Origin of the sequence: Streptomyces sp. NPDC048211 (assembly GCF_043202315.1) — a bacterium.
GTDB lineage: Bacteria > Actinomycetota > Actinomycetes > Streptomycetales > Streptomycetaceae > Streptomyces.
Genome location: NZ_JBIDAD010000011.1, coordinates 1 through 57,671, shown reverse-complemented (window position 1 = coordinate 57,671; position 57,671 = coordinate 1). Strand labels below are relative to the sequence as shown.

General features: G+C 69.9%; 47 protein-coding genes and 1 tRNA gene (1 of these 48 running past the window's edge). 15 read left to right on the top strand and 33 right to left on the bottom strand.

Annotated elements, in window-relative coordinates:
- The 12 genes from tmk to ACGFZA_RS32410 form a co-directional block, all read right to left on the bottom strand.
- A protein-coding gene (gene tmk, locus ACGFZA_RS32465; RefSeq protein ID WP_393683837.1) for a dTMP kinase crosses the window boundary here: on the bottom strand, positions 1 to 978 show its start. 2,295 nt of this gene lie to the left of the window's left edge; 978 of the gene's 3,273 nt are visible here — the first part of the coding sequence; the start codon lies at positions 976 to 978; its stop codon lies beyond the left edge, outside the window.
- A 408-nt stretch (positions 979 to 1,386) separates the two neighbouring features.
- Entirely contained in the window at positions 1,387 to 4,251 is a 2,865-nt protein-coding gene (gene topA, locus ACGFZA_RS32460) for a type I DNA topoisomerase (protein ID WP_385277231.1), read from the bottom strand.
- A gap of 357 nt (positions 4,252 to 4,608) precedes the next feature.
- On the bottom strand, positions 4,609 to 4,806 hold the full coding sequence (locus ACGFZA_RS32455; protein WP_385277230.1) for a hypothetical protein: 198 nt from the start codon (positions 4,804 to 4,806) through the stop codon (positions 4,609 to 4,611).
- A gap of 170 nt (positions 4,807 to 4,976) precedes the next feature.
- The gene (locus ACGFZA_RS32450; protein WP_393683834.1) at positions 4,977 to 5,849 is read right to left on the bottom strand and encodes an ABC transporter permease; all 873 of its coding nucleotides are present in this window, start codon (positions 5,847 to 5,849) and stop codon (positions 4,977 to 4,979) included.
- Between the two features lie 135 nt (positions 5,850 to 5,984).
- Positions 5,985 to 6,776: an ABC transporter permease gene (locus tag ACGFZA_RS32445; protein WP_393683832.1), complete on the bottom strand. Its 792-nt coding sequence runs from the start codon at positions 6,774 to 6,776 to the stop codon at positions 5,985 to 5,987.
- Positions 6,773 to 7,897, bottom strand: coding sequence for an ATP-binding cassette domain-containing protein (locus ACGFZA_RS32440; protein ID WP_393683830.1), 1,125 nt, complete (start codon positions 7,895 to 7,897; stop codon positions 6,773 to 6,775). The genes ACGFZA_RS32445 and ACGFZA_RS32440 overlap by 4 nt, the downstream gene beginning before the upstream one ends.
- Before the next feature lie 108 nt (positions 7,898 to 8,005).
- Positions 8,006 to 9,013, bottom strand: a complete 1,008-nt coding sequence (locus ACGFZA_RS32435) for a winged helix-turn-helix domain-containing protein (protein ID WP_385277223.1) — start codon at positions 9,011 to 9,013, stop codon at positions 8,006 to 8,008.
- A complete protein-coding gene (locus ACGFZA_RS32430) occupies positions 9,010 to 10,545 on the bottom strand; it encodes a methyltransferase (protein ID WP_393683828.1) in 1,536 nt (511 codons plus the stop codon). The genes ACGFZA_RS32435 and ACGFZA_RS32430 overlap by 4 nt, the downstream gene beginning before the upstream one ends.
- Positions 10,546 to 10,701: 156 nt before the next feature.
- Entirely contained in the window at positions 10,702 to 11,346 is a 645-nt protein-coding gene (locus tag ACGFZA_RS32425) for a small secreted protein (RefSeq protein ID WP_385277219.1), read from the bottom strand.
- 278 nt (positions 11,347 to 11,624) lie between these two features.
- Complete coding sequence (locus ACGFZA_RS32420; protein ID WP_393683825.1) at positions 11,625 to 14,060, bottom strand: sodium-translocating pyrophosphatase; 2,436 nt, start codon at positions 14,058 to 14,060, stop codon at positions 11,625 to 11,627.
- Positions 14,061 to 14,641: 581 nt separating this feature from the next.
- On the bottom strand, positions 14,642 to 15,115 hold the full coding sequence (locus tag ACGFZA_RS32415) for an ATP-binding protein (RefSeq protein ID WP_385277215.1): 474 nt from the start codon (positions 15,113 to 15,115) through the stop codon (positions 14,642 to 14,644).
- A gap of 471 nt (positions 15,116 to 15,586) precedes the next feature.
- Positions 15,587 to 15,940, bottom strand: coding sequence for an STAS domain-containing protein (locus ACGFZA_RS32410; protein WP_003967428.1), 354 nt, complete (start codon positions 15,938 to 15,940; stop codon positions 15,587 to 15,589).
- Positions 15,941 to 16,018: 78 nt separating this feature from the next.
- On the opposite strand from ACGFZA_RS32410, the gene ACGFZA_RS32405 reads away from it, so the two are divergent.
- Complete coding sequence (locus tag ACGFZA_RS32405; protein ID WP_393683823.1) at positions 16,019 to 18,595, top strand: DEAD/DEAH box helicase; 2,577 nt, start codon at positions 16,019 to 16,021, stop codon at positions 18,593 to 18,595.
- 3 nt (positions 18,596 to 18,598) lie between these two features.
- On the opposite strand, the gene ACGFZA_RS32400 is transcribed toward ACGFZA_RS32405, so the two are convergent.
- From ACGFZA_RS32400 to ssd, 7 genes are all read right to left on the bottom strand, one after another.
- Positions 18,599 to 19,033 carry an Rv3654c family TadE-like protein gene (locus tag ACGFZA_RS32400; protein ID WP_393684150.1) on the bottom strand — a complete coding sequence of 145 codons (435 nt, stop codon included), beginning with the start codon at positions 19,031 to 19,033 and terminating at the stop codon, positions 18,599 to 18,601.
- A 119-nt stretch (positions 19,034 to 19,152) separates the two neighbouring features.
- Positions 19,153 to 19,500 carry a TadE family type IV pilus minor pilin gene (locus tag ACGFZA_RS32395; RefSeq protein WP_385277211.1) on the bottom strand — a complete coding sequence of 116 codons (348 nt, stop codon included), beginning with the start codon at positions 19,498 to 19,500 and terminating at the stop codon, positions 19,153 to 19,155.
- Between the two features lie 100 nt (positions 19,501 to 19,600).
- Positions 19,601 to 19,798, bottom strand: coding sequence for a DUF4244 domain-containing protein (locus ACGFZA_RS32390; protein WP_385277209.1), 198 nt, complete (start codon positions 19,796 to 19,798; stop codon positions 19,601 to 19,603).
- A 65-nt stretch (positions 19,799 to 19,863) separates the two neighbouring features.
- Complete coding sequence (locus ACGFZA_RS32385) at positions 19,864 to 20,721, bottom strand: type II secretion system F family protein (RefSeq protein ID WP_393683820.1); 858 nt, start codon at positions 20,719 to 20,721, stop codon at positions 19,864 to 19,866.
- On the bottom strand, positions 20,718 to 21,599 hold the full coding sequence (locus ACGFZA_RS32380; RefSeq protein ID WP_393683818.1) for a type II secretion system F family protein: 882 nt from the start codon (positions 21,597 to 21,599) through the stop codon (positions 20,718 to 20,720). The genes ACGFZA_RS32385 and ACGFZA_RS32380 overlap by 4 nt, the downstream gene beginning before the upstream one ends.
- The gene (locus ACGFZA_RS32375) at positions 21,596 to 22,744 is read right to left on the bottom strand and encodes a TadA family conjugal transfer-associated ATPase (protein ID WP_385277203.1); all 1,149 of its coding nucleotides are present in this window, start codon (positions 22,742 to 22,744) and stop codon (positions 21,596 to 21,598) included. Before ACGFZA_RS32375 ends, ACGFZA_RS32380 begins: the two co-directional genes overlap by 4 nt.
- Positions 22,741 to 23,805, bottom strand: coding sequence for a septum site-determining protein Ssd (gene ssd / locus ACGFZA_RS32370; RefSeq protein ID WP_385277409.1), 1,065 nt, complete (start codon positions 23,803 to 23,805; stop codon positions 22,741 to 22,743). Before ssd ends, ACGFZA_RS32375 begins: the two co-directional genes overlap by 4 nt.
- A gap of 565 nt (positions 23,806 to 24,370) precedes the next feature.
- Here ssd and ACGFZA_RS32365 point away from each other — a divergent pair.
- A complete protein-coding gene (locus ACGFZA_RS32365; RefSeq protein ID WP_385277201.1) occupies positions 24,371 to 25,210 on the top strand; it encodes an HAD family hydrolase in 840 nt (279 codons plus the stop codon).
- Positions 25,211 to 25,861: 651 nt separating this feature from the next.
- Here ACGFZA_RS32365 and ACGFZA_RS32360 read toward each other — a convergent pair.
- Positions 25,862 to 26,686 (bottom strand): oxidoreductase, encoded by an 825-nt coding sequence (locus tag ACGFZA_RS32360; RefSeq protein WP_385277199.1) that lies wholly within the window; start codon positions 26,684 to 26,686, stop codon positions 25,862 to 25,864.
- Positions 26,687 to 26,788: 102 nt separating this feature from the next.
- On the opposite strand from ACGFZA_RS32360, the gene ACGFZA_RS32355 reads away from it, so the two are divergent.
- Positions 26,789 to 27,784, top strand: a complete 996-nt coding sequence (locus ACGFZA_RS32355) for an ATP-binding protein (protein WP_385277197.1) — start codon at positions 26,789 to 26,791, stop codon at positions 27,782 to 27,784.
- A 390-nt stretch (positions 27,785 to 28,174) separates the two neighbouring features.
- On the opposite strand, the gene ACGFZA_RS32350 is transcribed toward ACGFZA_RS32355, so the two are convergent.
- The gene (locus tag ACGFZA_RS32350) at positions 28,175 to 29,512 is read right to left on the bottom strand and encodes a hypothetical protein (RefSeq protein WP_393683815.1); all 1,338 of its coding nucleotides are present in this window, start codon (positions 29,510 to 29,512) and stop codon (positions 28,175 to 28,177) included.
- A gap of 284 nt (positions 29,513 to 29,796) precedes the next feature.
- Between ACGFZA_RS32350 and ACGFZA_RS32345 the strand changes: the two genes are divergently transcribed.
- The 6 genes from ACGFZA_RS32345 to ACGFZA_RS32320 all read left to right on the top strand — a co-directional run bounded on the left by ACGFZA_RS32345 (position 29,797) and on the right by ACGFZA_RS32320 (position 38,510).
- Entirely contained in the window at positions 29,797 to 32,697 is a 2,901-nt protein-coding gene (locus ACGFZA_RS32345; RefSeq protein WP_393683813.1) for a bifunctional SulP family inorganic anion transporter/carbonic anhydrase, read from the top strand.
- A 222-nt stretch (positions 32,698 to 32,919) separates the two neighbouring features.
- Complete coding sequence (gene acs / locus ACGFZA_RS32340) at positions 32,920 to 34,917, top strand: acetate--CoA ligase (RefSeq protein WP_393683811.1); 1,998 nt, start codon at positions 32,920 to 32,922, stop codon at positions 34,915 to 34,917.
- Between the two features lie 270 nt (positions 34,918 to 35,187).
- Positions 35,188 to 36,594, top strand: coding sequence for a Na+/H+ antiporter NhaA (gene nhaA, locus ACGFZA_RS32335; protein ID WP_385277189.1), 1,407 nt, complete (start codon positions 35,188 to 35,190; stop codon positions 36,592 to 36,594).
- Positions 36,595 to 36,633: 39 nt separating this feature from the next.
- Complete coding sequence (locus ACGFZA_RS32330) at positions 36,634 to 37,164, top strand: phage holin family protein (protein ID WP_385277187.1); 531 nt, start codon at positions 36,634 to 36,636, stop codon at positions 37,162 to 37,164.
- On the top strand, positions 37,161 to 38,201 hold the full coding sequence (locus ACGFZA_RS32325; RefSeq protein ID WP_385277185.1) for an alpha/beta fold hydrolase: 1,041 nt from the start codon (positions 37,161 to 37,163) through the stop codon (positions 38,199 to 38,201). Before ACGFZA_RS32330 ends, ACGFZA_RS32325 begins: the two co-directional genes overlap by 4 nt.
- 105 nt (positions 38,202 to 38,306) lie before the next feature.
- Entirely contained in the window at positions 38,307 to 38,510 is a 204-nt protein-coding gene (locus ACGFZA_RS32320; RefSeq protein WP_385277183.1) for a hypothetical protein, read from the top strand.
- 143 nt (positions 38,511 to 38,653) lie between these two features.
- Here ACGFZA_RS32320 and ACGFZA_RS32315 read toward each other — a convergent pair whose 3' ends face one another.
- The 4 genes from ACGFZA_RS32315 to ACGFZA_RS32300 all read right to left on the bottom strand — a co-directional run bounded on the left by ACGFZA_RS32315 (position 38,654) and on the right by ACGFZA_RS32300 (position 43,065).
- The gene (locus tag ACGFZA_RS32315) at positions 38,654 to 39,859 is read right to left on the bottom strand and encodes a MarP family serine protease (RefSeq protein ID WP_385277181.1); all 1,206 of its coding nucleotides are present in this window, start codon (positions 39,857 to 39,859) and stop codon (positions 38,654 to 38,656) included.
- Between the two features lie 89 nt (positions 39,860 to 39,948).
- On the bottom strand, positions 39,949 to 40,638 hold the full coding sequence (locus ACGFZA_RS32310) for an NUDIX hydrolase (RefSeq protein ID WP_385277407.1): 690 nt from the start codon (positions 40,636 to 40,638) through the stop codon (positions 39,949 to 39,951).
- 298 nt (positions 40,639 to 40,936) lie between these two features.
- Positions 40,937 to 41,770, bottom strand: a complete 834-nt coding sequence (gene nth / locus ACGFZA_RS32305) for an endonuclease III (protein WP_393683807.1) — start codon at positions 41,768 to 41,770, stop codon at positions 40,937 to 40,939.
- Between the two features lie 269 nt (positions 41,771 to 42,039).
- The gene (locus ACGFZA_RS32300) at positions 42,040 to 43,065 is read right to left on the bottom strand and encodes a hypothetical protein (protein WP_385277177.1); all 1,026 of its coding nucleotides are present in this window, start codon (positions 43,063 to 43,065) and stop codon (positions 42,040 to 42,042) included.
- Between the two features lie 679 nt (positions 43,066 to 43,744).
- On the opposite strand from ACGFZA_RS32300, the gene ACGFZA_RS32295 reads away from it, so the two are divergent.
- Positions 43,745 to 44,419: a Crp/Fnr family transcriptional regulator gene (locus ACGFZA_RS32295; RefSeq protein ID WP_123460131.1), complete on the top strand. Its 675-nt coding sequence runs from the start codon at positions 43,745 to 43,747 to the stop codon at positions 44,417 to 44,419.
- Between the two features lie 175 nt (positions 44,420 to 44,594).
- Here the strand turns inward: ACGFZA_RS32295 and ACGFZA_RS32290 are convergent, their stop codons facing one another.
- From ACGFZA_RS32290 to ACGFZA_RS32275, 4 genes are all read right to left on the bottom strand, one after another.
- The gene (locus ACGFZA_RS32290) at positions 44,595 to 45,425 is read right to left on the bottom strand and encodes an MBL fold metallo-hydrolase (RefSeq protein WP_385277175.1); all 831 of its coding nucleotides are present in this window, start codon (positions 45,423 to 45,425) and stop codon (positions 44,595 to 44,597) included.
- Positions 45,422 to 46,324 carry an NUDIX hydrolase gene (locus tag ACGFZA_RS32285; RefSeq protein ID WP_393683804.1) on the bottom strand — a complete coding sequence of 301 codons (903 nt, stop codon included), beginning with the start codon at positions 46,322 to 46,324 and terminating at the stop codon, positions 45,422 to 45,424. Before ACGFZA_RS32285 ends, ACGFZA_RS32290 begins: the two co-directional genes overlap by 4 nt.
- A gap of 149 nt (positions 46,325 to 46,473) precedes the next feature.
- Positions 46,474 to 46,944, bottom strand: coding sequence for a RidA family protein (locus ACGFZA_RS32280; protein ID WP_385277171.1), 471 nt, complete (start codon positions 46,942 to 46,944; stop codon positions 46,474 to 46,476).
- Positions 46,944 to 47,102: a DUF4177 domain-containing protein gene (locus ACGFZA_RS32275; RefSeq protein ID WP_003991873.1), complete on the bottom strand. Its 159-nt coding sequence runs from the start codon at positions 47,100 to 47,102 to the stop codon at positions 46,944 to 46,946. Before ACGFZA_RS32275 ends, ACGFZA_RS32280 begins: the two co-directional genes overlap by 1 nt.
- 82 nt (positions 47,103 to 47,184) lie before the next feature.
- Between ACGFZA_RS32275 and ACGFZA_RS32270 the strand changes: the two genes are divergently transcribed.
- Positions 47,185 to 48,174 carry an ArsA family ATPase gene (locus ACGFZA_RS32270; RefSeq protein WP_393683802.1) on the top strand — a complete coding sequence of 330 codons (990 nt, stop codon included), beginning with the start codon at positions 47,185 to 47,187 and terminating at the stop codon, positions 48,172 to 48,174.
- Entirely contained in the window at positions 48,171 to 49,751 is a 1,581-nt protein-coding gene (locus ACGFZA_RS32265; protein ID WP_393683800.1) for an ArsA-related P-loop ATPase, read from the top strand. Before ACGFZA_RS32270 ends, ACGFZA_RS32265 begins: the two co-directional genes overlap by 4 nt.
- Before the next feature lie 30 nt (positions 49,752 to 49,781).
- Here ACGFZA_RS32265 and ACGFZA_RS32260 read toward each other — a convergent pair whose 3' ends face one another.
- Complete coding sequence (locus ACGFZA_RS32260) at positions 49,782 to 50,132, bottom strand: WhiB family transcriptional regulator (RefSeq protein WP_018551136.1); 351 nt, start codon at positions 50,130 to 50,132, stop codon at positions 49,782 to 49,784.
- A gap of 398 nt (positions 50,133 to 50,530) precedes the next feature.
- Between ACGFZA_RS32260 and ACGFZA_RS32255 the strand changes: the two genes are divergently transcribed.
- Positions 50,531 to 52,777 carry a transglycosylase domain-containing protein gene (locus ACGFZA_RS32255; RefSeq protein ID WP_385277164.1) on the top strand — a complete coding sequence of 749 codons (2,247 nt, stop codon included), beginning with the start codon at positions 50,531 to 50,533 and terminating at the stop codon, positions 52,775 to 52,777.
- Between the two features lie 272 nt (positions 52,778 to 53,049).
- On the opposite strand, the gene ACGFZA_RS32250 is transcribed toward ACGFZA_RS32255, so the two are convergent.
- A complete protein-coding gene (locus ACGFZA_RS32250) occupies positions 53,050 to 53,514 on the bottom strand; it encodes a GatB/YqeY domain-containing protein (protein WP_385284478.1) in 465 nt (154 codons plus the stop codon).
- A 79-nt stretch (positions 53,515 to 53,593) separates the two neighbouring features.
- Here ACGFZA_RS32250 and ACGFZA_RS32245 point away from each other — a divergent pair, with 79 nt between their 5' ends.
- Both ACGFZA_RS32245 and ACGFZA_RS32240 read left to right on the top strand, forming a co-directional pair.
- Positions 53,594 to 54,535, top strand: a complete 942-nt coding sequence (locus ACGFZA_RS32245; RefSeq protein WP_393683796.1) for a metallophosphoesterase — start codon at positions 53,594 to 53,596, stop codon at positions 54,533 to 54,535.
- 95 nt (positions 54,536 to 54,630) lie between these two features.
- Positions 54,631 to 54,704 (top strand) — tRNA-Pro (locus ACGFZA_RS32240).
- Between the two features lie 1,344 nt (positions 54,705 to 56,048).
- Here the strand turns inward: ACGFZA_RS32240 and ACGFZA_RS32235 are convergent.
- On the bottom strand, positions 56,049 to 56,564 hold the full coding sequence (locus ACGFZA_RS32235) for a hypothetical protein (RefSeq protein WP_385284538.1): 516 nt from the start codon (positions 56,562 to 56,564) through the stop codon (positions 56,049 to 56,051).
- Positions 56,564 to 57,061 carry a hypothetical protein gene (locus ACGFZA_RS32230; protein WP_393683794.1) on the bottom strand — a complete coding sequence of 166 codons (498 nt, stop codon included), beginning with the start codon at positions 57,059 to 57,061 and terminating at the stop codon, positions 56,564 to 56,566. The genes ACGFZA_RS32235 and ACGFZA_RS32230 overlap by 1 nt, the downstream gene beginning before the upstream one ends.
- Positions 57,062 to 57,671: the final 610 nt, after the last annotated feature.

Genomic DNA, 57,671 nt, shown 5'->3' with positions numbered 1-57,671 from the left:
CGCGAAGGTGGCGGGGCCGCCGCCGAGGTCGGCGGCGTGCAGTGCGGCGACGGCGGCCGCGGCCGCGATCGCTCCCGCGACCGCGGCGCAGGTCGCGACGATCAGCGGGACGGCACCGGTGCGGCCCTTGTCCGGTCCGCTGCCGGAGGACGGCCGGCGCAGTCCCTCCAGGGGCGAGCGCGGGCGGGGCGTCGGTGAACCGGGCAGTTCCAGGAAGTACAGGGTGGAGATGGAGGCGGAGAACAGCCCGGCGGCGACGTACGAGCCGAGGGCCGCCTGGTGGAAGGAGAACCACTCCAGGCCCGAGCCCAGCAGGTTGCCGATGAGCGTGGCCACCAGCAGAACGGCCGCGGCGGCGGGAACGGCGGCGAAGTCCGTACGCAGCGACAGCCGGCGCAGGGCGTCGAGGTGGTCCGGCAGCGGGCGCACCGCGGCGCCCTCGATCGGCGGTGCGGGCAGCAGCGCGGGCGCTGCGCCGTCCTTCGCGATGGTCCACAGGCGCTCGCCGGCGCCGGTGACGAAGACGGTGATCAGGATCATCATGAGCGCCTTGTCGGGCGTCCAGTCGATCCACAGGGGCGCGATGACCAGCAGCGCGAGCCGTAGCCCGTCGGCGCCGATCATCAGCCACCGCCGGTCGAGCGGCCCTCCCGGGGCCGTCAGGGTCGTCAGCGGCCCCAGGAGTACGGCTCCGAAGAGCAGGGTGGAAATAATCCGGGCCCCGAAGACGGCGGCGACGGCGAAGGCCGCCCCGCGGTATCCGGATCCGAATGAGCCCTCAAGGACCGCCGCTTGCAGCGACAGCAACACCAGCACGAGAAGGGCGAGTGCATCGCCGGTACTGCCGACGAGCTGGGCGCTCCACAACCGCTTCAGCGGGGGAACACGCAACAGGGCCCGTACGGCGCGCTCGCGTGAGTCTGCGGCAAGTGTGTCGGAGGTGGGGCTCACGACCGTTGGCTGCTCGGCTCGCGTCATCCGCCCAGCCTATCGGGAGCGGGGTAGTGCCCGGGGGGCGCGTCCGAACAAACGACCGCAGACCATGCGCCGGACCCTCGCCGCCACTCCGGCCCATCAGCCCCTCGGACCCATTCCGTTCCGGCCTGTCCTGCCCGAGCCGGCCATTCATCCCCATCGGCCCCTGCCGCTCCACCGCACGGTTCAGCCTCTCCGGCGATTGAGGAGCGGAGGTCCGGGGCGGATCCCCCGGTTACGGGGAGGGGACAGCCCGCCACAGGCGCACCCGGCCTCCACCCCCGCCCGCTCCACAACGCCTCGGACCGCACAGGAACCCCCGGACCGCTCCGGAACGCGGCAGCGCCGGGCGGGCCGGACACTCGTCCAGCCCGCCCGGCGCTCAGGAATCCGTACAGGACCCCGTAAGGGTCAGTCCTCCGAGGAAGCCGCGGAAGCCGCCTTCTTCGTCACGGTCTTCTTCGCCGCGCCCGTCGTCTTCTTCGCGGCGGTCTTCTTGGCCGCGGTCGTCGTCTTCTTCGCCGCGGTCTTCTTCGCCGCGGTGGCCTTCTTCGCCGGCGCCTTCTTTGCCGGAGCCTTCTTCGCCGTCTTCTTCTTGGCGGGCCCCTTGGCACGCTTCTCGGCGAGCAGCTCGTAGCCGCGCTCCGGCGTGATCTCCTCGACGCTGTCGTCGCTCCGCAGCGTCGCGTTCGTCTCGCCGTCGGTGACGTACGCGCCGAACCGCCCGTCCTTGACCACGACCGGAGCACCGCTCACCGGGTCCGTACCCAGTTCCTTCAGCGGCGGCTTGGCGGCGGCCCGCCCGCGCTGCTTGGGCTGGGCGTAGATGGCGAGGGCCTCTTCGAGGGTGATGTCGAAGAGCTGGTCCTCGGAGGTGAGGGACCGCGAGTCCGTGCCCTTCTTCAGGTACGGGCCGTAGCGGCCGTTCTGCGCGGTGATCTCGACGCCCTCGGCGTCCTCGCCGACGACGCGCGGCAGGGACATCAGCTTCAGCGCGTCGGCCAGCGTCACCGTGTCGAGGGACATCGACTTGAACAACGAGGCCGTCCGCGGCTTCACCGCGTTCTTGCCGGTCTTCGGGGTGCCCTCGGGCAGCACCTCGGTGACGTACGGGCCGTAGCGGCCGTCCTTGGCGATGATCTGGTTCCCGCTGACCGGGTCCGCACCGAGCTCGAAGTCGCCGCTGGGCTTGGCCAGCAGCTCCTCCGCGTACTCGACGGACAGCTCGTCGGGCGCCAGCTCCTCGGGGACGTCCGCGCGCTGGTGGCCCTCGGAGTCCTTCTCACCGCGCTCGATGTACGGGCCGTACCGGCCGACCCGGAGCTTGATGTCGTTGCCGACGGGGAACGAGGAGATCTCCCGGGCGTCGATCGCGCCGAGGTCGGTGACGAGCTCCTTGAGCCCGCCGAGGTGGTCGCCGTCGCCGTTGCCCGCGTCGGAGGCCTTCCCGGCACCGGCCGTGTCGTCACCCTCCTGCGCACCGAAGTAGAAGCGCTTCAGCCACGGCACGGACTGGGCCTCGCCCCGCGCGATGCGGTCGAGGTCGTCCTCCATACGGGCCGTGAAGTCGTAGTCGACGAGCCGGCCGAAGTGCTTCTCCAGCAGGTTGACCACGGCGAACGACAGGAACGACGGAACGAGCGCCGTGCCCTTCTTGAACACGTACCCGCGGTCGAGGATCGTCCCGATGATCGAGGCGTACGTCGACGGGCGGCCGATCTCGCGCTCTTCGAGCTCCTTGACCAGCGAGGCCTCGGTGTAGCGGGCCGGCGGCTTGGTCGCGTGGCCGTCGACGGTGACCTCGTCGGCGGTCAGCGCGTCGCCCTCGGCGACCTGCGGCAGCCGGCGCTCGCGGTCGTCGAGCTCGGCGTTCGGGTCGTCGGCGCCTTCGACGTACGCCTTCATGAAGCCGTGGAAGGTGATCGTCTTGCCGGACGCGGAGAACTCGGCGTCCCGGCCGTCGCTCGCCCGGCCACCGATCTTGACGGTGACGGAGTTGCCGACCGCGTCCTTCATCTGGGAGGCGACGGTCCGCTTCCAGATCAGCTCGTAGAGCCGGAACTGGTCGCCGGTGAGACCGGTCTCCGCAGGGGTGCGGAAGCGGTCGCCGGAGGGGCGGATCGCCTCGTGCGCCTCCTGCGCGTTCTTGACCTTGCCGGCGTACGTACGGGGCTTGTCCGGCAGGTAATTCGCACCGTAGAGCTGCGTGACCTGCGCCCGGGCCGCGGAGATCGCGGTGTCCGAGAGGGTCGTGGAGTCGGTACGCATATAGGTGATGAAGCCGTTCTCGTACAGCTTCTGCGCGACCTGCATGGTGGCCTTGGCCCCGAAGCCCAGCTTCCGGCTCGCCTCCTGCTGGAGGGTCGTCGTACGGAAGGGGGCGTACGGGGAGCGGCGGTACGGCTTCGACTCGACGGACCGCACGGCGAAGGCGGAGTCGGCGAGCGCGGCGGCCAGGGCGCGGGCGTTCGTCTCGTCCAGGTGCAGCGTCTGGGCGGAGCCGGCCTTGAGCTGCCCGTCCGGGCCGAAGTCGCGGCCCTGGGCGATCCGGCGCCCGTCGACCGCGCTGAGGCGGGCGGTGAGCGTCGAGGGGTCGGAGGCGTCACCGGTCCGGCCGGTGGCGAAGGTGCCGGTCAGGTCCCAGTACTCGGCGGAACGGAAGGCGATGCGCTCGCGCTCCCGCTCGACGACGAGGCGGGTGGCGACGGACTGGACACGGCCCGCCGACAGCCGCGGCATGACCTTCTTCCACAGGACCGGCGAGACCTCGTAGCCGTAGAGGCGGTCGAGGATGCGGCGGGTCTCCTGGGCGTCGACCATGCGCTGGTTGAGCTCGCGCGGGTTGGCGACGGCGGACCTGATCGCGTCCTTGGTGATCTCGTGGAAGACCATCCGGTGGACCGGGACCTTGGGCTTGAGCACTTCCTGCAGGTGCCACGCGATGGCTTCGCCCTCGCGGTCCTCATCGGTGGCGAGGAAGAGTTCGTCGGATTCGGCCAGCAGCTGCTTGAGCTTCCTGACCTGGGCCTTCTTGTCGGCGTTGACGACGTAGATCGGCTGGAAGTCGTTCTCCACGTCGACGCCGAGGCGGCGTACCTCGCCGGTGTACTCGTCCGGCACCTCGGCGGCGCCGTTCGGGAGGTCGCGGATGTGCCCGACGCTCGCCTCGACGACGTATCCGGGGCCGAGATAGCCCTTGATCGTCTTCGCCTTGGCAGGCGACTCGACGATGACGAGTCGGCGGCCGCCCTGTGCGGTCTCGCTGGTCGGGGACAACTTCGCTCTTCTCTCCGGTCGACGCTGGTGGGCATCAGGGCAGTGCGATGGCGCTGCCGACAGTGCTGTCGCTGCGGAGTGTGACGGTACAACCCGCCCCCGTGTCAAACGGCAAAAGCCCGCAACGGCCACTCGAACGGTAACCCGACTTCCGCCATTCCTGCCGCCCGGCCCGCTCCGTCCGCCCCGCGCAGGGCCGCTGCCTGCGGGTTTCGGCGGCACTGTGGCTGCTCTGCGGGTACGGGGGGCGAGGGGCGGGCGGCCCGGGCGTGTTCCGGGGCGGGCGCGGGCGGCCGGGGCGGGAGCGGGCTCGGGTGCGGGCTCGAGGGCCGCCCGGATGCGGACCCGGACGGGGGTTCAGATGTGGCGGAGGCACCACACCCCGAGGACGAGGAAAAGTACGCCGAACACAGTGGCGAGTGCGGTGGAGACGGCGGGGCTCACCCCGTGCGCCACCGGCGCACGGTGCAGCACGCGCGCCCCCGTCCACAGCAGCAGCGCGGCGCCGAACAGCGCGAACACCGTTCCGGCGAAGACTGCGGGTCCGCTCTCCATACCCGTACGCCTCCCTGTCCCCCTGGCGCGGCCCGGCATGGTCTGCCCGTAGGTGCCGCCCGGTTCCGGGGAGACTCCCACTGCGGAACGTCGCCGACGCGAACGCCGGGTGAACAGCCGAGCCCCAGGGGGCCACCTCGGCCGCGCGTGCGCGGCGACCATGGCCGAATTCACATCACGTCGAGGGTCGCGCGCCGCCTGCTGCCCCGTTCGAACACCTTCAGCAGGACGACGGCGAGCACGATGTACCCCGCCCCCGTCGCAAGCTCCGCGGCGATGCCCCGGCCGTCGAGACCTGCGCCTGCGGACAACTCACGTGCCGTTTCGGCCGCGTGGGTCATCGGCAGGACGTCCCCGACGGCCCGCATCCAGTCCGGCAGCTTCTCCCGCGGCACGTTCGCGCCGGTCAGGAGCAGGAGCCCGGAACTGGCCACGTTCGAGATGAGGAAGACGTCACGGAACCGCAGTCCCAGCGCCCCCAGCGCCAGACCGAAGGCGGAACATCCCGCCGCCGCCGCGAGGAGAACCGCCGCCAGCCCGGGCAGGGCCCCAACCGGAATCCGGAGCCCGAGCAGCAGACAGGCCACGGAGAGCGTGAAGACGCTGATGACAAGGCCGTTCAGTACATAGGGCAGAGCACGGCCGAACCAGAGCGGAGCCCGGTTCCGGGGGCTCAGCAGCACAGCGCCGAGCGTCCCGTAACGGCGCTCGTTGGCGATGGCCATCGTGCCGCCGTACACACAGGCGGTCGACGCGGAGACGACGGCGTTGCCGAGCAGATAGAACCGGTCGTCGGCGACGTGGAGCTCTCGCCCCAGGAAGACGAAGAACAGCAGTTGCAGCAGTGGCCCGACCAGCAGGGTGCCGATGAACATGGGCGGCGTCGTCCAGTTGAAGAGGGCCCGGTAGGACAGGCCGCCACCGATCACGACGAGCCGCAGAGCGGAGACGGCCCTCAAGCGCAGGCTTCGGACGGGGGCGGGGACGAGGGCGGGGCCGGAGCCGGGGTCCGCGACGGCCGGAGCCGGTGTGAGCGCAGGCATGTGGGCAACTCCTGGGGTGGGGCGGGAAGCTTCGAGGAAATTCAAGGGCTGACGCCTCGGAACCCGGCCGCTTCAAGGACAGACGGCACGGGGCTCGGCCGCTTCAGGGGCGTACGGCACGGGGGCTCGGCGGATTCAGGCGAGGGAGAGGGTGGCTGCGGCCCGCGCACGCTGCTCGACCCGCCCCAGGACCAGGACGGCGGCCACCGCGTACACCGCGCCGAGAGCGAGGGCCACGGTCATCGGGACCAGCACCCCAATGGTCTCCGCCCCACCCGAGGTCGCCGCGTGCACCGCCCGCGAACCCCAGGTGGTGGGCAGCGCCCAGGAAACCGGACGCGTCCAGTCCGGCAGCACGGTGACGGGCACGAGCATCCCGGACAGCAGCCACACGGGGGCGTCCAGCGGGTTGGCGAGTGCGTTGGCGTTGCGCAGCAGCACGAACGTGGCGGCGAGCAGCAGACCCATCATCCCGAGCGACACGACACACACCGGCACGGCGATCAGGAAGAGCAGCGGGTGCGCGAAGTCGAGCGGTACGTCGAAGAGCACGGCACCCCAGAGCACCGTCGCCCCCATGGCGTACGTCCCGATGACGGCGGTGGCCAGGGTGATCGGCAGCAGGACGAGGGAGAGCGGGGTGGGTGAGGCGACCAGAGTCTCCAGCGTGCCGAGCCAGCGCTGGTTCTGTACGGCCCCGCCGGATCCGAAGAGCACCGAGGACCAGATGCCCATCAGCCCGGCGCCGACGGCCGCGGTGAGCAGGTGGTCGGGGTCGTCGGCGGCGCGGAAGAGATAGACGGCGAGGGTCGCGTACACGAGGGGTACGAGGACGGCGAAGGTGATTTCGAGCGGTGAACGGCTCATGTACGAGACGTGGGTACGCACACCGACGACGATCAGGCGCAAGGCCCGGGCGGGCGTCATGCCGCGGCCCCGTCGATGGACCCGACCGTCTCGGCAGCACGACGGGCCTCCGCCGCTTCCTCCTCCGCCGCCGGTGCGTCGGCTGCGTCCGGCGGACCGTCCTTCCCTCCTTCCACCGGGACACCCTTCCCGCTCGCCGCCGGAACGCCCTGCTCCGCCTCCTCGACGATCGCGATGTAGGCGTCCTCCAGCGTGGGTTCGCGGGTGACGAGCCGTCCCACCCGCACACCGTCGAGCGCCGCCAGCACCTGCCCGTGCAGCTCCGCGCCGCGTTCCGTCTGCACGATGACGGCCTGTCGGCTGCCCCGGTCCTCGGCAGCCACCCCGTGCACGCCCGCCAGGGCACGGATGCGGTCGAGATGTTCCTCGCCCGCCCCGTACGCCTCGATCTCCAGGACGTCGCGCTCCTGGACCCGGGACTTGAGCCGGTCCGGAGTCCCCAGCGCGCGGATCGTGCCGCCGGCGATGACCGCGATCCGGTCGCACAGCTCATCCGCCTCGGCCATGTAATGGGTGGTCAGCAGCACGGTGGTGCCACCGGCCCGCAGATCGGCGACGGTGCGCCGCAGATCGCGGGCCGCCACCGGGTCGACACCGATGGAGGGTTCGTCGAGGAACAGGACCTCGGGCCGGTGCAGGAGTCCGCGTGCGATGTGCAGCCGCTGCCGCATCCCGCGCGAGTACCCCTCGACCCGTTCCCTCTCCCGGCCGGTCAGGCCCACCAGATCGAGCAGTTCGACGATCCGCCGCTTCTGCTCGCGGGGTTCGACGGCGTACAACTCGGCGAAGTAACGCAGATTGTCCAGGGCGGAGAGCCGGTCGTACAGGCCCCGGTCGCCGCCGAAGACGTAGCCGATCCTCCGGCGTACGGCGACGGGGTCGGATGCCACGTCGTGACCCAGGACCCGGGCGGTCCCGGAGGTGGGCAGCAGCAGGGTGTTGAGCATCTTGATGGTGGTGGTCTTGCCCGCCCCGTTGGGACCGAGGAGCCCGAAGAGCTCGCCGCGTGCCACCTCGAAGGACACGCCGCGCACGGCTTCCGTCTCGGTGCGACGCGGACGCAGGAAGCCGGTCCGGCTGGTGTAGGTGCGGCGCAGGTTCTTCGCCTCGATCGCAAGCATGGCGGGGACGCTAGGACCGGAGGCACCGCGCTCGCCATCAATTCGGGGGCCACCGAATCGTCCCGGGCCCCCTGTCGCGGCGCCCCGCCGAGTCCACCCGCATGCCCCTCAGGACACTGCGCGCAGCACGTCCTCCCCGGACAGCAGCGCGAGCAGGGCCCGCCCGGTGTCCGTGAGCTGGTAGTACACGCTGCGGCCGATCCGGTGCCGTGTGACGACATCTGCCTCGGCAAGGACCGACAGATGCTCCGAGACCGTGCTCGGCGCCAGCCCCAGCCGGTCGGCTATCCCGGCCGTGGTGAGCGGTCCGCCGAGCTGCCGCAGGACCGAGGCACGGCCCCGGCCCAGCAACAGCCCGAGCCGGTCACCGCTCTCGGCGCGCTCCGCCGGCCGTTCACGCAGCGCACCCGCGCCACGGGCCTGGAAGGAGACCGTCAGGACTTCGGGGTCGTCGGTCGAGTAGAGCCGGCAGCCCTCGGCGAAGACGAGCGGGACGAGCAGCAGCCGACGCTCACCCGCCCGGTACTCCGCGTCGATGTGCTTCGTCAGCTCAAGGACCGGCGGCGTCCACTTGGCGCGGCTCTCCAGACCGGTGAACAACGCGTCGATGCCTTCGGTGGCGAAGGTCCGGGCCCTGATGAGGACCTCGTCCTCGACGAGCCGGCGCATCGTGGGCCAGTGCGCGGCCATCGCGCCTTCCCAGTACGCCGCGTACGCATCGGCGAGGGCCGAGCAGGCTGCCTCGGGGTCCACCAGGTACGGCCGGACGCGGGGATGGTCGTCGAGCCCCGCATAGTGCTCGGCGATCCCGGCCCGTACGACATCGGCGGGCGTCGCCCGGACCGTGTCCAGCTCCGCATCGACCGAAGCGGCCCCGACCGGACGCGGCAGCAGGAAGTCCGGGAAGTTGTTCGGGCCGTCGATCAACAGCCGCAGCGCATCGGTCCGCTCGTCCTCCCGCAGCACTTCGCGGGCGCGCACCACCCACTCCTCGTAGGGCCGGGAGGGGGCGCGGTGCGGCATCGTCAGATGCAGGCTGCAGAACGCGTCCCACAGCGGGCTGATGGCGATCCGGGTCGCTCCGAGCGATGCCTCGTCCAGCTCGATACGGATCATCCGGCCATCCGCCCGGCCGGGGGCAGTGGCTCCAGGAAGCCCTCTTCGACCAGGAGCCGGATGGCCTGCGGGGTGCGGTCGCGCAGCTGCACCGGGTCCTCGTTCATCAACTGGGCGATCGCGTCCAGGATCCGGCCGGCGGGCAGCGATCCGTCGCACACGCCCGCGAATCCGGCACCGACCGCGTCGACCTTCGTCGCGCGTCGCATGCCGCGGTTCTGACGCAGCACCACATGCTCGGGATCCTCGGCCCCCGGCAGCCCCACCTGCTCCTGCACGACCTCGGCGGCGAGGGTGAAGTGCGCGGCCAGCAGCCCCGCGTCGTCCTGCTCCCGCAGGTAGTCCTGGCGGGCGAAGTGCGCCTCGACGGCCGGTCCGAGCGGCTGCTCCACCGCGTGCGGCCACTCCTCGATCACGATCGAGGGCTCTCCGGCGGCAGCCGCGGCGGACTTCCGCAGCGTGATCCAGCCGAAGCCGACCCCCTTCGTCCCGTGGGCCTCGAACTCGTCCAGCCAGGCGTCGTACCGCGCGGTGTACTCCGCGGGGTCCGTGCGGTGGTCGCCGCTGTCGCGGAGCCACAACTCGGCGTACTGCGTGACGTCCTGCACCTCGCGCTGCACGATCCAGGCGTCGCAGCCGTGCGGGATCCAGGACCGCAGCCTGTCCTGCCACTCCTCGTCCTCGGTGTGCTGCCAGTTGGCCAGGAAGTGGGCGTAGCCGCCGTCATTGAGCCGGTCGCCGGTCTGCTGCACCAGGGTCCGGCACAGGTCGTCGCCCGCCATGCCACCGTCGCGGTAGGTGAGGCGGGCGCCGGGCGAGATGACGAAGGGCGGGTTGGAAACGATGAGGTCGTACGTCTCGGTGCCGACGGGCTCGTACAGGGACCCCTCGCGGAGGTCGGCCGGGGCGGCGCCGGACAGGGCGAGGGTGAGCCGGGTGAAGTCGAGGGCGCGCGGGTTGAGGTCGGTGGCGGTGACCCGAGTGGCGTGCTGCGAGGCGTGGAGCGCCTGGATACCGGAACCCGTGCCGACGTCCAGTGCGGAGCCCACCGGTCGGCGGACGGTGATCCCGGCGAGTGTGGTGGAGGCCCCTCCGATGCCGAGGACGACGCCCTCCTCGTGCGAACCGATCCCGCCCGCGCCGCCCACCGCGCAGCCCAGGTCGGAGACGATGAACCAGTCCTGGTCCTCCGGCCCGCTGTACGGCCGCACGTCGACCGTCGCCCGCACCTCGCCGTCCGACTCGGTCAGCCAGCCGTCCGCCACGCATTCCTCCAGCGGCAGCACGGCGGCCGCACGCCCGGCGGGGACCGGGCGCTGGAGCAGGAAGAGGCGCACGAGTGTGTCGAGCGGCGCGTCCCCCCGGGTGGCACGCAGCGCCGGAACCGTCTCGCTGCGGGCGAGCGCGGCGTAGGCGGGTGCGCCGAGCAGGTCAAGGAGCCCGTCGGCGGTGAAGGCGGCGGCGAGCAGGGCTGCGCGAAGCCGGGTCGCGTGGTCTGCTGCGGGAAGGCTGGTCTTACTCACATGCCCCATTGTGACGGCTCCCACTGACAACGGCAGCGGCCCGGCGGCCCACCAGGGGCCGCCGGGCCGTCCGTACGCCCGTCGGGTGGCAGGCGTACATCCGCTGTGACAGCCGCGCGGCTGCCCTCGAAGGGGCCCGCGGCCGAAGCCGCGAGCCGCCCCCGGTTACGACTTCTTGCTGGGCGAGGCGGAAGCCTCCTTGGACGGCGTCGCCTCGGTGGACGGCTTCGCGTCCTTCGAGGAGGCGGCCGAGGGCGCTGCCGAGGCCGTCGGCTTCTGGCAGCCCTTCTGCTTGGCCATCGCGGTACCGACCTCGCCGGACTCAAGCTTCTTCTGCGCCTGGTCCCCATTGGTGCTGATCTTGTTCAGCTCGTCCGCGATGCCCTTGAGGCCGTCGGCGAACTTCGCCTGGTCCTTCGTGTTCAGGGCGTCGACCTTCTTCTGCAGATCCGCGTAGGCCACGGAGGAGGCGTTGAGCTCCTTCACGGCCGCCTTCTGCGTGGCCTCACCGTCGTCGACCGGCGGCGGACCCGCCGCGTCGACGGCCGTGCCCAGCGCCTTGTACGCCTCCGAGATCTGCTGGAAGGCTGCCGAGTCGGCCTTCTGGACATCGGCGGGCTTGCTGTTGTCGGCGGTCTGCTGCTGGATGGAGGCGTTGGCGTTCGCGATCTTCTGCAGCTGGGGCTGGAACTGGTCACAGACCTTCTTGGCCCAGTCGTTCACCTTGTTGTCGCTGTCGTCGCTGCAGCCGGACAGCGTCAGTACCAGTACCGCACCGCCGGACAGCGCGGCCGCAAGCTTCTTGTTCACCGGATTGGTCCCTTCCAAGGCTCTCGGCCCCGGAACTTACACGCCGAGCGCCCTCCATCCGGGTGCCGGTCGCCCGATGGATGGCCTTTTGCAGCCATTTGCACCAAGGGAAATGAGGGAGATACAACTCACCCACACGGCCCCCGAGCACGGGAACACCTGAACGATCCACCACCCGTGCGGATATGCACACGGGCGGACGCGGCATCAGAAAGCCGCGCCCGCCCATGCTCTGATCCGGCGTCGCCCGATGACGGCGTACGCGGTGCGGATCCCTCCTACGGAGCGGCCGCCGGGTCGGCCGGCCTCGCAGTGGCCTCCCCGCCTCCCTCTCCGGAATCGCCGTCGTCCCCCACCGCGATCCCCCGCCGCTTGGAGACGTAGACCGCGCCGACGATGATCCCGATGGCCAGCACCGCCACCACCGCGCGCACCGCCGCGCTCGCGTCCTCGCCGTAGCTGAACTGCACCACCGCGGGTGCGATGAGCAGGGCAACCAGGTTCATCACCTTGAGCAGGGGATTGATCGCCGGCCCGGCCGTGTCCTTGAACGGATCGCCGACCGTGTCACCGATGACGGTCGCGGCATGGGCGTCACTGCCCTTGCCGCCGTGGTGACCATCCTCGACGAGCTTCTTGGCGTTGTCCCACGCACCGCCGGAGTTGGCGAGGAAGACGGCCATCAGCGTCCCGGTGCCGATCGCGCCCGCCAGATACGAGCCGAGTGCGCCGACACCGAAGGTGAAGCCGACCGCGATCGGCGCCAGCACCGCCAGCAGACCGGGGGTGGCCAGCTCGCGCAGCGCGTCCTTGGTGCAGATGTCGACGACGCGCCCGTACTCCGGCTTCTCGCTGTAGTCCATGATCCCGGGGTGCTCACGGAACTGTCGCCGCACCTCGTAGACCACGGCGCCCGCGGACCGGGACACCGCGTTGATGGCGAGCCCGGAGAAGAGGAAGACCACTGCGGCACCGAGGATCAGGCCGACCAGGTTGTTGGGCTGGGAGATGTCCAGACTCAGCCCCATCTCCCCGGCCGAGGCGCCGACGTCGTCGACCGCGGTGGCGATCGCGTCACGGTACGAACCGAACAGCGCCGCCGCCGCCAGGACGGCGGTGGCGATGGCGATGCCCTTGGTGATGGCCTTGGTGGTGTTGCCCACGGCGTCCAGGTCGGTGAGCACCTGCGCGCCGGCCCCGGTGACGTCGCCGGACATCTCGGCGATGCCCTGCGCGTTGTCGGAGACCGGGCCGAAGGTGTCCATCGCGACGATGACACCGACGGTGGTGAGCAGCCCCGTACCGGCCAGCGCCACGGCGAAGAGCGCCAGCATGATCGACGTACCGCCGAGCAGGAACGCCCCGTAGACCCCGAGCCCGATCAGCAGCGCGGTGTAGACGGCGGATTCCAGGCCGATGGAGATACCGGCGAGCACGACGGTCGCCGGTCCGGTCAGTGAGGACTTGCCGATGTCCCTGACGGGACGCCGGGTGGTCTCGGTGAAGTAGCCGGTCAGCTGCTGGATCAGGGCTGCCAGCACGATGCCGATGGCGACGGCGACCAGCGCGAAGACCCGCGGGTCCCCGCCGTGCGAGGTGATGGCCGTGTCCGTGACCCCGTCCAGTTCCGCGTACGAGGAGGGCAGGTAGGCGAAGACCGCTACGGCCACCAGCACGAGCGAGATGACGGCGGAGATGAAGAACCCGCGGTTGATGGCGGTCATCCCGCTGCGGTCGGCGCGGCGCGGGGCGACCGCGAAAATGCCGATCATCGCGGTGACCACACCGATCGCCGGCACGATCAGGGGAAAGGCCAGCCCCGAGTCTCCGAAGGCGGCCTTGCCCAGGATCAGTGCGGCGACCAGCGTGACGGCGTACGACTCGAAGAGGTCGGCGGCCATGCCCGCACAGTCCCCGACGTTGTCGCCCACGTTGTCGGCGATGGTGGCGGCGTTGCGCGGGTCGTCCTCCGGGATGCCCTGTTCCACCTTGCCGACCAGGTCGGCGCCGACGTCGGCGGCCTTGGTGAAGATGCCGCCCCCGACCCTCATGAACATCGCGATCAGCGCCGCGCCGAGCCCGAATCCCTCCAGCACCTTGGGCGCGTCGGCGGCGTAGACGAGGACCACGCAGGAGGCGCCGAGAAGCCCGAGCCCCACGGTAATCATGCCGACCACGCCACCCGTACGGAAAGCGATCTTCATCGCTTTGTGCGAAACCTCGGTGAGATCCTTTTCCGGTTCGCCTTCCGCGGGAGTCGCTTCCCGCGCGGCGGCTGCCACCCGGACATTGCTCCGTACGGCCAGGCGCATGCCGATGTATCCGGTGGCTGCCGAGAAAAGGGCACCCACCAGGAAGAACAGCGAACGGCCCGCGCGCTGCGACCAGTTGTCGGCCGGAAGCAGCAGAAGCAGGAAGAAGACCACGACTGCGAATGCGCCGACGGTACGCAACTGCCGGGCCAGATAGGCATTCGCGCCCTCCTGGACCGCCGCCGCGATCTCCTTCATGCGCTCGCTGCCCTCGCCCGCCGCCAGTACCTGGCGTACCAGCAGCCGGGCGACGACCAGTGCGGCGACGGCGACGACCGCGACGACGATCACGATGACACGGTTGTCATCGGTGAGTACTGCGGCCGCGAGAGTGGTGGGTGGGTCGGAAAGTGCGGAAAACTGCGTCAGTTCTTCCAGTGGTGTGGTGCCGAACCCCGCCATACGTCCTCCTTGACGCTCAGCGCTCAAGACGTGGACGGATTGTAGGGAGCGGAACACGATCAAAACAGTGCGCGGTAAATGTAATTGACCTTCATCCACCGAACGGCAATTGATCGAGTTCTCCGCCTGGACCGAATGCAGTAATGGGGCGGGCGCATTTCCGCACAACCACCCAGAGGGGCAGAACCGAAAAAGGCCCTGCTCAGCAGGGCCTCGGAATCAGGATCAGGGATGGGTTCCGTCACCCGGCTACGCCGTCGGGGTGACCGAACCACCCCAGAACCCCGAGCCGCCACGACGAAGAACGGCCGGCCGCCGTCCGGCGTCTTCGGCCAGCTCATCTCACGGGAGACCGGGTCGGCAGTCGACACAAGGACGTCGGCAGTCGACTCAAGGCGCGGTGGTCACCACCGGCGGCGGGTGCACAGCACGGTGACCAACGTCGGCAGCCGGTGCGGAGCACGGTGATCGGTGACCGCCCCGGCCCGACGCGCGGGGCCGATGGCCTTCGGCCGGTTCACAGCACGGCGTCCGGTGTGCGCCCCGGGCTCAAAGCACGGTGGCCGGCGTGCGCCCCCGGCTCACAGCACGGTGGCCGGCGTCTTCGGCCAGCTCATACGGATCACTCCGCCGTCCGCACCGGACCTGACCTCGACGTCGTCGACCAGACCGCTGATGACCGCGAGACCCATCTCGTCCTCGCCGTCGCCTTCGGCGTCCGGTTCCGGCTCATCCAGTCCCACCCCGGGCGTGGCGTCGCCGCGTCCGGATCCGACACCGGGCACGGACCCGTCGGCACCCGGGCCGGGCACCTCGTCGCCGACCTCGATGGAGAAGGACTTCTCCTCCTCGATCAGGACGACCGTGACAGGCGCTGTGATGCCGTGGCTGCGGTGCAGCCCGACCGCCCGGCTGCAGGCTTCCCCCACGGCGAGTCTGACCTCGTCGAGCACGGCCTCGTCGACCCCGGCCCGGCGCGCCACGGCAGCCGCCACGAGGCGGGCCGTTCTGACGTGTTCGGGCTGGGCGCTGAAGCGGAGTTCAACGGTGGCCATGCGATCCCCCTCGAACGTACGTGTGTGCATCCACAGGAGCCGGACACGCGGCCCTGTACTCCTGACTCTGTCTGCGGAAACCGCTGACCGATCGGCCGAACCACCGGGCCGACCGCGCCCCGGCCATCCAGCTGACGCGCAGCCGCCGTCCGACAATCGTCCGACGGTGGTTCGGCAGTTGTTTCGCCAGCCGTTCGGCAGCCGTTCGGCAGTCGTTCGGCAGTCGTTCGGCAGTCGTTCGGCAGTCTGCGAAGCGGTGATCCGAATCGCATGGCGACCGGTCCGTCGGCCATCAGATGAATGTCAGCCGCAATCCGCCGAACGAGTGACGAAGGGGTGTCGGACACCGGCCGCCGGAACCATCGGCCGCCGATGCACGCCCACCGCCGATCCGGCGGCCCTGGTGTGGACCGCCGTCGCACCGACCACCGCCGGACCGGCCCCAGGGCCGGCCCGACCGCGGGCGGGACGTCAGTCGGTCGCCGCCACGGCCTCATCGACCGTGGTGTGAATCGGGAACACCTTGGTCAGACCGGTGATGCGGAAAATCTTGAGAATGCGCTCCTGGTTGCACACCAGTCGCAACGAGCCCTCATGGGCCCGAACACGCTTCAAGCCGCCCACGAGCACGCCGAGGCCGGTGGAGTCGAGGAAGTCGACGCCTTCCATGTCGACAACCAAGTGGTAGCTGCCGTCATTCACCAACTCGACCAACTGCTCGCGCAGCTTGGGCGCGGTATACACATCAATCTCGCCACCGACCTCGACGACCGTACGGTCGCCACCAGGGCCGGACACATTGCGAGTCGACAAGGACAGGTCCACGGATCCTCCAGCACCTTGCTATCGAGCGGTCGCCCCTCGGTCTCCCCGGCGGAGCCAGGGGACGGATCGCCAGCCGCGATGGCATTCAATCACTTACGGGCAGCCATGCACGACGCCTTGGGACCATTGTCCGTCTCGCCAGTGACACACTCGGTGCCGATGGCCAAGAATCACCGCCCCAGTCGACCGCCCGAGAGCAGGGCTTCCCGCCCCTCTCCCGACATGGTCCTCGACCGGCTCGCCGCAGGGGCGGGCCGGTCCGCGCGCATCACTCATACGGAGCACTTGCCCCCGCGCACGGGAACCCATGCCATCTGGCCCGATCGCATCCGTCCGGAAGTCATCGCCGCCATCCAGAAGGCCGGCATCGATCATCCATGGGCCCATCAGGCCGCAGCGGCCGAGCACGCACTGGACGGCGAGTCGGTCGTGATCGCCACCGGTACGGCGTCCGGCAAGTCCCTGGCCTACCTCGCCCCGGTCCTCAGTGCCCTCCTGGACGGCTCCGAGGCCCCCAACGGCCGTGGGGCGACCGCCCTCTACCTCGCCCCCACCAAGGCCCTGGCAGCCGACCAGCGGCGCTCGGTGAGGGACCTCGCGGCTCCCCTGGGCAACGGGATCCGGCCCGCTGTGTACGACGGAGACACCCCGGTCGAAGAACGCGAATGGGTACGCCAGTACGCCAACTACGTCCTCACCAATCCCGACATGCTGCACCGGGGGATACTCCCGTCCCATCCCCGCTGGTCCTCCTTCCTGCGCGCCCTGCGCTATGTCGTCATCGACGAGTGCCACACCTATCGCGGTGTCTTCGGCTCGCATGTCGCCCAGGTGGTGCGCCGGCTACGCCGCCTGTGCGCCCGCTACGGAGCCGATCCGGTCTTCCTGCTCGCCTCCGCCACTTCCGCGGAGCCGTCCGTCGCGGCCGGCCGTCTCACCGGCCTCCCGGTCACGGAGGTCGCCGACGACGCCTCCCCGCGCGGCGAGCTGGTCTTCGCCCTGTGGGAACCGCCGCTGACGGAGCTGTCCGGCGAGAAGGGCGCCCCCGTGCGTCGAACCGCCACAGCCGAGACCGCCGACCTGCTCACCGACCTGACCGTGCAAGGAGTGCGTTCCGTCGCCTTCGTACGCTCACGGCGCGGCGCCGAGCTCATTTCCGTCATCGCCAAGGAACGCCTCGCCGAGATCGACCGCTCTCTGCCCTCCCGGGTCGCCGCCTACCGCGGGGGTTATCTCCCCGAGGAGCGCCGCGCCCTGGAGCACGCTCTGCATTCCGGCAGCCTTCTCGGTCTGGCCGCCACCACCGCCCTCGAACTCGGCATCGACGTCTCCGGCCTGGACGCGGTCGTGATCGCGGGTTACCCAGGCACCAGAGCCTCGCTGTGGCAGCAGGCCGGCCGCGCAGGGCGGGCCGGCCAAGGCGCCCTCGCCATCCTGGTGGCCCGCGACGACCCGCTGGACACCTTCCTCGTCCACCATCCCGAAGCGCTGTTCCAGCAGCCTGTGGAGTCGACCGTCCTCGACCCGGACAACCCGTACGTGCTGGCCCCCCACCTGTGCGCCGCCGCCGCCGAGCTGCCGCTCACCGAATCGGACCTGGCCCTCTTCGGCCCAGCCGCGGCAGAGCTGCTGCCGCAGCTGGAAACCGCGAAGCTGCTCCGCAAGCGGGCCTCGGGCTGGCACTGGACCCGGCGGGAGCGGGCCGCCGACCTCACCGACATCCGGGGCGAGGGCGGCCGCCCCGTCCAGATCGTCGAGGAGGGCACCGGCAGGCTGCTGGGCACCGTCGACGAGTCCGCCGCGCACACCGCCGTCCACGAGGGCGCCGTCCACCTCCACCAAGGCCGCACCTATCTGGTCCGGAAACTGGATCTGGAGGACTCGGTCGCGCTCGTCGAGGAAGCCAATCCGCCCTACTCGACGACCGCCCGCGACACCACCGCCATCGCCGTCCTGGAGACCGATACCGAGATCCCCTGGGGGGACGGGCGGCTCTGTTACGGCTCCGTCGAAGTGACCAATCAGGTCGTCTCCTTCCTCCGTCGCAAACTGATCACCGGCGAGGTGCTCGGCGAGACCAAGCTGGATCTTCCGCCCCGCACGCTGCGCACCCGGGCCGTGTGGTGGACGGTCACCCAGGACCAACTCGACACGGCACGGATCAACCCGGAGATCCTGGGCGGCGCGTTGCACGCCGCCGAACACGCGTCGATCGGAATGCTGCCGCTCTTCGCCACCTGCGACCGCTGGGACATCGGCGGAGTGTCCGTGCCGCTGCATCCGGACACGCTGCTGCCGACCGTCTTCGTGTACGACGGCCACCCCGGCGGCGCCGGTTTCGCCGAACGCGCCTTCCACACCGCCCACGACTGGCTGGCCGCCACACGCCAAGCGATCGCGTCCTGCGAGTGCGAGGCGGGCTGCCCGTCGTGCATCCAGTCCCCCAAGTGCGGCAACGGCAACGAACCGCTGCACAAACGGGGCGCCGTCCGCCTGCTCACGGAACTCCTCCGGTCCGCCCCACCCGGCCCGGGCAGTGCGGACAGGATGCCCGGGCCGCACCGGGCGGACAGGACGCGCGGGGCAGGCGGGGCAGACACCGCGGAGGAGTCAGGTCCTGCCGGGCAGTCCGGCTCCACGGGGCAGTCCAGCTAGCTCTCAAGAGGAATTCAGCCCGCTGGTGGCACCAAGTTCTCCAGAGGAACCAGGTTGTCCAGAGGCACCGGGCTCTCCGAAGGAATCGGGTCCTCCGGAAGTGCCGGGCTCTCCGGAGGAACCAGGTTCTCCAGGGACACCTCGCTCTCCGGGGGCCTGAGCGGGCACCGCGGTCACCGGACCCGCCCGGGACCTGACCTGCGGCGCGTACGGCCCACGCCTGACTCGGGCCGTCACATCGGCAATCTCCCCCTGGACGGTGCACCGCACCACCTCCGCTCCCTGCGCCGCAGCCACCTCCCTGGCGGACCGGCAGGCCGCGGCGGCCCCCTCCAGAGCGCGGTCGGCAGCAGCCAGCGCGGCCAGGTCGGCCGCGCCCCCGGCCCGATGCCGAACCACCACCACCTGCCCGAGAGCCAGAACCACCGCGAAGACCACACACAGCGCCAGCGCGGTCACCGCAGACCACACGGTCGCCAGTCCTCGATCCCGCCCCTTCCCGCGCACACCCAGCCGATGCGACCCCAGCGCCGGCCCCCGGGGGCGGCCGGGCCGCGTCACGGCGCCGCCCCCGCCGCGTCCTGGGCCTCCACCGCATCCTCGGCTGCCGCCGCGGCCTCCGCGCTCAGTGCCACAGTCAGCGGCCCGGGGCCGGGCGCCGACGCCGCGACGGTGACCCGCCACAGATCCCCGGCCCGCTCCACCTCGACCCGGGCCCGGTCGGGTGCCGCAGAGAGTGCGGCCTCCCTCACCTGCGCCTCCGGTTCGGAACGGGCTGCCGCCCGCGCACCGGCTCGAGCCGCGTCCACACACCGGATCTGGGCCGAGGCCGCCATCAGCGCCCACAACAGGGCAAGCGCGAAGATCACCAGCACCGGGATCGCCATGGCCGCCTCAGCCGTCACCGCCCCGCAGTCACCGCACCGCCTCGCCGGTCCGCCTCTCACCCGGGCGTGTCTCTCCCGCCCGCCCCTCTCGCCCCAGCCTTCCGCCCAGGTTCCCTGATCAGAATTTCGCATCGAGTGCGTCCTTCAACAGTGATTGCAACTGAGCCATGACCGGCGCGCTGGTGACGACCTTGTAGAGCACCGCGGCAAACGCACACGCCGCGATCGTTCCGACCGCGTATTCGGACGTCGTCATTCCGACGTCCGACCGCACCTTGCGCGCCACGGTTCGCATCCAGCGCACGACATTCCGCATCACTTCAAACCCCCGTAAATCAATACTTTTTGTGTGAATTGCCTCTATTTATGACTTGTGGAATATCAAGGCTGCAGCAGTCCCCCTGCCAGCCCGATCACCACAGGAGCCACGCCCACGGTGAGGAAGGCAGGAAGGAAGCAGAGCCCGACCGGCGCAGTGATCAACACCGCGGCCCGCTGCGCCCGCGCCACCGCCGCGCTCGCCCGCTCGGCCCTCATCGCCTCGGCCAGCCTCGATACCGGCTCCGCCGCGGGAGCGCCGGTCGCACCGGCCCGGTACAGACAGCGCGCCAGAGCGGCGGCACCCGGTATCTCTCCGAACCTCCCCCAGGCCACTGCCGGGTCGCCGCCGAGGCGGATCTCCGCAGCCGTACGCGCGAGTTGCTCACCGACGCACCCGCCCAGCGACGCGCCGACCGCCTCCGCCGCCTCGCGCGGACCGGCCCCCGCAGAAATGCAGGCCGCCAGCAGATCTGCCGCCAGCGGAAGCCAGCGCATGGACTCCTCTGCTCGCGCCGCCTCGTCGGCAGCGGCTCTCGACGCCTGCCCGAGCCGCGTGCGCTGCCACCTCCACGTACCGCAGGCCGCCGCCAGTCCGACCGCCCACCCCGCGGGACCGCCCACCAGAATCCAGCCCGTCAGAACGGCACCCAGCACCGCCGCCCACTGCTTGGCACCGGCGGCGAAGTGCGGCCATCGCATGCGGCCGGCCGCGCGTATGCCGGCCGGCCCGCCAAGGGATCCCGGGCCGACGGGGGACACCGGACCGATGGAGGACACCGCGAGGAGTGCCAGACCTCGCCGCCGCACCCGCTGCCCTGTCCGGCGTCGCACCAGGGCCTGAGCCACCTGCACACACACGCCCAGCACCAGCCCCACCACCCCCACCCTGTGGACAACTTCGGCGACCAGGGCGCTCATGCGACTTCTCCCTTACGGACGATCCGGGTGGCCCAGCACAGCCCGAGCGCTTCCAGCGATCCGCCCAGCACCAGACAGACCAGTCCGGCGGGGCTGTGCAGCAACACACCCAGTGGATCGGCCCCGAGTGCCGCTCCCAGCCCCAGACCCAGCACCGGCAGCAGCGTCAGCACCGCGACCGTCGACCAGGCACCGGCCAGTTGGGCCCGCAGCTCCTCCCGTCGGCGCAGCTCGGCCCGTAACGCGACCTCCAACCGGTCCAGACCGGCCGCGAGACCGGCACCGCCATCCGCTGCCACCCGCCAGCAAGCGGCCACTCCCGCGAGCCCCTCCAAGCCCGGCTCGCACGCCGCCTGCCCCAGCGCCCGCGGGACATCGCCCCCGAACCGGGCCGCGGCCGACACCCCGGGGCCCGCCGCACCCAGCACCCGCGTGCCGTGCACCGCGACCAACAGCGCCTGCCCCGGCTCGTGCCCGGCCCTCAGCTCGCCCACCACGGCGCCGCACAGGTCCACCACGCCCGCGGCACGCCGCTCCCCTTCCCTGCGCAGTTCCCTTCTCCGCAGCCACCGCCGCACCACGGGAACCACGGCCACCCCCGCGATCACCGGCAGCACGGACTCGCCAAGGACGGCTGGAACCAGAGCGACCGGCAGGCACAGCCACTCCCGCCGCCGGCTCAGCCACCCGCGAACCCGACTCCTGCCGATATCCCAGCTCTCCCGAAATGGCGCCTGTCCGACTCCGTCGCCGAACAGCACCCGTGCTCTCCGGCGCCCTCGCCTTCGTTCAACGGCTCCCAGACCGGCAGCTGCTGCCACGCACAGCGCGGCCGCGTACGCCGCTTCCGGCACGCCCGTCGACGCACCACCGCTCACCGCTCGCCCCCGATCAACGTCCGCAGCCGCTCCCAGCCCCGCTCACGCTCGAATCCGGCCGCTCCCCAGCGCAGCGCGGGCACGGTCACCACCAGCCCCGCTCCATCGCGTTCCAGCACCTGAACCTCGGAGATCCTTCGCCGCCCGGTCCGGTCCCGTACGAGATGGACCACCACCGACAACGCTGCCGCCAACTGGCTGTGAAGTGCCGTCCGGTCCAGACCCGCAGCGGTCCCCAGCGCCTCCAGCCGCGCCGGAACGTGTTCGGCGGCGTTCGCGTGAACAGTCCCGCAGCCGCCCTCATGCCCCGTGTTCAAGGCCGCCAGCAATTCGGTGACCTCGGCACCTCGCACCTCTCCGACCACCAGCCTGTCGGGGCGCATACGAAGGGCCTGCCGCACCAGGTCCCGGAGGGTCACCCGCCCGGCACCCTCCTGATTCGCAGGGCGCGACTCGAGGCGCACCACGTGCGGGTGGTCCGGCCGGAGCTCGGCCGAGTCCTCGGCGAGCACGATCCGCTCCCGCTCCCCCACGACGCCGAGCATGCTGGACAGGAGCGTCGTCTTTCCCGCTCCCGTTCCACCGCTGATGAGGTAGGAGACCCGGGCCTCCACCAAAGCCCGCAGCACCCGGTCACCGCCCGGTGGGACCGTCCCGGCCGCAACCAGCTCCCGCAACGAGAACGCCTTCGGCCGGACCACCCGGAGCGACAAGCACGTCGATCCGACCGAGACCGGCGGGAGCACGGCATGCATCCGGGTTCCGTCCGGAAGGCGGGCGTCCACCCAAGGCCTGGCGTCGTCCAGGCGCCGTCCAGCAACGGCCGCCAGCCGCTGCGCCAGCCTGCGGACCGCTCCCGCGTCGGTGAAGGACACCGAGGTGAGTTCGAGCCCGCGGCCCCGGTCCACCCACACCCGGTCAGGTGCGGATACCAGCACATCCGTGACGGCAGGATCGGCGAGCAGCGGCTCCAGCACGCCGGTCCCGATCAGTTCGCCACGCAACTCGTCCGCCACACCCAGCACTTCGATGTCGCCGAGCAATCGCCCCTGGGCCCTCAGAGCCGCCGCCACACCCGCCGGAGTCGGCGCCACCCCGCTCTCCGCCAGCCGCTGCCGCACCGCGTCGAGCAGGGCCTCGGTCATGACGCGCCTCCCCTGGCAGCCGGGCCTCCGGCCGTCTCGCCGGCAAGTGCCCGGTCCCAGAAGGCCGAACAGAACCTGGCCAGCGCCCCACGAGGGCTGTTACCCGGTGGTTCCCCCATGTCCTGTTCGGCGAGCAGCCCCGGCTCCAAGGGGAGTTCACCGGCAAGAGGAAGCCCCATGGCATGCGCCACCCACCGGTCGTCGAGCCCGGACGCGTACGGTCCGCGCGCCACCACGCGAAGGTCCTCCAGCACCATTCCGGCCATCGACGCCACCCGCTTCGCCGCAGCGACCGCCCGCAGTTCCCCGGGCACCACCAAGAGCCCCAGGTCCAACTGCGCCAGCGCCTCGGCCACCGCCTCATCGATCCGGCGCGGCAGATCGACCACCACCACTCCGCCCAGCCTTCGGGCGGCGCCAAGAACCGCCTGCATGGCCTGCGGCGGAATCACGACCCAGTCGTCACGGCCCCAGCTGAGGACGCGCAGCCCGTGCAGCGCCGGCAACGACTCCTCCAGCGCTCCCCCACCGACCCGCCCCTTGGAATGGGCGAAATCAGGCCACCTCATCCCCTCGGCGCGCTCCCCACCGAGCAGCACATCGATGCCCCCACCCAGCGGATCGCCGTCGATCAGCATGGTCCGCTGTCCGGCCCTCGCAGCTGTCACCGCCAGCGCACAGGCCAGGGTGGACGCACCGGCGCCTCCCCTGCCACCGATCACTCCGACGGTCAGCGCGGGCCGGCCGACCCCCTCGGCCGCGTTGGCGATCTGGTCGACCAGCCAGTTCTCCGAATCGGGCAGACGCAGCACATACTCGGCCCCGATCTCCACCGCCCTGCGCCACACCTCGGGGGCATCCTGATCGCGTCCCACGAGCATCACACCGCGCCTGCGAGCCGCCCCGCGGCATCGCGTCGCCGCATCGTCGCCCACGAGAACCATGGGCGCCTGTTCCCATCCCCCTCTGCGGTCCGGCAGCGTGTGATGGACCTCGGGCTCCGCTCCGGCGGCTGCGCACAGCCGCAGCAGATCGTCGAGCAGCTCCACATCCTCGGTCACGATCAGCGGTCCGCCCCGTCGTGCCTCGACTGCCGGCAGACGATCCCGTGCACTGGATTCAGCCACGATCTCCGCCCCCTTCTTCACTCACCTTCACCACGGTTCGCGGCGTTCTCGGAGCGTTCCGAGAAACGGTGATTCCAGACCCGTGGACTTCACGGGTGGAATCACGGTGCAGTGCTTCCGGAAATCGTGTGGATCTTGCTCAAGAACTGTGGACAGCTCCGCCGTTGTGAATAACTCCGTCGCCCACACCAGTGACTTCCGAGTGCAGCCCTTCCGTCACACATCGTGACGATGCATGCTGATGGGAGGCGATCACGCCTGTGGGCCATCACGGCCGAAAAGGAGGAGAAATGCTCGATTCCGAGCGACAGAACCGCGCCCGGACATGCGACGACCCCCGCCGGGGGGGAGAGCGGGGGTCGTCCCCACGGCCGACTCGGGGGGGGAGGAGTCGGACCGGGTTAGCACGGTCGCGAACGATCCGTGACTTCCATGGTGTACCCGAGAGCCTTCTCAAGCAAACCCACGCGCCGGGGTTTACGCCGAATGGTGGGCCCCTATGCTCTGCCTTGTGGAAAACCGCTTCTTGCCGCGCACAGCCGCCTTCTTTGACCTGGACAAGACGGTCATTGCGAAGTCATCGACGCTGACCTTCAGCAAGTCCTTCTACCAAGGCGGACTGATCAACCGCCGCGCCGTACTGCGCACCGCGTACGCACAGTTCGTGTTCCTTGCCGGGGGCGCAGATCACGACCAGATGGAGCGGATGCGTGAATATCTCTCATCGCTCTGCAAGGGCTGGAACGTCCAGCAGGTGAAGGAAATCGTCGCCGAGACCCTGCACGATCTGATCGACCCGATCATCTACGACGAAGCCGCGACCCTCATCGAGGAGCATCACACCGCCGGCCGCGATGTGGTGATCGTGTCGACTTCGGGCGCCGAAGTCGTGGAACCGATCGGTGAGCTACTGGGCGCCGACCGCGTCGTCGCCACCCGAATGGTCGTCGGCGACGACGGATGCTTCACCGGGGAGGTGGAGTACTACGCGTACGGACCCACGAAGGCCGAGGCCATCAGGGCTCTTGCCGTGTCCGAGGGCTACGACCTCACCCGCTGCTACGCATACAGCGATTCAGCCACTGATGTGCCGATGCTGGAATCCGTCGGTCATCCGCACGCGGTCAACCCGGACCGCGCGCTGAGGCGTGAAGCGACCCTTCGGGAATGGCCGATTCTCGTCTTCGACCGCCCGGTCCGACTCAAGCAACGCTTGCCCTCACTCTCGATGCCACCGCGGCCCGCGCTCATGGCCGCTGCAGCGGTGGGCGCTGCGGCACTCACAGCCGGCCTCGTCTGGTACACCGCTCGCCGACGCACCACCACGGCGTCCGCGTAGCCAGCCCTCAGATACCCGGGCTCTGCGCGATGGGTACTGAGTGATGGGTACCGCGTGACGGCTCCGCGCGCGGGGGGGGCGCCGATTCCACCGACCTGCGCGGAGTCCCCCGGCCCACACCGGCACACGGCGCGCCGGGCGCCACCGCGGGACACACGGCACCGGGCGCCACACCCACTGACGCCGACCCCGTCCCGCATCCCCCGCACCCCCTCACCTCCTACCCGCCCCGCGCTTTCCTCTTTGAACCAACTCGTCCGTAATTGAACATAAAAGTAAAGAAGTCTGGTCAGCACTTCCGCTCACCCGGACCCTGGAGTACAAAGGACTCAACGGCCCGCGAGACCAAGGACATCCGAGAGGATGACCTGTAACGCAGAGAAGGCCCCACGGACCGCGCATGAAAGCCGGGCACCCACGCGACGTCGACCCGTCGATTACGGGCCAGCCGCACCAGGAACGGACAAAGCATCCGACCTGATGGGCATATATCGAGGACGCTTGGTAACTGGGCGGACATGCCAGCGGCGGTACCGAGGACGGTACCGCCGCAACCCTTTCCACCCGGCGCGAAGGCGGCCCTCACTGGCCGGCAGAGCAGCCGAAGCCGGACAGGTTCCGGCAGGAGGTCATCGCGCGGCGAGTCTCCCGCTACGCCGCACCGCGCTGAAGGGCCTCACATACCGCAGTCGACTCCCTGACGCCCAGCTCCGCCGCCCGGCCGCAGTGCGCGATCCAGGCACCCATGCCGTCCGGCGTCCCCGACAGGTAGCCCTCGAAGGCGGCAACGTAAGCGGCCCGCCCCTGTTCCGCATGTCCGACCTCGGCGGGGCAGATCGACTTCGGGTCGAGACCGCTTCCGATCAGCACGATCCGTTCAGCGGTCCGCGCCACCAGGCCGTTGTACGACCCGAAGGGGCGCAGGGCCAGCAATTCGCCGTGCACGACTGCGGCCGTCACCAGAGCGGGAGCCGCACTCCCCGAAAGAATGAGCCCGCTGAGTCCCTCGAGCCGCCCCGCGACCTCGTCGGCACCCGGCAGGGGCGCCTCGATCAGAGGCTCGTCCACCGGCTCGCCCGCCAGCCGGGGCCGCCCGACCGCATCCTCCGGCGCCGCGCCTCCGGCTGCCACCAGATGAAGTCGCGCGAGGACCCGCAAGGGGGACTGCCGCCAAATGGAGAGCAGTTGACCCGCCTCGGCCGTCAACCGCAGCGCTGCCCCGATCACGTGCGCCTCACCGTCACCGCTGAAGTCGGTCCGACGGCGGACCTCCTCAAGATTCCAGTCGGCGCCGGAGAGTGCCGCCGACCCCCGAGCGCCCCTCAGTGCGGCCTCGGCGGTCACCTCATTACTGCGGCGCCGCATGACACGGTGCCCGTAGACCCGGTCGACAGCCTTGCGTACGGAGTCCACCGCATCGGGCACACCTGGCAGTGCACCCAGGGCGGCGAGCGGGTCCGAGGAAGTCGTACTCATAAGTAGCGAGGCTACGCGCCCCGTGCGCACCTGCCCGTCCGGAGTGGCATTCTTCACGAACCATGGCAGCGGAAAGCAATCATGCGACTACCCTAGGTGAACATGAAGATCGCTTTCGTAGGGAAGGGCGGCAGCGGCAAGACCACGCTGTCCTCGCTCTTCATCCGCCACCTTGCCGCCAATGAAGCTCACGTCGTCGCGGTGGACGCCGACATCAACCAGCATCTCGGGGCCGCGCTCGGCCTCGACGAGAAGGACGCGGCGTCCCTGCCCGCCATGGGGGCGCAGCTGCCACTGATCAAGGAGTATCTGCGGGGCAGCAATCCGCGCATCACGTCGGCCGAGACGATGATCAAGACGACGCCGCCGGGCGAGGGTTCTCGGCTGCTGCGGGTATGCGAGGACAACCCCGTCTACGACGCCTGCGCCCGCACGGTCGAGCTCGATGACGGGGACATCCGGCTGATGGTCACGGGACCGTTCACCGAGTCGGACCTGGGGGTGGCCTGCTATCACTCCAAGGTCGGCGCGGTCGAGCTCTGTCTCAACCACCTCGTCGACGGCCCCGAGGAGTACGTCGTGGTCGACATGACCGCCGGTTCGGACTCCTTCGCCTCCGGCATGTTCACCCGTTTCGACATGACGTTCCTGGTCGCCGAACCGACCCGCAAGGGCGTCTCGGTCTACCGCCAGTACAAGGAGTACGCCCAGGACTTCGGCGTCGCACTGAAGGTTGTCGGCAACAAGGTGCAGGGGGAGGACGACCTTGAGTTCCTGCGCTCCGAGGTCGGCGACGACCTGCTGGTCACCATCGGGCACTCCGACTGGGTGCGGGCCATGGAGAAGGGACGCCCTGCCCGCTTCGAGCTGCTGGAGGCGGACAACCGGATGGCGCTCCAGTTCCTTCAGAACGCCGCGGAGGACTCGTACGGACAGCGGGACTGGGAGCGCTACACGCGGCAGATGGTCCACTTCCATCTGAAGAACGCGGAGAGTTGGGGCAACGAGAAGACGGGGGCCGACCTGGCCGCCCAGGTCGACCCTGCCTTCGTACTCGACGAGCGGTACGCGCAGGCCGAGGCCGCCCAGCCCGCCTGAGCGGCTACAGCCAGGGCATGCCCTGTCTCGATCTACCGGACAGGACAGGCCCTGGCCGTTGCCCGCTCGGGGACCAGCCGAGACGCATCGTCCCGGCGACCAGCCATCGGCGCCACAGCCTCCCGGCCTCGGGCACGGTGACCTCCCAACCGCTGGCGCCGCAGTCTCCCGACCTTTGGCGCCGCGGCCTCCAGACCGCCGGCGCCATGGCTACCCGACCGCCGATGCCATGGCTTCTCCTCGGCAGACAGCCGGCCCGCCCACCATCGACGCAACGGACGGCCCAGCTCGCCGGCCAACCGACGTAACGGATGGCATAGCGGTGGGCCCACCAGCCGACGCAACGGCTTATGCGGTGGGGGCGCCCCCACCCCCGGTGTCGCAGTCGCCCTAGTGGTCGGCCTCGTGACCCGTAGATCCGGCGGGCGCTTTCGCCTCGGCCTGCCCCTGGCGTTGGGCCTCACCCTCACCCTTGCGGGGACTCGCACCCCCGCCGAGGAACGACACCCAGCTGGTTGTCGGTGCCTTGCCGACCTTCAGTGTGCCGAGCTTGGCGAGCGTGGCCGGATCCTGTGCGTCCAGCCAGTCAGCAAGCTGCTTGAACGACACACAGCGCACGCCTTCCTTGGTGCACACCGTCTCGATCGTCTCCTCGATGGCGCGCATGTACGTGCCACCGTTCCAGGACTCGAAGTGGTTGCCGATGATCAGGGGGGCACGGTTGCCGTCGTATGCGCGGTCGAAGGCCTGGATCAGGCCGTCCCGCATCTGATCGCCCCAGTACTCGTGCTGGTCCGGATCGCCCTGCGTCGTACCGGACTGGTTGAACATGAAGTTGTAGTCCATCGACAGAGTCTCGAACTCGCGCCCCGGCACTGGAACGAGCTGCATCGAGAGGTCCCAGATGCCGTCCTTCTTCTTCGGCCAGACCTGGTCGTTGACTCCGCTGGAGTCGTAGCGGAAGCCCATCGAACGGGCCGCCGCAACCATGTTCTTCTGCCCTTCCAGGCAGGGCGTCCGGCCGCCGATCAGTTCCTTGTCGTAGTCGAAGGGCAGCGACTTGTCGTCCTTGAGATCCGGATCGTTACTCTTCCAGCCCTTCACGAACGACTTGGCCTGGTTGATCTCGCTCTTCCACTCGTCGACGGACCAGGTACCTACACCGCCGTCCTTGCCGCAGAAGTGGCCGTTGAAGTGGGTACCGATCTCATTGCCGTCCAGCCAGGCACCACGGACCTGGGCAAGGGTGTCGCGGATGCCCTCGGTGTCGTTGAAGCCGATATCGGAACTGCCCGCGTTGTGCTTCGGCGGGTCATAGAGCTTGCGCTTCGCCTCAGGCAGGAGGTACACGCCGCTGAGGAAGTACGTCATGTTCGCGTGGTACTTCTTGCCCACCTCGCGGAAGTGGGAGAAGAGCCGCTGGCTGTCCTCTCCTGCCCCGTCCCAGGAGAAGACCACGAACTGCGGAGGCTTCTGACCAGGCGCCAGGCGATGCACAGCCGGCTGTTTCGGCTGGGCACCCGTGAAGGCGGTCGAGCCGTCCCCGATGAGCCGGAACACGCTCTTGGGCGCCGCTTCGGCCGCCTTCTTCTTCGCTCCTGCGGCACCGTTCGCGGCACCGGGACCCGAACCGCCCGGGCCGGAACCCGCCCCGGTACAGCCAGCCACTCCCGCGACCAGCGCGACAGCGATGACGCCCCGGACGAACCACTTCGTGGCGGCCATCATCCGCCCACCCTCTTCCTCGCAGGTAACTTGCGCCGAAGCGCCGACACGGCGCGGTCAAAGTCGCACGCACTGCACACAAATTCGGGCGACAGGCCGGATGAAAAGCTGCCTATTCACTGGAACGGGTGCTTGAATGGCCCATTTGCCCTTAATCCTGGACATGCATCTTTACTCTCCATTACGATCTGTTTACCGAGAGTTGAGATATCCCGCCGCTGCACGCCGTGACCCACGGCCGCGTCCCCACGTTCCGCGACCGCGCTGCCCCGGAGGAGACGGGAAACATGTCTGCTTGCGTCCCCACTCGTCATGACCACTCATCCCGCAGTTCGCGCCCTCCCCGATCCTCGGGAGTCAAGCGACCTCACAGCCCGCCACCGCCGCACCGCGGCGGACGATTCCGCATCGCGGGCGCCGACCTGTCCGCATCGATCACCGTCTTCCTGCTTGCCGTCCCCATGTCACTCGGCCTTGCCGTCGCCATGGACGCCCCGCTGGAAGCAGGCCTCATCTCCGCCGCAGTCGGCGGCATCGTCGCCGGACTGCTCGGCGGCACCCCTTTGCAGGTCTCCGGCCCGTCCGCCGGACTGACCGTGGTGACAGCCGAGTTGATTCAGATCTACGGCTGGCGCACCACCTGTGCGATCACCATCGGAGCAGGCCTGCTGCAGATCGTGCTGGGCTCACTACGGGCGGCGCGCAGCGCGCTGGCCGTCAGTCCCGCCATCGTCCACGGCACGCTCGCCGGCATCGGTGTGGCGATCGCACTCGCTCAACTGCACATCGTGCTCGGCGGTACGCCACAGAGCTCGGCCGTCTCCAACGCATTGCATCTTCCGGCCCAGTTGGAGCGCGTGGGACCGGCGGCACCGTTGATCGGCGGGCTCACCGTCACGATCCTGGTGCTGTGGCCCCGCATTCCGGGACGCGCCGGACAGATCATGCGGCGAGTGCCCGCAGCCCTGGCCTCGGTGGCCGTGGCAACCGCCGTGGCCGCGCTCGCAGCACCCTCGATCGCGCGGGTCGACCTGCCCTCCTGGCGCTCGCACGCCCTGCCTGAGATGCCCCAGGGACCTGCGCTCGGCCTGGCCACGGCCGTATTCACGATGATGCTCGTGGCCAGTCTGGAATCTCTGCTCGCTGCCGTCGCGGTGGACAAACTGACTGCCGACCGGAACCGTGAGCGGTCGACCCGGTCGGCCGCCGAGCCGGGCGGCGGCCACCCCGGCGGACGCACCGCCGATGCGACCGAGTCGGGCTTCTCCCCGGCCACACTCCCGACCAAACGCTCCGACCTCGACCGGGAGCTACGGGCACAGGGCATCGCCAACACCGTGTCCGGCCTCCTCGGCGGGCTGGCGGTGTCCGGCGGCGCGGTGCGGAGCTCGGCGAACGTACGGGCCGGAGCGACCGGACGCGCCTCCACCGTCCTGCACGGCATCTGGGTCCTGCTCGCCACCGGCCTGCTGGTCACCGCGCTGGAGTGGATCCCGCTGGCCGCCCTCGGCGCGCTCGTCATGGTGGTGGGCGTCCAGATGGTGAACTTCGCCCACATCCGCAACGTTCACAAGCACCGCGAATTCCTGGTGTACGGCGCGACGATCACCGGCGTGCTGCTCTTCGGAGTACTCAAGGGTGTAGCGATCGGAATCGCTGTGGCGGTGGCCGTCGCCCTGCACCGGCTGGCCCGTACCCGGATCACCGTTTCCGAGCACAACGGAAAGCATCTGGTCGTCGTACGAGGGCAGTTGACGTTCCTCGCCGTGCCTCGCCTGAGTAGAGCGCTGGGCCAGCTGCCGCAGGACGCCGACGCAGTAGTCGAGTTGGACGGATTCTTCATGGATCACGCGGCATACGAGCTGATCCATGACTGGAGCAATGCCCATGCCGCCCACGGCGGCCGGGTCGCGTTCACGGGCAGGTCCGGAGGCAGGATCGCCGAACCCGCCTCCGCCGCGCACTCCTGCTGCCGCCCCTGGACTCCCTGGCGAAACCACCACTGCCACGACCGGCCGGAGCACGTGCCCATCGCCGGCGCGGGAGCGAATGCACAAGTGAATGCAGATGCGAACAGCAGCGCGGGAACGATCACACCTGTGGATGGCCGAAAGGAAACGCACGCAGCGGCGCCGGTGACTGATGACGCTGCGGGTGCGGGTGCGGGTGCGACGATCGACGGCATTCCCGTCCACGCTACTACCGGGTCCGGGCCCGGCTCCGGCGCTGTCACCGGCGCCGGGGGACCGACTCCCACGCTCACGCGTACGCATCCGTACGCAGAGGACTCGGACGGCGGGGCGAGGTCAGGATCCTTCCTCGACCCCGCAGCACTCGGTCCCACCGAGGAACACCCGCCCGGGAGCGCACCGGATCACGCGCCCGATCGCGCACTGGATCGGGCAGGCGATTTCGAGCCAGACCACATGCCGGCCCGGCCACGCCCGACCGGCAGTCAACGGCTGGTCAGCGGCCTCAGCTCGTTCCAGCGCAATACGGCTCCACTGGTCCGAGAAGAGTTGGCGAGACTCGCCGAGGAGGGGCAGCGTCCCTCGCAGCTGTTCATCACCTGCGCGGATTCCCGGCTGGTCACGAGCATGATCACGGCGAGCGGTCCCGGTGACCTGTTCACGGTCCGCAACATCGGAAATCTGGTGCCACCGCCTGACTCCGAGGCCGGCGACCATTCGGTCGGTGCGGCCATCGAGTACGCGGTGGATGTGCTGGGGGTCGAGTCCATCACCATCTGCGGGCACTCCGGCTGCGGGGCGATGAACGCGTTGCTGGGCAGCAGGCCGGACGGCCCGGAAACCGCTCTCTGGCGCTGGCTCCGGCACGGCCTCCCCAGCCTGGAGCGCATGTCCTCGCGCACCCGTGCCTGGGCCCGGATCTCCGGCCGCCTGCCTGCCGATGCGGTGGAGCAGCTCTGCCTCACCAATGTCGTTCAGCAGCTCGACCACCTGCGGGCCCATACGTCGGTGTCACGGCGCCTTGCCGAAGGCACCCTTCAGCTCCATGGCATGTATTTCCACGTGGCCGAGGCGCAGTCGTATCTGCTGACCGAGGGCGCGAATGCCGGCAGCGGGCTCGACGAGGTGTTCGACCCGATCAGCCCTTCCCATCCGTCCTCTTCGACCGACCCGGTCAATCCATCCCATCCGGCCGAGCTGGCGCGTACCGGCGCCTGAACCACATCTCTCCCGGGCACGTGTGACCTTGTGGCCCCGCTTCCGCACCACCTGCACCACCTGCACCACCTGCACCACCTACACACCGCACCACCTTCGCTGCACCACCTCATCACCGCATCACCCCGCCGCGGAAGCGGGATCGTGCCTCCATACACGAAGACACAGGTCTAAACCAATTCCCGGCAGGCACTTGTCACCCGGCCCCCGGCCTGATGAGCTATGCCCCGGGACACAACGGACACCCTGGGAATGGGAGATGTCGTGAGCAACGAAAGCTTGGCCAATCTGCTCAAAGAGGAGCGGCGGTTCGCACCGCCTGCCGATCTGGCCGCGAACGCCAACGTCACAGCGGAGGCGTACGAGCAGGCCGAGGCGGACCGGCTGGGCTTCTGGGCCGAGCAGGCCCACCGCCTGACCTGGGCCACGGAGCCGACCGAGACGCTCGACTGGAGCAACCCGCCCTTCGCGAAGTGGTTCGCGGACGGCGAGCTCAACGTCGCGTACAACTGCGTGGACCGTCACGTCGAGGCGGGCAACGGCGACCGGGTCGCCATCCACTTCGAGGGCGAGCCCGGCGACAGCCGCGCCATCACCTACGCCGAACTCAAGGACGAGGTCTCACGCGCCGCGAACGCGCTGACCGAGCTCGGTGTCGGCAAGGGCGACCGCGTCGCCGTCTACCTCCCGATGATCCCCGAGGCCGCCGTCGCGATGCTGGCCTGCGCCCGCATCGGTGCAGCGCACTCGGTCGTCTTCGGCGGCTTCTCCGCCGACGCGATCGCCGCGCGCATCCAGGACGCGGACGCGAAGGTCGTCATCACCTCCGACGGCGGCTACCGCCGCGGCAAGCCCTCCGCGCTCAAGCCCGCCGTCGACGACGCCGTCTCCCGCATCGAGAGCGTCGAGCACGTCCTCGTCGTCCGCCGCACCGGCCAGGACACCGCGTGGACCGAGGGACGCGACGTCTGGTGGCACGAGATCACCGCACGCCAGTCCACCGAGCACACCCCCGAAGCGTTCGAGGCCGAACAGCCCCTGTTCATCCTCTACACCTCGGGCACCACCGGGAAGCCCAAGGGCATCCTGCACACCTCCGGCGGCTACCTCACCCAGGCCGCGTACACCCACCACGCGGTCTTCGACCTGAAGCCGGAGACCGATGTCTACTGGTGCACCGCGGACATCGGCTGGGTGACCGGACACTCCTACATCGTCTACGGCCCGCTGGCCAACGGCGCGACGCAGGTCATGTACGAGGGCACGCCCGACACCCCGCACCAGGGGCGCTTCTGGGAGATCGTCCAGAAGTACGGCGTCACGATCCTCTACACCGCACCGACCGCGATCCGCACGTTCATGAAGTGGGGTGACGACATCCCCGCCAAGTTCGACCTGAGCAGCCTCCGGGTCCTGGGTTCGGTCGGTGAGCCGATCAACCCCGAGGCATGGATGTGGTACCGCAAGCACATCGGCGCCGACACGTGCCCCATCGTGGACACCTGGTGGCAGACCGAGACCGGCGCGATGATGATCTCGCCGCTGCCCGGCGTCACCGAGACCAAGCCCGGCAGCGCCCAGCGCGCCCTGCCCGGCATCAGCGCCACCGTCGTCGACGACGAAGCACGCGAGGTCCCCGACGGCGGAGGCGGCTACCTCGTCCTCACCAAGCCGTGGCCCTCCATGCTCCGCACCATCTGGCGCGACGACCAGCGCTTCCTCGACACCTACTGGTCCCGCTTCGAAGGCAAGTACTTCGCGGGCGACGGCGCCAAGAAGGACGAGGACGGCGACATCTGGCTCCTGGGCCGCGTCGACGACGTCATGCTCGTCTCCGGGCACAACATCTCGACCACCGAAGTCGAATCCGCACTCGTCTCGCACCCGGCCGTCGCCGAAGCCGCCGTCGTCGGCGCCGCCGACGAGACCACCGGCCAGGCCATCGTCGCCTTCGTGATCCTGCGCGGCACCGCCACCGCCTCCGACGACCTCGTCGCCGAACTCCGCAACCACGTCGGCACCACACTCGGCCCCATCGCCAAGCCCAAGCGCATCATGCCGGTCGCCGAACTCCCCAAGACCCGCTCCGGCAAGATCATGCGACGCCTCCTGCGCGACGTCGCCGAAAACCGCGCCCTGGGCGACGTCACCACACTCACCGACTCATCCGTCATGGACCTCATCCAGACCCAACTGCCCCAGTCCCCCTCCGAGGACTGAGGCTCCGAGAACCCTGAGGCTCCGGGGCCAGGCCCCGAGGGCCCCAGAGGCCTCGGAGACAGCGCACGCCCCGAAGGGCATCCGGCAACGCGCCGGATGCCCTTCGGGCATTTAGGGTGATCATCACCGGTCACAGCCCCGCACACCCCGGGTACAGTGGCAGCTGATCAATAAAACGATAAGAAATCTCCACAGGGTGTGCCGGGAAGTCTGGTCGGCAAGTGCATCAGCCATGCCATCGCTGCCGTACCGACCCGGAGGTCTCCCCCCGTGGCCACGCCCACCCCCGCACCCCCTTCCCCCCGTCGCACCTTCCTGGGACGCCTACCGCTCCCCGAGCGCAACTACCTCGCCGAAGCCCTGCGTACGGAGACCGTCGGCGGAGTCATCCTGCTGGTCGCCGCCGTGGGCGCACTCATCTGGGCGAACACCTTCGGATCGAGCTACTCGTCGGTCAGTCACTTCCACTTCGGACCCGGTTCGCTCGGCCTCCATCTCTCCGTGGCGCACTGGGCGGCCGACGGACTGCTCGCGGTCTTCTTCTTCGTGGCGGGGGTCGAGCTCAAGCGCGAACTCGTCGCGGGTGAGCTGCGCGACCCGAAAGCGGCAGCGCTCCCGGTCATCGCCGCGCTGTGCGGCATGGCCGTACCGGCCATCGTCTACACGCTGGTGAACGTGACCGGCAACGGTTCCACGGACGGCTGGGCCGTCCCCACAGCGACCGACATCGCCTTCGCGCTCGCCGTCCTCGCCGTCATCGGCACCTCACTGCCGTCCGCGCTCCGCGCGTTCCTGCTGACCCTCGCCGTCGTCGACGACCTCTTCGCGATCCTGATCATCGCGGTGTTCTTCACCGAGAACATCGACTTCGTCGCGCTCATCGGCGCCTTCGTCGGCCTGGCGGTCTTCTATCTGCTGCTGCGCCTGAACGTGCGCGGCTGGTACGTCTACGTACCGCTCGCCCTGGTCATCTGGGGGCTGATGTACAACAGCGGCATCCACGCCACCATCGCCGGTGTCGCCATGGGGCTGATGCTGCGCTGCACCCGGCGCGAGGGCGAGGAGCAGTCCCCCGGCGAACGCATCGAGCACCTGGTCCGCCCGCTGTCCGCCGGCTTCGCCGTACCGCTCTTCGCGCTCTTCTCCGCCGGAGTCTCCCTCTCCGGCGGGGCGCTGGCCGGTGTGTTCACCCGGCCCGAAACGCTCGGTGTCGTCCTGGGACTCGTCGTCGGCAAGACGATCGGCATCTTCGGCGGGACGTGGCTCGCCACCCGTTTCACCAAGGCGGAGCTGAACAAGGACCTGGCCTGGGCCGATGTCTTCGCGGTCGCCTCACTCGCCGGCATCGGCTTCACCGTCTCGCTGCTGATCGGGGAGCTCGCCTTCGTCGGCGACGACGACATGATCAACGAGATCAAGGCGTCGGTTCTCATCGGTTCCCTGATTGCCGCCGTACTCTCCGGTGTACTGCTCAAACTGCGGGTACGCAGATACCGGGAGCTGTTCGACGCCGAGGAACTCGACGAGGACGCGTCCGGGGTTCCGGACGTCTACGAGCAGGACGATCCGGAGTACCACCTGCGGATGGCCGCGCTCTACGAGAAGAAGGCGGCCGAGCACCGCCGCCTTGCCGAACTGGCGGGGGCAGCGAGCAGCAAGCCGGACAGTCCGGCATGATCTGACATCGGATGTGTTGAACAGGAGAGGGAGTCAGGGATGAGCGACCCCGGCAATTACGCGGGCAGCGCCGACCGTAGTCTCGGCCAGCTGGTCGCCTCGGCGACGGCCGAACTGTCGGCGCTGGTACACGACGAGATTGCCCTGGCCAAGGCCGAGGTGCGGCAGGACGTCAAGCGCGGCGTCATCGGCAGCGTGGCATTCATCGTCACGGGCGTGCTGATTCTGTTCGCGATCCCGGTGCTGAGCTTCGCGGCCGCGTACGGCATCCACAACCTGGGACTGGGGCTCGCCTGGTCGTTCCTGATCGTGGGCGGTGCGTTCATCCTGCTGGGGATCCTGCTCGCCCTGTTCGGCTACGCCAAGTTCAAGAAGGTCAAGCCGCCGGAGAAGTCCATCGCGTCGGCCAAGCAGACGGCCGCTGTCCTGCAGGGCGTCAAGCCGCACCCGCGGGCGAGCGTCGGCGCCGATGCCATCCTCCCGGCGGGCGGCAGCACACGTGCGGACAAGGCCATCGAGAACCGTCCGGTCCAGGACAAGGCGTCGGCTGTGGCACGCTCATCCACATGACGGTCCCCGATTCCAGCGCATTCCGCCCTGTGAGCCCGGAAGACCGGGCAGGCCACGACAGGCCGGCCGGTCCGGCGGGCCCCGCCCCCACTCCGCCCGCCCCGGGCCCCGCTGCGGCGGCCGGCGGCCCCGTCCGCCTCGACGGCCCCTGGACCCACCGGGACGTCGCGGCCAACGGTGCCCGCTTCCACATCGCCGAAATGGGGGAAGGGCCCCTGGTCCTCCTCCTGCACGGGTTTCCGCAGTTCTGGTGGACCTGGCGCCATCAGCTCCCGGCGCTCGCCGACGCGGGCTTCCGCGCCGTGGCGATGGACCTGCGCGGGGTGGGCGGCAGTGACCGGACGCCGCGCGGTTACGACCCCGCCAACCTGGCGCTCGACATCACCGGCGTCATCCGCTCGCTCGGCGAGCCGGACGCCGCGCTGGTCGGCCACGACATGGGCGGCTACCTGGCCTGGACGGCCGCGGTGATGCGTCCGAAGCTGGTGCGCCGGCTGGTGGTCTCCTCGATGCCGCATCCGCGCCGGTGGCGCTCCTCGATGCTCTCCGACTTCGCCCAGTCGCGCGCGGGCTCGTACATCTGGGGTTTCCAGCGGCCCTGGGTGCCGGAGCGTCAGCTCGTCGCGGACGACGCGGCGTTGGTCGGGCGGCTGATCCACGAGTGGGCCGGTCCGGGCACGGCGGAGTTCCCCGACGACGCGGCGCTGGACGTCTACCGACGCGCCATGTCCATCCCGTCGACCGCGCACTGCTCGATCGAGCCGTACCGCTGGATGGTGCGTTCGCTGGCGCGGCCCGACGGCATCCAGTTCAACCGGCGCATGAAGCGGCCGGTGCGGGTGCCCACGCTGCATCTGCACGGTTCACTCGATCCGGCGGTCCGTACCCGGAGCTCGGCGGGGTCCGGCGAATACGTCGAGGCACCGTACCGGTGGCGACTTTTCGACGGTCTGGGGCACTTCCCCCACGAGGAGGATCCGGCCGGATTCTCGGCCGAACTCATCAGCTGGCTCAAGGATTCCGAGCCCGATCGCTAGCCGACACGCACACATGTCCGACGAACAGCCACTTGCCTGCCGCATAGGCCAATTGGCTGGCGGATGGGCGGTTACCGACCATGCGTCACGGGCAGACGTCCGAGTATGGGCTGGACGCACGACTTCGGTGACGCAGCACGCAATCGTCGCTCGACCGCCACGGCGGCTCCGGGCACTCATGAGGGGGGCGGCCTCCAGGGCCGGGTGCACGCTATGCATGTTCTGCATGATCCCCGGCTCGGCATTCCGCGCATCCTCCGCCGCCGGGCCCGCTGGGTCTCGGCGCGGCTGCGCCATCCGCGCGACTGACGTACGGCCGCACCGCTCCCGCTCCACAGGCTCCGGTACTCCGGCGCCCTCGGGGTTCGCCGGGGGCCGGGGCGGCGGATCCGCCGCTGTCACGAGGGTTCCCAGGGCCGTTCCGGCTCTGATCCCCTCTGGGCCGGTCCGGGCTACAGCGCGCACCCCTGGCTGTCGACCTGCTGGTTGGCCTTACGGCCCTGCGTGATGTCCTGGCGGATCTCGTCGGCCGTGAGGGCGTAACCGGTGTCGGGGTCGTCGAGCGACTTGGCGAACACGACTCCGTAGACCTTGCCGTCGGGCGTCAGCAGCGGACCGCCGGAGTTGCCCTGACGGACCGTCGTGAAGAGCGAGTACACATCGCGACGGACGGTGCCCCGGTGGTAGATGTCGGGCCCGCTCGCGTCGATGCGGGCCCGGACGCGCGCGGAGCGTACGTCGTACGAGCCGTTCTCCGGGAACCCCGCGACGATCGCACTGTTCCCGGTCTCGGCGTCGTGGTCGGTGTCGGTGAACCGCAGCGGTGTCGCGTCGAGGTCCGGCACGTCGAGGACGGCGATGTCGCGCTGCCAGTCGTAGAGGACGACCTTCGCGTCGTACAGCCGTCCCTGGCCGCCGATCTGCACGGTCGGCTCGTCGACGCCGCCGACGACGTGGGCATTGGTCATCACCCGGCGGTCGGAGAAGACGAACCCGGTGCCTTCGAGGACCTTGCCGCAGCTCGGGGCCGTACCGACGACCTTGACGATCGACCGCTTGGCGCGGGCGGCGACCGGGCTGCCGGCCAGGGCCGGGTCCGGGGCCCTGACCTCGGTGATCGGTTCGTTGGCGAACGGGCTGAAGACCTGCGGGAAACCGTTCTGCGCGAGAACCGAGGAGAAGTCCGTGAACCAGGTGGAGGCCTGGGGCGGCATGACCCGGGAGATGCCGAGCAGGACGGAGGAGTTACGGACCTCCTTGCCCAGCGTCGGCAGGGACGTACCGGCCAGCGCGGAGCCGATCAGCCACGCCACCAGCAGCATCGCGACGACGTTCACGAGGGAGCCGCCGGTCGCGTCGAGGGCGCGCGCGGGCGACCACGTGATGTATCTGCGGAGTTTGTTCCCCAGGTGAGTGGTGAATGCCTGGCCCACCGAGGCGCACACGATCACGATCACCACCGCGACGATGGCCGCGGTCGACGAGACCTCCGAGCCGTCCGTCACCTGGTCCCACAGGATGGGCAGCAGATAGACGGCGACGAGACCGCCTCCCAGGAACCCGATCACCGACAGAATGCCGACGACGAACCCCTGGCGGTAGCCGATGACCGCGAACCACACGGCGCCGGCCAGCAGCAGGATGTCCAGCACGTTCACCGTCTATTGCCTCGCAGATTCGTCACCGGGCCCGTACGTCTCCCCGTGACCGGGAAGGCCCGGAGCAGCGGAGCACGGAAGTCAGCCTGTCATGCGCGCCAGTCGAGCGGCACCTGCTTGGCCCTGTCCCAGGGGCGCTCCCAGCCCGCGAAGTGCAGAATCCGGTCGATCACCCCTGCCGTGAACCCCCATACGAGTGCGGATTCGACCAGAAATGCCGGGCCCCGGTGGCCGCTGGGGTGGTGTGTGGTCACCCGGTTGGCCGGATCCGTGAGATCCGCCACGGGAACCGTGAATACCCGGGCGGTCTCGGCGGGATCGACGACCCCGACCGGGCTGGGCGAACGCCACCAGCCGAGGACGGGCGTCACCACGAAGCTGCTCACGGGGATGTAGAGCCGGGGCAGCACGCCGAAGATCTGCACCCCGCGCGGATCGAGGCCGGTCTCCTCCTCCGCCTCGCGCAGAGCGGCCCGCAGCGGTCCTGTCGTCTCCTGATCCCCGTCGGCCGGGTCGAGGGAGCCGCCGGGGAAGGAGGGCTGCCCCGGATGGGAACGCAGGCTTCCGGCGCGCTCCATCAGAAGCAGCTCCGGCCCCCGTTCCCCCTCACCGAACAGGACGAGCACGGCGGACTGCCGCCCGGCACCGCTCTCCGGCGGCAGAAAACGGCTGAGCTGCTGCGGCTCGACGGTCCGCGCCGCTCGGGCGACGGGGTCCAGCCAGCCGGGCAGGCCCTCGGTCGTGACGTCGATCGCGACATCGTCCCGGGCGTCCGGGATGGCGTCGTGCGCGGCGGCGTGCGGGGCCCGCTCCCCGGCGTTGCCCGCAGTGCGGAGTGCAGCATCGCGCAGTGCCCCATGGGCCGAGCCCGGAACCGCGTCCCGTCCCCCGTGCACCGCGTCCCACGCAGCACGTGCCGCGTCCGGGTCCGGTGCCGCATGTGCTGCCGCCGCCACGCCGGGCCTGGCCGGTTCGGCGGCGGTGGCCGCGTCCGTGCTGTGTTCATGCGTCTTCATAGGCACCCCTCGTTTCACAACGCCTGTCCTCACGCATTTCGTTCCGGCGCGGCCCGACGCGTCAGTCGGCGCCCAGGGCCGGGGCGGGCCTGCCCGGGTAGTCCGACGGCGGCTTCAACCGCTGGCCCGGCTGGCCCCCCATCTCGTACTTGAGCAGCTTCCGCGCCTTCTCGGGGTCCGTCTCGCCCTCACCGTACGAAGGACAGAGCGGAGCGACCGGACAGGCACCGCAGGCGGGCTTGCGGGAGTGGCAGACACGGCGGCCGTGGAAGACGACGCGGTGCGACAGCATCGTCCACTCGCTCTTGGGGAAGATCGCCGCGACATCGGCCTCGACCTTCTCCGGGTCCTCCTGCTCGGTCCACTTCCAGCGCCGGACCAGCCGGCCGAAGTGTGTGTCGACCGTGATCCCCGGAACGCCGAAGGCGTTGCCGAGGACCACATTGGCGGTCTTGCGTCCGACCCCGGGCAGCGTCACGAGATCGGCCAGCCGTCCCGGCACCTCGCCGCCGAAACGGTCCCGGAGCGCGGCGGAGAGGCCTATGAGCGACTTGGTCTTGGCCCGGAAGAAGCCGGTCGGCCGAATGATCTCTTCCATTTCCTCCGGGACGGCCATCGCCATGTCCTCCGGAGTCGGGTACTTCGCGAACAGCGCCGGCGTCGTCTGGTTCACCCGCAGATCCGTCGTCTGCGCCGACAGCACGGTGGCCACCAGCAACTGGAAGGGCGTCTCGAAGTCCAGCTCCGGATGCGCGTACGGATACGTCTCCGCCAGGACACGGTTGATCTTCCGCGCCCGCCGCACCATCGCCAGGTGCGACTCCGGCTTCCTCGGCTTCGCAGCCGCCTTCACCGCCGGTTCGACCGCGGCCTTCCGGACCTTGCTCTCTGCCATGCACGAAGGCTACGCCGACGGGGCGAACCCACGGGGCCGGTTCATGAGCCGGTCACGATCTCGGCCATTCCCCCGAGTATCCGCGGCCCTTCCCCGAGTGTCCGCGGCCCTTCCCTGAAGATCCGCGGTCCGGCAGTCCCGGCAGCGGGTCCCGGTGCGCCGGCCCGTGGCCCCGGGAAGTCGCAGGCCGCGCGGCGGTTCCGCCACGTCGGGACCACTACGGCGAACCACCACGGCAGGCAGCTCGTCCCCCGGTGCCGATGGACGTCTCAGTGCTCGTGGTCCCCGCCGTGCTCAACCGGCGTGGACGGCGACGCCGGGGTCGCGGAGGGCGAGGCCGGGGTGGCGGACGGCGCGGCCGGGATGGCTCCGCGCGCCGGGCCATCGGTGGCGGTGACCGTGAACGCGGCAGTGCGGACCACGCCCCCGTGCCGGAAGTCCAGAAACAGGCGGTAACTGCCCCGGCTGGGCGCCGTGGTGGTGAAGGCGATGTCCGGACCGGGCGCGGTGCCGGCGTCACCCGGCTCTCCGTCGGGGTGGACGTGCAGGTAGGCGAGGTCGCCGGCCCTCAGCGCGACCAGGTGTCCGTAAGCCCCGAGGTAGGGCTGGAGATCGGTGACGGGCCTGCCGTCCTGGGCGACGGTGAGGCCGAGCCGGGTGGCGCGGCCGGGCGTGAGATCGCCGGTCAGGGTGACGCGGTAGCCGTCGACGGTGACGGTACGTCCCGTCCTGGCCGGTGGCACCGGACGCAGGTCTCCGGCGGCGTGAAGATCGGCGCCGAGGGTGAGGCCCTGCGAAGTGCCGGCCGGGGTGAAGTCGGCGAACACGCGGTACTCACCGGCAGCGGACAGATCCGCGGAGGTGCGCCACGTCCCGTCGGCGGCACGGCTCGGGTGCAGGTGCTGGAAGGTGGAGAGGTCGCGCGGGGCGACGATGAGGTGCAACTCCTTGCCGTGCGCGGGCCGGTAGGCGGTGACGGGCCTGCCGTCCGCTCCGAGGATCCGGAATCGCAGGTCGACGGGGCCGCCTGCGGTGACGTAGGAGTCGCCGAGACTGAGCGTGTAGCCGCGTTCGGAGATCTGCAGGCCACCGGGCAGGTGACCGGCGCCGTCCGACGCGCCGTCGCCACCCGGGGAGGCCGGATCCGAGGGCGCGGAGCCCTCGGCGTGCCCGGCATGTGCGGTCGTGGCCGCCTTCGAGGACGTGTCGCCGGTCGCGTGGCCGATGCCGTACGAGGCTCCGAAGACGGTGGCGAGGCCGGCGGTGAAGGCGGTGATCTTCAGTGCGGTGTTCATGGCGGACTCCTCAGCGGATCGGGCGGGGGCAGAGAGACGTGCGGTTCGGACGTGCGTCAGGCGGGCGACAGCCGGAACAGCCCGCTGGGGTGCGGACTGTCGTGCCGTCGCCATCCCGGCAACCGGACGACCGGATGTCCGGGACCTCCTCGCTTCCGGCGGGCGTCGCGACACCACGAGTAGATACCCCTAGGGGGTATGAGTCAACTGGAATTCACATACTGCCCAGGGGTATGAGCACCGGAGGGTTCGATAGGGCGCGCCTCTCCCCACCGAGCCGGCGGCAAGGAGCAGCCACCGAAGCTCCGACCACCACACCCGCCACCCCACCGCCCGGCCCGTCCAGCCCACCCGGCCTGTCCAGCCCGCCCGGCCCGTCGGGCCATTTGCGGCATTCACCCGTCTCGCGCGGGCCCGTTCGCCCACAGCGGAATTCCGCTCGGCCGACCGCTCGTCAGCCCCGTTGACCTGCGCTCTCACCGGCGCTTCGGTCACTCGTCCGGCCCAGCACCTGCCGTCGGCATCGACCCCGCCCAGCGGCGGTCGACCCCCAATCGGCCCCCTGCCGTACGCCCCGGCACGCACGTGCGTCAAACTGGTTTGTGATTGATCGCACTGTTTTACCGTCCGGCATGATGGGGACCACGGTTCCCTGAACAGGCCGACAAGGAGAGAACTCGTGGACGACGTTCTGCGGCGCGCCCCGCTTTTCGCGGCGCTCGATGACGAGCAGGCCGCGGAGCTCCGCGCCTCGATGAGTGAGGTGACCCTCGCGCGCGGCGACGCGCTGTTCCACGAGGGTGACCCGGGTGACCGCCTCTATGTGGTCACCGAGGGCAAGGTGAAGCTCCACCGCACCTCCCCCGACGGGCGCGAGAACATGCTGGCGGTCCTCGGCCCCGGCGAGCTGATCGGTGAGCTGTCGCTCTTCGACCCGGGCCCGCGTACCGCCACCGCGACCGCGCTGACCGAGGTGAAGCTCCTCGGCCTCGGCCACGGTGACCTGCAGCCCTGGCTCAACGTGCGCCCCGAGGTGGCCACGGCCCTGCTGCGCGCCGTCGCGCGGCGCCTGCGCAAGACCAACGACCAGATGTCCGACCTGGTCTTCTCCGACGTGCCGGGCCGCGTCGCCCGCGCCCTCCTCGACCTGTCGCGCCGCTTCGGCGTCCAGTCGGAGGAAGGCATCCACGTCGTGCACGACCTGACGCAGGAGGAGCTGGCCCAGCTGGTCGGCGCTTCCCGCGAGACGGTCAACAAGGCCCTCGCCGACTTCGCCGGCCGCGGCTGGCTGCGGCTGGAGGCCCGTGCGGTGATCCTGCTGGACGTGGAGCGGCTGGCCAAGCGGTCCCGCTGACCCGTCGTCGTACGCAACGTCCGAGGGGCCCCGCCGACACCGGTGGGGCCCCTCGCGTGTATCCGGGGCAGAGCCCGCCGGACCAGCCCGTGCCCGTCCACGGCAGCACAGCCCCGTCGGATCAGGCCCGCGCGGACCAGCCCGTGCCCGTCCGGGCCGACGCAGGGCAGCCCCGTCAGATCAGCCCGTGCTCGGTCAGGTATTCCAGCTGCGCCCTCACCGACAGCTCCGCCGCGGGCCACAGGGACCGGTCCACGTCCGCGTACACATGCGCCACCACCTGGGACGACGTCAGGTACCCGGCTTCGACGGCCGTCTCGATCTGGGCCAGGCGGTGCGCGCGGTGCGCCAGGTAGAACTCGACCGCGCCCTGCGCGTCGTCCAGCACGGGGCCGTGCCCCGGCAGCACCGTGTCCACCCCGTCGTCGACCGTCAGCGAGCGCAGCCGCCGCAGCGAGTCGAGGTAGTCCCCCAGCCGCCCGTCCGGGTGCGCCACCAGCGTCGTCCCGCGCCCGAGGACCGTGTCCCCCGTCAGCACCGCGCGATCGGCCGGCAGATGGAACGAGAGCGAGTCCGCCGTGTGGCCCGGGGTGGGCACCACGTACATCTCGAGACCGCCGGTCGTGATCACGTCACCCGTGCCCAGACCCTCGTCACCGAGACGCAGCTCCGGATCCAGGGCCCGTACCTTCGTACGCGTCAGCTCGGCGAACCTGGCCGCGCCCTCCGCGTGGTCGGGGTGGCCGTGGGTGAGGAGGGTGAGCGCGATCCGGCGGCCCGCCCGCTCGGCCGTGTCGATGACCGCCCGCAGATGCGCTTCGTCCAGCGGCCCCGGGTCGATGACCACCGCGAGGTCCGAGTCGGGCTCGGCGACGATCCAGGTGTTGGTGCCGTCCAGGGTCATCGCCGACGCGTTGGGCGCGAGGACGTTGACCGTACGGGTCGTGGCCGGACCGGACAGCACCCCGCCGCGCGGCTGTCCGGGCAGCGCCGCAGCCTCGCTCATGCGGAACCACCGCCCGTGGCGATGGTGCCGCCCGTGGGGAGGCGCTTGGTGAACTCCTCGTGCCCCGGCCAGCTCAGCACCAGCTCGTCGCCCTCCAGACGGGCCTGTGCGAGTACGGGGGTGAGGTCCTGGACCGATGCGGCCTCCAGCGCCTGTGCGGCGGTGGCGTACGGCCTGAGCGCACGCAGCGTGGAGATCGTCGGCGGCATCATCGTCAGCTCCCCGCGGTCGTATCCGTCGGCGGCCTCGCCCGGACCGATCCACACCGTGCGGTCCGCCTCCGTCGAGGCGTTGCGGGTGCGCTGACCGGCCGGGAGCGCGGCGACGAAGAACCACGTGTCGTAGCGGCGCGGTTCGAACTCCGGAGTGATCCAGCGCGCCCATGCGCCGAGCAGGTCCGAGCGCAGCACGAGTCCGCGCCGGTCGAGGAACTCCGCGAACGACAGGTCCCGCGCGACCAGGGCCTCGCGGTCGGCCTCCCAGTCCGCCCCGGTGGTGTCCGTGACGACCGTGCCCGCGGTCGGGCCGGCGAGCAGGACGCCCGCCTCCTCGTACGTCTCGCGGACCGCCGCGCAGACGATCGCCTGCGCCTCGGCCGGTGTGCCGGCACCGAGCCGCTTCGCCCAGCTTTCGAGCGAGGGTCCTGCCCAGCCGACAAGCCGGTCGTCGTCGCGCGGGTCGACTCCGCCACCCGGATAGGCGTACGCCCCTCCGGCAAAGGCCATCGAGGTGCGCCGGCGCAGCATGTGGACCGTGGGCCCGTCCCCGGTACCCGTCGCGGAGTCCCGGAGCAGCATCACGGTGGCGGCCCGCCTGGGCGTTGCTGCCGTCAGTTCGCCTGCGGCGAGGGCCCGGATCCGGTCGGGCCATTCCGGTGGGTACCACTGACCATTGGACATGGCCGGAGGCTATCCGGAACCGCGCCGATGTTCGAGGGGCGCAGTGATCCGTACATGCCCCGTACACAGCTGATCCCGCCCGGTCGTCACGACCGGACGGGATCCCCGCGCGGCCGGTGTCGGAACACCGGCCGCGGTACGGCTTCGGCTCAGACTCCGGTCAGCTCGACCTGGACCTCGACCTCTACGGGCGCGTCCAGCGGCAGCACCGCGACGCCGACGGCGCTGCGGGCGTGCACGCCCTTGTCGCCGAGTACGGCGCCGAGCAGTTCGCTCGCACCGTTGATCACGGCGGGCTGGCCGGTGAAGTCCGTGGCCGAGGCGACGAAGCCGACGACCTTCACGACGCGGGCGATCCGGTCCAGGTCGCCCGCGACCGACTTCACGGCGGCCAGCGCGTTGAGCGCGCAGGTCTTCGCCAGTTCCTTGGCCTCGTCGGCCGTGACCTCGGCGCCGACCTTGCCGGTGACGGCGAGCTTGCCGTCCACCATCGGCAGCTGGCCCGAGGTGTACACGTACACCCCGGACTGGACGGCCGGCTGGTACGAGGCGAGCGGCGGCACGACGTCCGGCAGGGCCAGCCCGAGTTCGGCGAGCTTCGCCTCGACGGCGCCCGCCACTACTGCTTCTCCCGCTTCAGGTAGGCCACGAGCTGCTCGGGGTTGTTCGGGCCGGGAACGACCTGGACCAGCTCCCAGCCGTCCTCGCCCCAGGTGTCCAGAATCTGCTTGGTCGCGTGCACGAGAAGGGGCACGGTCGCGTATTCCCACTTGGTCATGGCCCGACTGTAATGCCTGGCCGGTCCACGGGACGCGCAGCCTCGTGCGTAGCCTGCGGCACGACTGGTTAGGCTCGAATACGTGAGCAGGTTCCAGGTCGTCAGCGGCAAGGGCGGTACCGGTAAGACCACGGTCGCCGCCGCCCTCGCGCTCGCCCTCGCGACCGAGGGCAGGCGCACCCTCCTCGTCGAGGTCGAGGGCAGACAGGGCATCGCCCAGCTCTTCGAGGCGGATTCACTCCCCTACGAGGAACGCAAGATCGCCGTCGCGCCGGGCGGCGGAGAGGTGTACGCCCTCGCGATCGATGCCGAGCGCGCCCTCCTCGACTACCTCCAGATGTTCTACAAGCTCGGCAGCGCCGGCCGGGCGCTGAAGAAACTCGGCGCGATCGACTTCGCCACCACCATCGCGCCCGGTGTCCGGGACGTCCTGCTGACGGGCAAGGCGTGCGAGGCGGTGCGCCGCAAGGACAAGCGGAACCGGTTCGTCTACGACTACGTGATCATGGATGCCCCGCCGACCGGCCGCATCACCCGCTTCCTCAACGTGAACGACGAGGTGGCCGGGCTGGCCCGGATCGGCCCGATACACAATCAGGCGCAGGCCGTGATGCGGGTGCTGAAGTCTCCCGAGACGGCGGTGCACATGGTGACCCTGCTGGAGGAGATGCCGGTCCAGGAGACCGCCGACGGCATCGCGGAGCTGCGGGCCGCCGAACTGCCGGTGGGCCGGGTCATCGTGAACATGGTGCGCCCGCACCTGCTGGACGAGGACGCGCTGCGCACCGCCGCGGGAGGGCGGCGCAAGGAGATCGCCAAGACGCTCACCCGGGCGGGCGTGACCGGCTCCGCGGGGCTCGTACGCCCCCTCGTCGAGCAGGCGGCCGAACACGCCCAGCGGGTGGAGCTGGAGCGTGAGCAGCGCGCCGTGCTGGCGGAGCTCGGACTGCCGGGGTACGAACTCCCGCTGATCGGCGAGGGCGTGGACCCGGCCGGGCTGTACGAGCTGGCGATGGAGCTGCGCGAGCAGGGCGCGGGCGAGGGTGCGGCGGAACAAGGGGTGGGCTCATGACATCGGACACGGATGCCGGTACGGACACGGACGCCGGCGCGGACAGGAACGCGGACACGGGCGCGGACGCGAACGTCGGCACGGGCGCGGAAGCCGGTACGGCCCCGGCGCCCGCCCCGGGCCTGGACACCGACGCCCTGCTCGACGACCCGGACATCCGGATCGTCGTGTGCTGCGGCTCGGGCGGTGTCGGCAAGACGACGACGGCGGCTGCCCTCGGCGTACGCGCGGCCGAGCGCGGCCGCAAGGTCGTCGTGCTCACCATCGACCCGGCGCGCAGGCTCGCCCAGTCCATGGGCATCGACTCCCTGGACAACATCCCCCGCCGGGTGAAGGGCGTCGGGACCGAGGGCGCCGGCGAGCTGCACGCCATGATGCTCGACATGAAGCGGACCTTCGACGAGATCGTCGAGGCGCACGCGGACGGGGACCGGGCGCGAGCGATCCTGGAGAACCCCTTCTACCAGTCCCTGTCGGCCGGCTTCGCGGGCACGCAGGAGTACATGGCGATGGAGAAGCTCGGTCAGCTGCGGGCGCGCGACGAGTGGGACCTGATCGTCGTCGACACCCCGCCGTCGCGTTCCGCACTGGACTTCCTGGACGCGCCGAAGCGGCTGGGCTCGTTCCTGGACGGCAAGTTCATCAAGCTGCTGATGGCCCCGGCGAAAATGGGCGGCCGGGCCGGAATGAAGTTCCTCAACGTGGGCATGTCGATGATGACGGGGACGCTGGGCAAGCTGCTCGGCGGTCAGTTCCTGCGCGATGTGCAGACCTTCGTCGCCGCGATGGACACCATGTTCGGCGGGTTCCGCACCCGCGCCGATGCCACGTACAAGCTCCTCCAGGCACCGGGCACGGCGTTCCTCGTCGTCGCGACACCGGAGCGGGACGCGCTCCGCGAAGCGGCGTATTTCGTGGAGCGGCTGGCCGCGGAGGACATGCCGCTGGCGGGTCTGGTGCTCAACCGGGTCCACGGCAGTGACGCCGCGCGGCTGTCCGCGGAGCGCGCGCTGGCCGCCGCAGAAAATCTTGAGGCCGACGGCATTGTGGATCAGGGGGCCGGGAAGGCTGGACTTCGTGAGCCCGCCGAATCCCCCGCGGCCGGTTCCGCACAGACCCCGGACACCGCAGGAGCCGCCACCCCCGAACCGTCCGAGCATGCCTCGGAACACGAGCCCGCCGACATCCCGGGCGTCCGAGCCGACGCCCGTACGGACGCCGTGACCACAGACGACTCGACCGCAGACAACCCGAGCACGAAGGCCGGGACCACGCCCCACCCGACCGGCAACGCCGAGGCCACGCACGACCCGGCCGGCGACGCCACGACCAAGGACACCGCGACCGCAGACGCCGTCACCGTCGAACAACTGACGGCCGGCCTGTTGCGGCTGCATGCCGAGCGGATGCAGGTGGTCGCGCGCGAACAGCGCACACGCGACCGCTTCACCGCACTGCATCCCGAGGTGGCCGTAACCGCGGTGGACGCGCTGCCCGGAGATGTCCATGACCTCGCAGGACTGCGAGCCGTCGGGGACCGGCTCGCGACCGGTTCCGCCCCGGCCGGAGCTGCGTAGTCACCCCGTCGGCCGTCCGGCCGCCCCGCCCTACCCCACGGCGGCGAACGTCTCGTGCAGTTCGTCGTCCTCCAGCCCGATCGCCACAGGCAGGATGCCCGTGGACCGCTCGTACTCGCTGCGCGCGGTCTCCAGCAGTCGGCGCCAGGACGTGACCGTCGGGCGCCGGCGCAGCAGTGCGCGGCGCTCCCGCTCGGTCATTCCGCCCCACACGCCGAATTCGACGCGATTGTCCAGCGCATCGGCCAGGCACTCGGTCCGCACCGGGCATCCGGTGCACACCGCCTTGGCTCTGTTCTGCGCTGCCCCTTGTACGAACAGTTCATCCGGATCGGTAGTGCGGCAGGCTGCCTGCGCACTCCAGTCGGTTACCCAGCCCATCCCGGCGCCGTCCTCTCCCGAATCGAGGCTCCCCCACGGCGGCAGCGGCATATTCACCGCTGCCAGTTGAGGACGTTACGGAAGGTGGCGACAGCACAACACCCCCTTCGGGCCCAATCTTGAATGGCCCGAACGGACTATGCGTATGCGGCAGATCACCCAGGGGAGTGAGGTGAGGACATGCGCGACTATCCCGGCGGAATCTGGACAGACCACCTGAGCCATAACGGACGGTCGATGACACACGAGGCGATTTCGGGAGCGCCTGAACTCGTGGCCGGGTCATGGACAGGGTCATGCAGGGGGGTTGATACAAAACCGGACTGCTGTGACAGTTGAGAGCAGCTTAGGCCAAGGCATATACGTGTGTCCGGCGAATCAGAACGTAGGCTGCCCCCATGCCAAAGAAGCGCTCGGGCGGGGGTCTCACGACGACCCAGCAGGCCGCCAAGTTCCTCGGTGTCGCCGCACTCTCCGGAGTGGTCCTGGCGGGCATCGCGCTGCCGGCCGCCGGAGCACTGGGTCTCGCCGCCAAGGGGACGGTCGACGGGTTCGACGAGATCCCGGCCAACCTGAAGACTCCGCCGCTGAGCCAGCGCACCACGATTCTGGACAACCAGGGCAGCCAGATCGCCACGGTGTACTCGCGGGACCGCACCGTGGTGCCGCTGACGAAGATCTCCCCGTACATGCAGAAAGCGATCATCGCGATCGAGGACGCCCGCTTCTACGAGCACGGCGCCGTCGACCTCAAGGGCATCCTGCGCGCGATGAACCGCAACGTACAGGCGGGCGGGACCGCGCAGGGCGCGTCGACCCTCACCCAGCAGTACGTGAAGAACGTCTTCGTCGAGGAGGCGGGCGACGACCCGACCAAGGTCGCCCAGGCCACCCAGCAGACGCTGGGCCGCAAGGTCCAGGAGCTGAAGTACGCGATCCAGGTCGAGGAAGAGCTCGGCAAGAAGAAGATCCTGGAGAACTACCTCAACATCACGTTCTTCGGTCAGCAGGCGTACGGCGTCGAGGCGGCCTCCCAGCGGTACTTCTCCAAGCCGGCGAAGGACCTGAAGCTGGAGGAGGCGGCGATGCTGGCCGGCATCGTGCAGTCGCCCAGCCGCTACGACCCCGTCAACGACAAGGAAGAGGCGACCAAGCGTCGCAACACCGTCATCCAGCGGATGGCCGACGTCAAGGACATCTCGCAGGAGGAGGCCGACAAGGCCAAGGCCTCCCCGATCAAGCTGAAGGTGAAGCGGCCGAAGAACGGCTGCATCACCGCGGTCAGCGGGTCCGGCTTCTTCTGCGACTACGTACGCCAGATCGTCACGAGCGACCCGGCCTTCGGCAAGACCGCGAAGGACCGCGCCAAGCTCTGGGCGACCGGCGGACTCACCATCAAGACGACCCTGGACCCGCGTTCCCAGGCCGCCTCCAACGAGGCGGCGACCTCCCGGGTCAACGAGACCGACAAGGTCGCGGCCTCGGTCGTCCAGGTCCAGCCCGGCACCGGCCAGATCCTGGCCATGGCCCAGTCACGCCCGTACGGACTCGACGCGTCCAAGCACCAGACGGTGCTGAACCTCTCCGTCGACCACAAGATGGGCGGCAGCTACGCCGGCTTCCAGGTGGGATCGACCTTCAAGCCGATCACCGCAGCGGCGGCGCTGGAGAAGGGCATCAGCCCGGCGCAGAGCTTCACCACCCCCCACGAGATCTCCCTGCCGGGCGAGAGCTTCCGCACCTGCGACAACCAGCCCGCGGACGACAAGCCGTGGGAGGTCGGGAACGAGCTCGAGACCGAGAAGGGCATGTTCGACATGACCAGCGCGCTGGGCAAGTCGATCAACACCTACTTCGCGAAACTGGAGCAGAAGACCGGCCTCTGCGAGACGCTCGCGATGGCGAAGAAGGTCGGCTACAACCGCGGCGACAACAAGCCGCTGTGGCAGGTCGCCAACACCACCCTCGGCGGCCAGGAGTCGACGCCGCTGGCGATGGCCTCGGTGTACGCCACCTTCGCCAACCGCGGTTCGTACTGCTCCCCGATCGCGATCCTGTCGGTGACCAAGCCGGACGGCAAGCAGATCGACGTACCGAAGTCGACGTGCGACCGGGCCATGAGCGAGCACACGGCCGACACCATCAACCAGATGCTCAAGGGCGTCGTCGCGGACGGCACCGGCCAGTCGGCCGGTCTCAGCGACCGTGACAACGCGGGCAAGACCGGTACGACCGACGAGCGCATCAACGCCTGGTTCGTCGGCTACACACCGAACCTGTCCACGGCGGTGTGGGTCGGCAGCGACGGGGCCCGCCAGATCCCGATGAGCAACATCACCATCGGCGGTCAGTACTACGAGGACGTCTGCGGTGGCTGTCTGCCCGGTCCCATCTGGAAGACGGCGATGACCGGCTCTCTCGACGCCTCCGAGACCCCGGCCTTCACCCCGGTCGACGTACCGCGGGCGAAGCCGAAGGAGGACAAGGACAAGAACAAGGACCGGGACAAGAACAAGCCGGGCCAGGGCGACGACAAGCCCGGCGACGACACCCCCTTCCCCGGCATCAGCATCTCGCCGGACCTGATCGGCGGAAACGACGGCAACGGCCGCGGCCAGAACGACGGCGGGACGAACGGCCCCTGACCCGGCCCGCCCCCGCGTACGCCGGACACGGTCCCGCGTACGCCGGACATGAGAGTGGGGGGGCGCCGGCGGGGGGGGGGCCCCCCCCCAGGAGTAAGACAGACGCCCCCCCCGGGCGGCGCCCGCGGGGGGGGGGATCAACGGCGCGGCCCCCCCCCCCCCCCCCCCGGCGTCCGCCCCACACGGCCCGCCGACCGCGCCACATGCGGGGGGGCCCCCCCGGGCGGGGGCCCCCCCACTCTCATGTCCTCAGACTGCCGACCTCCGGGGCCTCAGCCTGCGAGGAGCTTCTTCACCGTGGCGGCCACCCGGCCGCCCTCGGCGCGGCCCGCGACCTTCGGGTTCACGATCTTCATGACGGCACCCATGGCGCGCGGCCCTTCGGCCCCGCCGGACTTCGCCTCGTCCACGGCGGACGCCACGATCGCGGTCAGCTCGTCGTCGCTCAGCTGCTGGGGAAGGTAGGCGTCGAGCAGCTCACCCTCCCTCTTCTCGCGCTCGGCCTGCTCGGTCCGGCCGCCCTTGGCGAAGGCCTCGGCCGCCTCGCGGCGCTTCTTGGCCTCCTTGGCGATCACCTTCTGCACCTCGTCGTCGGAGAGTTCGCGGGCCGTCTTTCCGCCGACCTCCTCCTTGGTGATCGCGGTGAGGGTCAGCCGGAGCGTGGACGAGGTCAGCTCGTCGCGCGCCTTCATGGCCGTGGTGAGGTCTTCCTTGAGCTTGGACTTGAGCGTGGTCATGAGGTGATTGTGGCAGGTACGGGGTGTCCGCCGCCCGCCGGTTTTCCTGTGGACACGCACCGTCTGCGACGATGGGCGCATGCGCGCACGCTACGGAGTACCCCTGAAAATCACGGCGGTCACCGCCGCGGCCGGCGCCGCCGGTCTCGCCTACGCAGCCGGATTCGAGGCCCGCTCGTTCCGCCTGCGAAGGGTCGCCATCCCCGTACTCCCGCACGGAGCACGCCCGTTGCGCGTCCTGCAGGTCTCCGACGTCCACATGGTCAGCGGCCAGCGCAAGAAGCGCGCCTGGCTCCAGTCCCTGGCCGGGCTGCGCCCGGACTTCGTCGTGAACACCGGCGACAACCTCTCCGACCCGGAGGCCGTACCGGAACTGCTCGACGCGCTCGGCCCGCTGATGGAGTTCCCGGGGGTGTACGTCTTCGGCTCCAACGACTACTACGGCCCGAAGCTCCGCAACCCCGCCCGCTACCTCTTCGAGAAGGCCGCGGGCAAGCACGGGCTCAACGGGAACACCCCGGCGGTCGGCGTCGTCCACAACCCGTGGGAACCGATGCGCGACGCCTTCGACGACGCGGGCTGGCTGAACCTGTCCAACACCCGCGGCCGCCTGAAGCTCGACGGCCTGGAGCTGGCCTTCACCGGCCTCGATGACCCGCACATCCGGCGTGACCGTTACGCCGAGGTCTCGGGCGGCCCCGAGACGGGCGCCGACCTCTCCATCGGCGTGGTCCACGCCCCCTACCTGCGCTCCCTCGACGCCTTCACCGCGGACGGCTACCCGCTGATCCTGGCCGGCCACACCCACGGCGGCCAGCTGTGCATCCCGTTCTACGGCGCCCTGGTCACCAACTGCGACCTGGACACGGACCGCGTGAAGGGCCTCTCCAGCCACACGGCCGAGGGCCACCGCGCCTACCTCCACGTCTCGGCCGGCTGCGGCACCAACCGCTACACCCCGGTGCGCTTCGCCTGCCCCCCGGAAGCGACCCTGCTGACCTTGACGGCGCGAGACGTCTGACCGGGGGCGGCCGCGCGTTCGACGCAAAAAGCGGATTTCGTCTCCGGGCGCCAGTGGGCTAAAGTAATCGATGTCGCCGGGAGACCGGCGGCGATCGGGGTGTAGCGCAGCTTGGCAGCGCGCTTCGTTCGGGACGAAGAGGTCGTGGGTTCAAATCCCGCCACCCCGACAGCCAAAACAGCAGGTGAGGCACCTAGGAACGTTCCTAGGTGCCTCACCTGTTTTCGGGTGCGTGACTAGTTGTGTGGCTACCGCCTCGGAGGCGAGGGCGTGCCAAAGATCCCGTCCACGGCCACAGCTCCGGTCTGGATCACCGGGCAGATCTGCTTCCGGTGGACCTCCTCGGTCACGGCCGTGCCGGAGTGGCCACCGAGTCGCCAGATCTCTTCGAGCGGGATATCTCGGTCCGACAAGATCGAGACGAACGACGTCCGGGTCTCCCGGATGGTCCACTCATGCGCTTGAGCTCGATTCCGGGCTTCTCTGCGACGCAGGCGAGGACCTTGCGGAACTCCAGCTGCGCATTCGCCGCGTCCAGCCCACTCCCCACGGCCACCGGGATGGGCGGGGCGGCGTTCGCGAGTGCCGGCCGGAGCGTGGTGAGCATCGTGGGGCGCGCTCCACCTTGACGCCCTGAATCACGCCCGCTCCAAGGAGTGTGAGTCGAAGGCGGACGGGCTCACCATCGCCGTGGACGGCGGCGAGCCCTGCCGCCTCAATCGCTGAGACTCCACCGGCCTTGGCGCGCCAGTTCGAGCGGTCGCTCCCTCTGCCACACTGGGCCAGCCACTGAAGGGTGGCGTTTGGGGGGGGGTGGGCCGTGGGCTCGACTTTTGGGGCTATGGTGCTCGGCGCGCTGTTCGTAGCGATCGCCCTTGCCCTGACAGGTGCCGTACTTGGCATCCATGCGCTGATCCTCGGACGAGTCCCCGGCCGCCGGCTACAGCGGCACGTCAAGCGGCCAAGGGTGTGGGGGGCAGGCGCCCTCCTGCTCGTATGGGGCGCATTCTGGTCTCCGAGTGCCGCTGTCATCGGAGTGGGACTTGTCGCCATCGGGTACGTGCGGACACCGGCGTCCTGAACGGGTCCATCTGGCGATGACATCAGCGGCTGACACCAACAGGATCGATCGTCGGCGAAACCCGGGCGCACGGGTCTGCGACAGCTCGGGGCCGTTTACCAACTCGAAGGCGACCGGGGACAATCGAGGTCGTGTCTCAGGAGCCGATCGTGCGGATCATCGGCGGCTGATCAGCGGTACAGCAGGGAAGTAGCAACCGTAGCGACCGCAGGCAACCGCCACGAGCCAATGAAAGAGCGCATTACGAACTCGCCCGGCGCGGGACGGAATGCTCTCTTTCGGCAAAGGGGAATCTCGGGAGCCGCATGCAGATCACGCGCGACTCGCCACGCTTCCCTCACCAACTGGCCGCAGAGCAGCCATCCCGTCGGGCGCGGGGCCGCGCAACGCATGCGTTATCGCCGCATACGGTCCGCCCACCGGCACTGCCGCTCAGTAGTTTATGACCGAGTCGATGTAGACCTTCGGGTCGTCCGGCAGCTCGCCCTCGTAGGTGTCACCTACGAGCGTGGTCTCTCTGCCCGTCTGGCCCGCCGCCACATTCGGGAAGTCGAATTTGGTCGCGCGCACCCAGTCCTCACCGATTCCCACGCTGACGGTGACCCTGATGTTGAGCGTCCTGTCATAGGTATTGGTGGCATTGCAGGCGACATTGAAGCCGATCGCACCGCGCGTGACCCGGACCTCCACATCGCCGAGCGTGACGATCTTCGTCTTGCCCTCGTGACTGATGACCGGTGACGGTTCCGGACTCGCCTCAGTCGCCTCCGGAGCACTCGGGGTGCTGCTCGGCGTGACAGGAGGCGATGACGCGGGGGTGACGGCGGGAGATGACGGCGAGGGGTCGGCGGAGGGGCTCGTACTGTCCGAGCATCCGGTGACCAGCGCAGTGATGAGCAGTGCTGCGCCCCACGTTGCGGGGCGCAGCACAGTGCGGCGGAATTGCATCAGTTACAGGCACCCACGGTGAGGTAGTTGTCGACGACGACCTTGGTGCCGATCTTCATGTACGAGTACGCCTGACCGCAATAGCCACGGTTCTGGTAGAGGGGCCCGGCGTAGCTGCTGAACGTTCCGGAGTCCTCGACGTCGGCCGTGTCCGTGTAGTTGTCCGCCAGCTTGAGCCGCATGGAATGCGCGACTCCGGTGTCGTTGAAGAACACGGCGCAGATCGGCTTGTCGTAGTAACTGCTGCCTGTCGTCTTGCCATTGGTCCAGGTGTACGTGGTGCCGTACGTGCCGTAACGGGCGGCACTGACAGAGATCGTGTAGCCCGTGCCGCATACGTTGGCAGCGGCTGCGGCGACCTTCGCATCGGCCGCAACGATCTGCTTGGTCGTGTCACTTGCCTGCTTGTCGACCTGGATGCCCTGGACGTCCACGGTGGCAATCGGCGCGTTCGTCGATTCAGCCCTGTCGGCCGCCGATGCGGCAGGCGCCGCCACGGTGACAGCGAGCAAAACAGAACAGATTCCGGCAAACCCTGTAGAAGCCTTCACTCTTCCCCCTGAAAGTGACAGTGCGGTAATCCCTACGTGCGGAGAGTACCGCATTGAATGCACACGCCATAAGGAATTTCCGTCTTCCCGGCCACGAAAGGACCGGAATGCGACGGGCAAAGGGATCATAAAGTCGAATCAGTCACAGCGGTGACCGATGGGGAGAAATCAGTCACCACGTTCGCGGTATTCGCGTGCACACCGCGACCCGGCGATCCGCATATATGCCGTGATGCCGGAAGGTCTCCCGGGTTCCTGATCCATTCAATGGAATCAGGCCACTGAGCGCTTTTCGGCCGTCTTCGGAGTCGTTCGGGAGCCGACCTCGTCATGCGGCTCCCGCAAGTGGGCCGGGGTGGGTCCAGGGTCCGGGCCGGGGCAGGACCCTGGAGCTCACGCAGCTCACGCAGCTCGCGCAGCCCTTAGCCGACCGCGTTTCGACCTCCCGCTCCGGTCAGTTGCCGCTGTCAGCTGTGGGCGGGTGCCTGGGCGGTGGAGCCGCGCGGGGTGAGGGAGGGGGTCGGTACCTGTACGGAGCCGGTGTGTTCGCCCTCGA

Coding starts and splice junctions, on each gene's coding strand:
- ACGFZA_RS32300 (WP_385277177.1), bottom strand. CDS start 43,065: ATGAACACCGCACTGAAGATCACCGCCTTCACCGCCGGCCTCGCCACC.
- ACGFZA_RS32365 (WP_385277201.1), top strand. CDS start 24,371: ATGCTCTGCCTTGTGGAAAACCGCTTCTTGCCGCGCACAGCCGCCTTC.
- ACGFZA_RS32405 (WP_393683823.1), top strand. CDS start 16,019: ATGGCATTCAATCACTTACGGGCAGCCATGCACGACGCCTTGGGACCA.
- acs (WP_393683811.1), top strand. CDS start 32,920: ATGCCCCGGGACACAACGGACACCCTGGGAATGGGAGATGTCGTGAGC.
- ACGFZA_RS32360 (WP_385277199.1), bottom strand. CDS start 26,686: ATGAGTACGACTTCCTCGGACCCGCTCGCCGCCCTGGGTGCACTGCCA.
- ACGFZA_RS32375 (WP_385277203.1), bottom strand. CDS start 22,744: ATGACCGAGGCCCTGCTCGACGCGGTGCGGCAGCGGCTGGCGGAGAGC.
- ACGFZA_RS32325 (WP_385277185.1), top strand. CDS start 37,161: ATGACGGTCCCCGATTCCAGCGCATTCCGCCCTGTGAGCCCGGAAGAC.
- ACGFZA_RS32250 (WP_385284478.1), bottom strand. CDS start 53,514: ATGACCACGCTCAAGTCCAAGCTCAAGGAAGACCTCACCACGGCCATG.
- ACGFZA_RS32445 (WP_393683832.1), bottom strand. CDS start 6,776: ATGACGCCCGCCCGGGCCTTGCGCCTGATCGTCGTCGGTGTGCGTACC.
- ACGFZA_RS32455 (WP_385277230.1), bottom strand. CDS start 4,806: ATGGAGAGCGGACCCGCAGTCTTCGCCGGAACGGTGTTCGCGCTGTTC.
- ACGFZA_RS32450 (WP_393683834.1), bottom strand. CDS start 5,849: ATGCCTGCGCTCACACCGGCTCCGGCCGTCGCGGACCCCGGCTCCGGC.
- ACGFZA_RS32265 (WP_393683800.1), top strand. CDS start 48,171: ATGACATCGGACACGGATGCCGGTACGGACACGGACGCCGGCGCGGAC.
- ACGFZA_RS32345 (WP_393683813.1), top strand. CDS start 29,797: ATGTCTGCTTGCGTCCCCACTCGTCATGACCACTCATCCCGCAGTTCG.
- ACGFZA_RS32260 (WP_018551136.1), bottom strand. CDS start 50,132: ATGGGCTGGGTAACCGACTGGAGTGCGCAGGCAGCCTGCCGCACTACC.
- ACGFZA_RS32290 (WP_385277175.1), bottom strand. CDS start 45,425: ATGAGCGAGGCTGCGGCGCTGCCCGGACAGCCGCGCGGCGGGGTGCTG.
- ACGFZA_RS32430 (WP_393683828.1), bottom strand. CDS start 10,545: ATGGGGCATGTGAGTAAGACCAGCCTTCCCGCAGCAGACCACGCGACC.
- ACGFZA_RS32440 (WP_393683830.1), bottom strand. CDS start 7,897: ATGCTTGCGATCGAGGCGAAGAACCTGCGCCGCACCTACACCAGCCGG.
- ACGFZA_RS32415 (WP_385277215.1), bottom strand. CDS start 15,115: ATGGCCACCGTTGAACTCCGCTTCAGCGCCCAGCCCGAACACGTCAGA.
- ACGFZA_RS32285 (WP_393683804.1), bottom strand. CDS start 46,324: ATGTCCAATGGTCAGTGGTACCCACCGGAATGGCCCGACCGGATCCGG.
- ACGFZA_RS32390 (WP_385277209.1), bottom strand. CDS start 19,798: ATGCGGAATGTCGTGCGCTGGATGCGAACCGTGGCGCGCAAGGTGCGG.
- ACGFZA_RS32330 (WP_385277187.1), top strand. CDS start 36,634: ATGAGCGACCCCGGCAATTACGCGGGCAGCGCCGACCGTAGTCTCGGC.
- ACGFZA_RS32385 (WP_393683820.1), bottom strand. CDS start 20,721: ATGAGCGCCCTGGTCGCCGAAGTTGTCCACAGGGTGGGGGTGGTGGGG.
- ACGFZA_RS32435 (WP_385277223.1), bottom strand. CDS start 9,013: ATGATCCGTATCGAGCTGGACGAGGCATCGCTCGGAGCGACCCGGATC.
- ACGFZA_RS32355 (WP_385277197.1), top strand. CDS start 26,789: ATGAAGATCGCTTTCGTAGGGAAGGGCGGCAGCGGCAAGACCACGCTG.
- ACGFZA_RS32235 (WP_385284538.1), bottom strand. CDS start 56,564: ATGCAATTCCGCCGCACTGTGCTGCGCCCCGCAACGTGGGGCGCAGCA.
- ACGFZA_RS32255 (WP_385277164.1), top strand. CDS start 50,531: ATGCCAAAGAAGCGCTCGGGCGGGGGTCTCACGACGACCCAGCAGGCC.
- ACGFZA_RS32275 (WP_003991873.1), bottom strand. CDS start 47,102: ATGACCAAGTGGGAATACGCGACCGTGCCCCTTCTCGTGCACGCGACC.
- ACGFZA_RS32320 (WP_385277183.1), top strand. CDS start 38,307: ATGGGCTGGACGCACGACTTCGGTGACGCAGCACGCAATCGTCGCTCG.
- nth (WP_393683807.1), bottom strand. CDS start 41,770: ATGGCAGAGAGCAAGGTCCGGAAGGCCGCGGTCGAACCGGCGGTGAAG.
- ACGFZA_RS32245 (WP_393683796.1), top strand. CDS start 53,594: ATGCGCGCACGCTACGGAGTACCCCTGAAAATCACGGCGGTCACCGCC.
- ACGFZA_RS32350 (WP_393683815.1), bottom strand. CDS start 29,512: ATGATGGCCGCCACGAAGTGGTTCGTCCGGGGCGTCATCGCTGTCGCG.
- ACGFZA_RS32420 (WP_393683825.1), bottom strand. CDS start 14,060: ATGGCGGGGTTCGGCACCACACCACTGGAAGAACTGACGCAGTTTTCC.